The following is a 54,548-nucleotide window of genomic DNA, read 5'->3' on the forward strand; positions in this document are numbered from 1 at the left end:
ATGTCCCTATCGAGGGCCGCGAGCTCGGCGGAGATTGCGTCATCGCGCTGTGCCTCGGTCTCGGTCAGGCCACGGTTCTCGCCCGCAGCCAGATCGAACATGGTCTGCGCCTCCTTCACGAGGTCGGCGCGCTTCTGGCGAAGTACCTTGATGTTCATGGGTAGAGCCCCTGTATCGAGGGTGAGGCCGGGCATAGGCGCTGGTTCTCGCGTTCAGCCGAGAACACTGCCCACAGGCCCGGCCGGACCGTGGGGCGCACAACTCAAAAGGGGTCTGGCGTCAGCCTGCGTGGCGCAGGCGATGCGCGTGGCGTCGCCTGCGGAATGCATCACGCTCGGCGGCCGCCTGCTGGGCGGCGAGGTCTTCGTCTTGGATCGGCTCTTCTGCCGGCGTAGGTGGCTCGGCCGCCTGCTGGGGCGGTTCAGGGTTCACCGGGGCGTCATCGGTGCCCTCAGCGTCCGCCCGAATTACCTCGGTACCGGCATCGGCTCTCGTCCCGGCGGCCGTGGTCTTCATCTTCGCGACCCGGCGGAGGGTATCCTCCATCGTCGCGATCCGATCGACCATGCCGGCCTTCAGGGCATTGCCGGCGAGCTCGACGCGGCCCTTGCCGTAGCTGTCTTCAACCACCGAGCGCTTCACGCCGCGGCCGCGAGCCACGCTGCTGGTGAACTGGCCGTAGACCGTCTTCACGTCGGCCATGGCTTTGTCCGTGAAGTCCGCCGAGGGCGGCGCGAACTGATTGCCGTCCACCTTCTCGGGCGGCCACGCGAAGAAGGTCACCTTAAGGCCCTGCTTCTCGGCCGCCGCCGACACGTCATGGTGCGAGCCGTAGACGCCGATCGAGCCGACCTGACCGCTCGGCGTCACAACGATCTCGTCGGCCTGCGACGCGATCCAGTACGCCGCTGAGGCCGCCGTGCTGTTCACCTGGGCGATGACGGGCTTTCGGCCACGGGCCGCATAGATCTTGTCGGCGAGCTCCTGCACGCCAGGGACGCCGCCGCCGGGCGAATCCACATGGAAGATGATCGCCTTCACGGCCGGATCGTTCATCGCGGCGTCGAAGGACTGGCCGACCTGCGCCGTCGAGGTGCCGCCCGGACCGCTGATGTCGTTCACTTGGCTCGCGTGGTGCGCGATCACGCCCATGACGTTGATGACCGCGATCAGGCTGCCCGGCTCGGCCTCGGCAGCAACGCGGCCATTACCGCCGCTGCGTGCCGAGTAGATCCGACCGGATTCGCTGACCTCGAACATCGCAGCCATGCCATTCGGCACCTCCACGCCGGCGATGACGTTGTCGCGCTCGATCGCCGAGTGGCGGCCTGCGCGCTCGCGGACCTGCTCGGGCGTGAGGATGATGCCCTCGGCCTTGTTCTCGATCATCTCGACCATGGCGTCGAACCAAGGCCGGTCCATTGCCCAGATGCCAGACATGAGAGCGGCCCGCAGCCGCGGGAAGCGGGTCGTCATTCGGCAAGCTCCTCTTCCTGCGCGCCTTCGTCGGCCTCTATCGGAGGGCCGCCGTTGTGACCGATCAGCGCCGCGCTGCCGCGGTCGCCTCCGCCGTTACCCGGCAGCTTGTCGGATTGAGCGCCGGTGTTGGGCTGAAGCGGCTCGTCGAGCCCTTCCAGCGCATTGTAGCCAAGGGCGTCGCGCGCCTCGTTTCGGGTCAGGATCCCGTTGAGCACCAGGCGGCTGAAGAACTCGGCCTGTGCCTTCGAATCCCCGCGGATCAGCTCTTCAACGTCGAACCGGACCTGATAGATCTGCGGGGCCAGGATCAGGTCGCGCCGGATGGCCTGGGTCCAGTTGCTGAGCCACGGGCGCAGGTTATTGCGCACGAAGGCCAGCATGATCGCTTCGACGCCCGTTCCCCACGACGTCGTCTTCGTCATGAGGTGGAGCAGGACGGGAGGCACATCGAGCCAGCGGCAGACCTCTTCGATCTGATGCTCGCGGGTCGCGAGGAACTGCGCGTCCTCCGCCGTCAGGCTGATGGCTTCGAACTTCGCGCCGTCCTCAAGGATCGGCGTGCCGCCGGCATTCGCGAGCCCGTTGTAGGTGCGCCGCCAATCCTCCTTGAAGCGGGTGAACGCCTCGTCGCTCCACTCCTTTGGAACGGTGATGACGCCGGAAGGCCGGGCGCCGTTCGAGAACAGGCGGGCGCCGTGCTCCTCCGTTGCCAGCGCCAAGCCGATCGTCTGGCGGGCATAGGCGATCGGGCCGATGCCGATGATGCCAGGCGCGATCGTGGTCCGGAGGTGCAGAACCTCGTCTTGCAGAAGGCGCCGGAGCCCTTTGCGATCGGAGATCGTGTAGCGGAGGCTGCCGTCGTCCAAGCGCTCTACCGACACTCGGTCGGGATGAATCGGCTCCAGACGATCCGCGAACCCCCGCGGACCCGAGATGATCTCCGCATACGCGTTGCCGCGCATGATGAGGTGCATCTGCATCATTGCTTTGAAGTCGAAGGCCGTCTGCCAGCGGTTCGGCTGGTACTCCAGCAGGTCGTTCAGCGGGTGGTCGGGGGCCTCGTAGCTCTTCTTCGTGGTCGGATCGGTGCGGTAGACGCGCAGCGGCAGCGACGCGACGGTCTTCGAGAGCAGGTTCACGCCGGCATAAAAGGCCGAGAATTGCATCGCGATGTCCGGTGACACGCGACGTCCTGCGAATGTGCCCGAGCCTCCAGCGTCGCCGTACCAACGATCGTCGTCAGTCGACCATTGCGTCACGCTGGGCGCCTGCTCCCGCGGACTGGCCGCGCCGAGCATGGCAGAAAATAACCCGCGCATCAGCTGTTACCGCGCAGCGTCGCCGCGAACCGTACCGACGACAGCGAGCCCGACTAGGATCCCGCCACCCACCATGAAGCCGGCCGGCGGGTAGTGCAGCCACGCGCCGTATCCCGCAAAGCAGGCGCCGACCATTCCGACGAGCTCGCGGAAGATCTGCACGCTGATGGTGATCGGCGGAGCGGCCGGCCGTTCGTCGATGGTGGCCATGTCGCCTCCTCAGGCGACCCGGAGGCCGCGTGTTTCGTAGGGCGAGCGGGTGTTCACCGGCTCGGGGTTCAGCGACATCGGCACAACGGCGTCGAACAGGCTCATCACCGGGTCGATCTTGGCGTCGCCTGCGTTCTGTTTCGTTGCGCGGATTGCGGTCGCCGTCGGCTCGATCTTCAGGTTGCCTACGGCCCAGGCCATCAGGCTTGATCCTGAGTGCCGGAGCGTCCCGTTCGCCAGCTTCCGCTCTGCGGTCTTGATGGCGTTCATCATGCCGTAGCCTTGGGGGACGCCGACGAGGAGCTTGTCCTCCTGCGTCACCCCGATTTCGGCCATCGCTTCAATGAACTCGCCGAGCCCAGCCGGATCGACGCCGACGCAGGCAAGTAGCCCCGCGTCTTTCACCTGCTGGACTATCTCGACGATGGCAGCGATGTCGCCGAGCTCGTCATCAACGATCGTCAGCTCGCCGGCTTGTTTGAACCCTTGGAGCTGTGTGGCGATCGACTTGCGCCGGGACAGAACGCCCACGTGACACCACGCATGGCTCCACGAGAGCCAATCACGCGTACCCTTTTCACGGCCTAGCGCAGTCAGGCCGAACAAGTCATCGAGTCCGCCGCCGTCAATCCCGATGCAGACGACCTCGCACCGATCTAGGATCGTCCGCAGGCCGGCCTGTCGGTCCTCCGGCGGGCTGCGCAGGGTCGCGTCGACGCGCTGGCTCCAGTATTCTGACCCTGCCCAGCGGTTCGCCCGCAGGTTCATCCCGATCTCGACGTTGAGATGCTTTGCCAGGAAGGTGCGCCGGGTGTCCTCACCCTTGGCCTCTTCCTTCCGAAGCTCGTCCTCCAGCCACTCCCGGCTCACTGACCGGTCGATATTCGGGTTCGTGATGTAGAAGTTGTCGGGGTCCAAGTACGCCTTGGCCTCGATCATGGCCTTCGGGAACTCGTAGAGCAGCCCGAAACTCCGGGTATCAACCACCTTCCCGTCGCGCACGTCGCGGAAGTAGTCGAGCTTTGCCTTGAACACTCCGGCCGGTGGCTCGTCGCTCTGCGTCGACAGACCGATGACGAAGCCTTCCGGCCTGGAGACCAGCCCGCCCGTCGCCTCGCGTAGCATCGCGTCTGCCTTCGCGCGCTTGCCGAAGATCCAATACTCGTCGACCAGGATCCGACCGGCTTTCTTGCCCGAGACCGTGTCCGTGTCGGCCGCTACCACCTTCAGAGCCGCCCGGGTGCTGAGATGGGTGATGGTCTTGAGGTGGTCCTGCACGTGCAGGAAGCCGCCTTCACCCTGTGAGGCATCAAGCTCGGGATCAGCCCGCACCATGGCGGCCGCGGGCTTGTAGGCGTTCTGCGCGACCTCGATCGTTGGCGCGAGGATCAGCACCTCTTCTTCGTGGCGCCAGTTGATGATGAGCGCCGTGAGCATGATGCCGGCGCCGAGGGTCGATTTGGTGTTCTTCTTCGATATCAGGAGGAAGAACTCACGGATGAGCTGCTGACCGGTTTCGGCATCATAGGCGCCGAAGATGGCCGCCACGAAATCGAGCACCCACGGCTCGCTCACCTCGCCGAAGGTTGGCTTCCCCGGCAGATCGACGACCCGGAGGGATTTGAACACCCGCAGGGCATCATCGGCCGCCTCAGGAAACAGCGGCTTGAACGGGATCAGCGACCGTCCGGCGACGATCCGCTTCTCCCAATCCGGACATGCCGTGGTCCACTCGGGCTTCACGGATTGCTGGCCACCAGCCTCGGGCCGCTACGCTGAGCGAACTTGCCGCCGCTTGAGGCGGTTTGATCGGCCGCGGCCTGGCGCTGCTTCTTCTTGCCGTCGGGCGCCGAGGCCTCCGCGAAGGTCTTGGCGGCCAGGGCGAGGTTCTTCAGTGTCCCGGCCCGGCTCGACAGGCTGACTGCCTTCAGCATCGCATCCCGGCGCCGCGCGGCGTTCTTCCCGGAATTCGCTTCCTCGATCGCCTCTTCGATCTCACCGATGTTGGCGGTGTCGGCCTCAAGCTCGTCGAGCATGCGGACCGCCAGTTTCTGGCCTCGACCGATGATGGCCTCCGGGCTCGCGTCGAAGTCGGCCGGAAGGGTCCGAATCCGCTCAACGATGGGCTCGACGGCATCGGAAATGGACTGCGCGGCCTGCGGAGTTGCCTGCGGAGCGCCCTCACCACGCGGCGGCCACTTCTTCTCCTTGGCGCGCAGGCGAATGGCTTTATCCGAAATGCCATACCAGCGCGCTATCTCCCTGATGGACTGATCAGTTTTGCAATACTCGCGCTCGACCGCTGCCCAGTCGATAGGTTTTTTTGCCTTCGCCATCACCTGCTGATCCGCGCTACTCCGCACCCTTCGAAATCACCCACTGGGAAAAAATCTGCGAATGGGACCCTGTGCGGTAGCCGACCCCCTCGGCTGGGGACTTTCGACCGCCCCCCCTGCCTGCTGAAAGGCTGCCGTCAGGCCACTGGCGGCTCGCCAATCGACACCATGATGGGTGGGTGAACCGTGCCGAGGATGCGGACGTGGATGGGGGCGCCGGCCACGATGGCGGCGACCTCGTCGGGCGTCGGGATCCATGCCGTCGTCACGGCAGGCGTCTCAGGGCCACCTACGCTGCAGTTGATTGTCTCGTCTCGGATCGGCAGGCCGAGGTAGCCTTGGCTCCTGCCGAGGACGCGCGTCGTCCCTTCGGGGCGCCCGATCTGCACGTCAGCTCGCCGGCAGCTGCTTCGAGAGCTCGTGCAGGTAGGCGGTGCACGTCTCCCCATAGGTTGGCTCGCGACCATCGCCTTGATCGGTGAGGTAGCGGTTCACCTCTTCAAACTCCCGGGCGAACTGGTCGGGCTCCTCGATGAAGCGGCGCATCCACTCGTTGAAGGCCCTTGCCATCTGTGCGTTCGTCATCGCGACATCCTCTCGGCACGAGCTTGAGCCGTCTTCACTTGGTGGTGCTTCGGGCACAGCGCCTGTCCATTCGCCGGGTCGAGGGGAGCGCCTCCGTCACGGCGCTCTACAATGTGGTCGGCGTAGAGGCGGATGCCGCCTCGTCCACCCTGCTTCCCGCATCCTGGCCACTGGCAGCGCCAATGGGCGCGCTTGAAGACTTCGAGGCGCCAAGCCTTATGCTCGGCGGTGAGAAGCTCGGGATCAGCTACCTTCGGTGCCGGTCGAGCTGTCCGCGTATCCAGGGTCGAGAGACGAGTGGCTAATGTGGAGAGGCGCCCCATTCCGCTGCCTTCAACCGCTCGCCGACTGATGTGCTGCCACTGCTCACGAAGACTTGAAGCGTTGCCCTTCGGCTGCCCCATTCCAGTAAGCGAACGTTCAAAATCCGAGGCTCAATCTCTTCGTCATCCCTGCTGACGCAGGGATTCGACTTCAAGGAGATCTGTAATGACGCGCTTGAAATGGCTCGGTTTGGCTGCAGCGCTCGTCGGAAGCCTAGGTTTTGCCTCAGCGGCTTCTGCCGCTCCGATCCCGCTCTCCCCGGTTGGCGGCGATGCCCTGATCGAACATGTCGCGGGCGGCTGCGGTCCGGGCTTCCACCCTAATCCGTGGGGCGTGTGTCGCCCGAACTTCTATGGCCCGCGACCCTTCTATGGTCGTCCGATCTATCGGCCCTACGCCTACTATCGTCCGCGGCCGTACCACCGCCACTGGTAAAGGCTACCGGTGCGCCACCTTCGGCGGAGGCGCACCGGACTGTCGCAGCCTGCTAGATCCGACCTAGTAGAACCAGGATGATGACGATCAGAAGGATCAGACCGACGCCGCCGCCGGGCGCGTAGCCCCAGCCTGCATTGTAGGGCAGGCCGAGCGGCAAAGCGCCGAGCAGCGCCAAGATCAGGAGAACTATAAGGATGGTGCCGAAGTTCATGTGACCCACTCTGTTACCTTGCGGGCCTGTAAAACCACTTGAATGGCTAGGGTTGCAGTGATCCTGATCCATGCCAGTGGCTGTGCAGCCAGCGGGGCGTTCACCTCTAGAGCCCATGCCTCGTGTTCGACCGTCAGCAGCTCAGGATCAGCCCGCTTCGGCGCAGGTTGAGCGGTTCTGTGTCGAGGACCTTGATCCGAGGAGTGAGGGTTCTGAGACTTCCCATCAATCGCCGTGCAGCCAACGATTGGCTCGAATGCTCATTGATGAAGCCGCCCCATTTTGTATTCAATTCTCAAGGATTTATCCTCAGCTCATCCCATCAGCTAAGCTTATTTAGCTCAAGCCATTGTGCCAGAAGCGCCACACGTTCACAGACCCTGCTGACGCGGGAGGCCGCCATGGAAATGATCGTCGCGAGCGCCACGCTTCTGGCGTCAGCATTCGTCCTAGTGACACTCGTGTTCTGGCAGTGCTCTCTGCCGAATAACAAGCTGTCGCGCCGAGGGTGTCCCGTCCAATGGGACCGTGATTGGGTAGACGCTGCTCACCTCAAGATCGCGGTGCCCGCAGTCATTGAGAACGAGAAAGCCGCCAGCGAAGCTCTGAGCACAATTCCAACGGAGAGCCCTGCCCACACCGAGGTCGAGCACGAACGTCCGCCTGCCTTCGCTGCGTGAAGATATGGTTGCGGCGCCTGGAGTTGAACCGGCGACCTTCAGGGTATGAACCTGACGAGCTGCCGGACTGCTCTACGCTTACACGATCTTGTGGATTTCGGACAACCTTCGGACTCGGCGGTTGAGCGGATCCCTATCGGGTCGGCTCAACACCTAGAAGCCACCAGCTCATCCTTCGACCCGCCGAAACGGGGAGTACAAGGGGCGTCGTCCTTTCCGCATAAATTCAGAGGCTGCATGGCAAGTCAAGGCAAGAAAGCGAGCAGCGATGCCCACACAGCGAATTCCCCCCGCTTAGATCAGGCATTCAAACAAAACACGATGGGTACCTGACAGCATCGCCTGTAGGGCATTGTAACGTTGAGGCAGCATCGATATGGCCAAACCGCTTGTTTATAGAAATACTGCAACGAACTTACCTAATTGGGACCCATCTAATAAGCTGCATGAGACCTGCGCGCGCGGCTATGCTTATGAGTCTGATACTCATTTTGTGCATTTTTATGGTTACGGCCCTCCATATTGGACCATAACTTGCGGACTGACCGTTACTGAGATTATAAACGGCTCTCTGATCGATTGGTGTCAGCGAATATTTGGAGCAGAAGACATCGAAGTCGGGAGCTATGAAGTTGGCACTATATCTAACAAATTATGGCGCCCAGGCCTCTTAACTGATCATGAAGTATCAAGCTTTATATCCGACTCTGATTATAATCGCAGACTTTCTGAGCAGGCCATTCTATCATTGATGCAGAGGCTCGACGACATATGTTTTTACGTCGAACCAACCGCCCATAATATGAATGCATATGGCCATAAGATAAGAGATTTACTAATACTTTCTTGCACCGAGGTAGAGAATATTTGTTCGAGCCTTCTGCGTTTATGTGGTTTGTCGAAGGCGGGCAGTCGAACAACAACCAGGGAATACTTTTTACTTAAAGATCTTTCAACGATGTCTAATTGGCAGATTAAATTGCATCGTCATCAAGACGCTCCGCTATTCTCTCCATTTCATGGGTGGCAAGGGTCTAAACCCACGCAAAGCCTGCCGTGGTATGAAGCTTACAATAAAGTTAAGCATGATCGAACTGGCAACTTTCATTTAGCGACGCTCAAATGTGCCATTGAATCTGTTTGCGCGTGTCTAGTTCTGTACATGTCACAATATGGGCCGCACAAGTTATGGGACACTGGCAGTCAATTTTCTGCAACCATAAATGATAGTTATAGTGTAAGACTCGAAGGGCTTGATCCCAAGACCGTCTACGTTCCCGAGATAAACATACCGCCCAATCAGAGACCAGATCTTGTCTGCTATAATAGCGTAGCAAACATAAAACCGCGAGCTATCTCGACATGATAGGTCGCACATTGCAGCCTATCATAGCCGCTCAATCTGCTTGAATTCTAGCTCCACCGGCGTTGCGCCACCGAAGATCAAAACTGCCACCTTTAGGCGAGAGCGCCCATCGTCGACCTCTTCGACCGTAGCGTTGAAGCTGGCGAACGGCCCGTCCACCACCCGAACGACCTCGCCGATTTCGATGGGGTCCGACAGGTCGAGGATGGGCGCGGCGCCTATAACGCAATTCGCGAAGTCCTGCATCTCCTTCGATCGGACCAGCGCAACTACAGGCCCTACTTGGCCCGATGCGTCCTTTCCCTCGACCCGCTCGTAGCGATCAACATTCCAGGGGAACTCGCGCGCCGGCACTTCAACCTTGTCGCCGACTTGCACCTTGTCGAAGCGCTTCTCGACGGCATCGGCATGCTGGGCATCAGTGAGGCGGCCGTATCGCTGGCCGGGGACGCGTTCGGCCAGCCAAGGGAACGTTTTCTGCAGCCGCGCGAGATGGTCGGCATCCTCGACGCCCACGAACACCGTGCGCGCCACGAGCGGCACCCTGAGCTTCTGCTGTCGCCCTGAGGCGAGCACGCGAGTCACCTCATCCTGTGCGCGAAAATGCGGGATGCCCTCTTGGCGGAGCTTCTGGCAAAGCTCGTTGGTCCGCCCGACGGATGCGCCGGCCATCACCCAACGCTTGTCGTCGACGAGGTCGTGCTCAGCCCGGCGCTCGGCGATACGAGCCGCCTCGCGCTCCAGCTGCTCACGGATATGACGCTCGCGCGGGCTTTCGACACGGGCGCGCTTCTCCGCTGACTTCGCGTTGCGCGCCGCATCCTGATTCCGCCGGATCTCGCCACGGCGCATGAAGGCTTTGTGGTCCGCTTCGCGGTCGCGCTTGATCCGTAGCCGTTGCTTCCTGGTCAGACGGCTCATCGATTAAGTCCGATTGAGGTTGCGGCAACCGCGACCGCATCCTGCTGCGGACGAGCGATGCGCTGGCTGGCGTCGATGAAGGTGAGCACGCGACCATCGGGGCTGACGATGAAGGCCGGCCCCGTCGGTGCGTTGGTGCCGGTGAAGCCGCTCAGGGCGCGCTCGACCTCCTCGCGGCAGAGACGGCGCCAGGTGTCGACGTCGATGCCATAGGCGCGCTCCATCCAGCGGAGGAGTGCGTGATCGGTGATGGCGAGGGCGATCGTCATCGCCAGATCCCCGTGCGGTCGTTGCCCCTGGGCTTGGTAGGCGCCGATCGGGTCCGCTCCTGCCTGGGCTCGAACACCCGGGCTCGATGCGCCTCGCACCAGGAGCCGTGAGGATCGCTGCGGGTGGCGACCGTCGGCTCACCGCAGAACAGGTGGGGGCTGCGATCCGTAAGCGCGTAGCGGCAGCGGAAGGAGCCGAGCTCGAGGAGTGGCACGCCAGCGATCGGGATGGGCCGGCGCTGAGGTTCGGGAAACAGCGTCACGACCCGTGGCTGCACCACTATCGGCCGCGGCGGCGCTCGGCGCTCGACCTCCGGCCTCGCCTCGACCACAGCGCCCTTCAGTCGGCCGCTGCCGCTCTTGCGATGGCCTTTGCCGGTGGGGCCCATCCTGGAGATCTTGCCGTGGACGCCGCTGCGGGTGACGGGCTTTCCGGCTATCGCCGAGAGGTCTTCGGCGATAGCTCCAGCGCTGTATCCGTCCTTGGTCCAGAGCTTCACGAGGCGAGCTGTGATCTCTGGGGACCAGATGCCCTCAGGGTTGTAGGGCTCTCCGACAGCAGCATGGTCGTGGATGGGCTTGCGCTTGGCCATTAGGCTGCGTCCTCGGTGTCTAGGGATTGAGCCTTGGCGGTCGAGGCAGCGGCCATGGGCCGATATTCTCGGCCCTCGAACCGCTCATTGGCTCGGCGCATCGCGGCGCGTTCTGCCGAGATCTCCTCGTCGGTTCGCTCTGTGATGACGTTCGCACCCTTGATCCCGGACCGGACCTCCGCCCAGCGTGCCAAGGCCTGTGCGCGCTCGGCCTCGGTGGTTTCGATGTCGACGACCTCGGCATCGAGGATTTGACCGATGCGGAAGAGCTCTTCCTCGATCGGCAGCATCGCGTGCCGACACTCTCCGCGAATGAGCGGGGCAGTCGGGGCGTTGCGTGGATCCCAAGACACGCGATTGGTGCCTTTCAGGAAGCGCGTCGCGGCCTCTTGGACAGCCCAAGTTGGGATGTCGTCCAGCGCGCGGCACGTCAGGCTGACGATAGCCGAGGCCGCCTCTTTGTCCGTGCCGTAGGTGGGGAATGCACCCATGAGCGCGATGACGATCGCTCGGACGCGGCCCCGATCCTCGTCCGGCTTGAAGGACTCGGTGAGGTAGAGCCGGCGCTCGATCAATGCGGCGCGTTCGGCGCCATGCGGCGCTAGGGCTGCACTGACGAGCTTGTGGCGGAAGTTGTCCGGGTTCTCCTCCAAGCGGTTCGAATGCTTCGAAACCAAGTCGAGGAACGCCCTAGTGGCGGGCTCCGGCGATGAGGCGAGGCCGGTCTGATTGCGGGTCTGAACTTCGCCCATCGTGATTCCCCAGTTCGTCGCGGAGAAGGTCGTAGAAGCCATTGCCGGAGCCGCTCTTGCGGGGGCCGGCCCTTGGCTGCTGGCGTTCCTGGCGTCGGACCATCTCGCGCAACCGGTTGCGCAGGGTCGCTGGCCAATCGAGCTTGGTGCCCTTCACGCCGGGCAGAGCGCGCCAGTAGTCGGCGAATTCGGCGAGGGCATCGTCGGCCAACCGGCCCCGAAACCCGAAATCCTCGGCGATCTGCCGGGCCTCGTCGGTCGTCTCGAACCCGTCAGGGATCCGAACGCCACGACGTCTGTCGGTGCCCTTGGGGACAGAGGACCCTTTAGGGTCCGAAGGGGTAATCTCTGAGGGTGTATTTTCTTTGGGGGTGTGGGGGGCCTTCTTTTGCTCGACTTCACCGATGTCCCGGCCTGTCCCGGCTTGTCCCTCGATGTCCCCCTCTGTCCCCGGTTGTCCCTCACTGTCCCCTAATGTCCCGGGGACATCGAACGGCTGAAGTGCGGTTTGAGCGCGCTGCCGACGCTTCTTTGCGGCGGCCTTCGCCTTGCGTTCCGTCTTCTCGCGCTCAGCATCAGCGAGGCCAGCCTTCATCAGGGCGGCCATCTGCTCCCGGTCCAGGCCGGCAGCGAGCATCGCGTCGATCATTTCGGGGGTGATGCCCATGTCCGCACCTACTCCGCAGCCGCGGGTGCGGAGGCGTCGAACTTGCCGGCCTCATCGCCGAAGGCTTCCCAGCCCGGCCGCGTTTGCCTTGAGAAGACATCGGCGCGACGCGTGGCGTCGATCGCCCACGCCTCCGCGATCTCGTAAGCCTCGTCTGGCTTGCGAGAGTGGTCACGAGCCTCCGCCATGATGACAGTTCGGACGTTGCGGGCCGTCCGCGGGCGACCGAAGCGGGCGATCAGAAAGGGCTCGCTGGCGCTGCGCAGGACGTAGCCGGTGCCAAAGGCGATCTTGCCGCCAGACGTCGTCTTTACCCACACGCCAGACGTCACGAACGTGAAGCCCCAGGCAGCCACCGATTCGATCGCCTGCGGCAGCATCGGGTGCGTCGCCCAGCACCACAGCAGCGCGTCCTTCCGGGCAAGATGCGCCACGGGAAGAGCTTTGATGTCGGCGAGCGACATGCAGGCGTAGTGAGCCTGCGCGCTCTTCCCTTCGCCCTTCTCCGAGCGAAGGCTGAACTCCCACGCCGGATCGATCATGATCAGGTCGTAGGAGAGGGCCGCCAGATCTCCGAAGGGCCAGCTCAACCGCGTGCCCTCTCCGCTTTGCCGCTCCGCAGCCGCCACAGCGTGCGGTGAACGTCAGCCTCGTCGATCGGCTTGCCGCGCTCGTTTCGGTGACCGTCGCCGGCCAGCGCCTCGGCGATGTCGACCGTGTCGAATCCATCGGCCCAGAGGTCCGCGATCTCTTGGTCGAGGTCGGTGTGGTCGGGCTCGATTGGGGTACGAGCGGCGGCCATCATCGCTTGAGCCCTGCGATGATGGTCTCGACCTGACCGATGGAAATTCCGAGAGCGGCGGAGATCAGCTTGGGCGAGTGGCCTTCGCGATGGCGCAGCTCGATCTCGGCCGCGTCTTGGTCCTCGACCGGGATGGCGGTCAGGACCATGCGGATGTCGGTGGTTTCCGTGCCGGGGTGTGGGCGAACCTCGCGGACGAATTGTTCGGTGGCGGCCGCGATGATGCCGGCCTGGGCCGCCGCGTCGAGGCAGGGCGCCGTGCGGTTCTCAGGCTTTCCAGTGAACGTCGGCATGTAGATGTCGACGTCGCAGATGCCTGCGATGCGACCGGGTGCCGGGACAGTGCTGCTGATTGCGAGGACTGCGCCCTGGAGCCAGGATTTGTATGCCGGCGTGCTGACGCGGGTGTCGCCGACCCGGAAGAACGACTTGGTCGTCTTGGGCGGAAGCGGGATGCGGATCTCGATTTGGCGCACGATCGGGCGGCGCCGGTAGACCGGTCGCTGCTCCGGGCGCTTGTTCTGCGCCTCGGTGCGCTTTGCTCGGCGCTGAGCTGAGGGCGATTGGTCAGTCATGGCTCAGGCCGCCATGCCAAGAGCCTGAAGATAAAGCTCCAGAATCGCGTCCTGTTCCTGGCGCTCGGAATGGTCCTGCTTCCTGATCCGCAGGATCGAGCGCACGGCCTTGACGTCGAAGCCTCGGCCCTTGAGCTCCGAGAACACCTCTTTGATGTCCCCGGCGATGGCCGCCTTCTCTTCCTCAAGGCGCTCTATGCGCTCGATGAACTGCTTAAGCTCATCGGCGGCCACGCTCTCGGCAGACGAGTTGGCGATAGACAAAGAGCTATCGGTCGGTCCCGAGGGTCCGTTCATGGTTATCTCCAGTGTTGGGCGGTAGTGAAGCGCTGCGGGCTAGGCCGGCGAGGCGCGGCTGCTAAATCCGGTCATCAGGCTGCTCCAGTAAGGCTACGAAGCGCGCGCGCCGTTCGCTGCGCCTGCCGAGACGCCGCGCGGATCTCCGCATCCAGAGCAGGATCTGTGGCCGGGCGAGCCGAAGCGGCCAGGCGCTCAAGGCGATCCGCCAATATCGAAGCCGCGCGAATTTCTTCACGAAGGACTCGGTTGCGGCGCTCATGGGCGGCGCGGAGGGCGTCCATCTCGGCGGCGTCGATCCGCCGAGCTTCGCGCCGCCAGATATCCTCGGCACGGCCATAGCTCATCGGCTCCTGTAGAAAGGCGGATACGGCGCGCGAGGCGCGGGTGATGGCAGCCTTCACCGTGTCTCCAACCGGCCTTGGCTCGGCGAGATCGCGGATCATGACGGAGGCTTGATCGATCGTCGTCATGCGACTGACCTCGGAAGCTTTTTCCGAGCCCTCGGTGAAGTTTTCCTGCATCTCGGAAGTCCTCCATGAGATCTTGCGGGCACTGGAGGATTGCTTCGATGATACAGAGGAGAGCAAAAAGGCTGGGTACGCAGAACGAGAGCGCGACCGCGGCTTTGGTGAGCGGGGCGGACGCGCGACAGATGGACAGAACACGAGCTCGGAAGCGCTTGCAGGCGCTGATCCGGGCGGGAGTGGTCTGGTACGGCGAAGGAAAAGGCCGAGACCCGAAGGCCTCGGCAGTCCAGGGAGGAACGCACGAGGCGTTCGCCCTTGCGGGCCTGGGAAGCGCCGAGGTGGCGCGAAGGTATGCCGGCGCTCATGGAGCGCACCGCAGAATGGCGAGCACCGCAGCGGGCGCGGTCAGGATGAAGGCCCAGAGGGCAAGTTCGATTCGAGAGAGGGTCTGGCCTGACGCGATCATTGGCGGATCCCCCGCGTCAGAGTGATCAGCTCACCAGGACCTGCTCTGTCGTGAGCGATGCCGACGACGAGCGCGATGATGGCAGCCCACAGGATGAGGCCGATCGTGACACCGAAGATGATGCCACGAGCGGCGGAGAGGGGATCGGGAGCGCGCATCAGGCGGCACCCCGCGCTGTCGGTGGAACGAGCGTCAGGCGCGCAACCAGCACAGAGACGAAGGCGTCGCGTTGTTCTGCTGGTGTGTGCCAGTATGCGACCATCACAGCATCGCAGCGTGAGCTTGGAGAACCGAGCTGCATTGCTTCGCGGATGCGCCTTTCAGCAGCGGCCATTTGGGCCGAAGATTGAGGCCGATTAGGCATGGCAATACTCATGACCGACTGCCCGCATTGCGGACTTTCGAAAGCCTCTATGAAGCTGACTGCAATAAAGAATTGGCCTCCAGAAGTAGATGTTCCTATTGGCTATGCTAATACCAAGATTAAAAAGTTCAACCTTTCTGCGTCGGCAAATTGTCCCGCTTGCAATCGACCGGTCGGTGCAGTTGTTCAACACAAGGAAGGAGCGGCCGCTCACGTACAGTCCCCGCAAGAGGCGGACAGACTGCTTAAAAGCGAGAGTGAGCTTAGCGTTCTTGGCTATGTGGTGACCGAACTTTACCCACCGCCGCCCGAGCCTCGAATTCCCGACCATCTGCCGGAAGACTGCGAACGAGCCTTCGCGCAGGCGGAGCGCGCATTCGCCAGAAAGGATACCGACGCCGCGGGCATGATGTACCGAAAGTCGCTCGAAGCTGCGTTCAAGATTGTCTACCCGACCGCAAAGGGCTCGCTGCAGGCTCGCATCAATGCGTTGGTCAAATCTCACGAGCTTCCGACTGCAATCGGCGAGTGGGCACACGAGGTCCGCGCAATCGGCAACGACGCCGCACACGAGGTCGATACCCTCAGTGAGCAGGACATGATCGCAGCCCGCGGCTTTGTTGACGCGGTGCTGCGCTACGCGATCAGCTTGCCGAAGGAGATCGAGCTTCGGCGCGCGGAAACGGTTGTGGCTGGAGCGGCGTCGGCCGAGCTGGCCGAAACGGCAAACGCCTGAGAAGTGACCAGCTGGGGCTGTCTGCATTATGCCGAAGCCCTCGCGGGTTCGGTGGGAGCGGTCGTTGCCGCGAAAATCTCAGGACAAAGCAGGCGCCGACTGATGCCGCAGGCACCTTCGATCCTAATGGCCAGACGCGGAGAACAGCGCCCTGCCTTCTTGGCCTTCCAAATTGCTGCCTGTGAGACTGAGCACGCCGAAGCCAGCTTAGCTTCGGAGCCCTTGTCTCGAATAGCAGCCTCAATGAGGTGACGGACGCTCATGTCAGCGGTTATGAACGCTTTGGTTGTTGGTTGTCAACAACCAGAATGTTCGAGCCTACTAACAACCTCGGTTGTAGGGTCGTCGCCGATGACTTGGCACGACCTCATTCGCGAGGCGCGCGACGCCTGCGTTCCTAAGCTCAGCCAGAAGGCGCTTGGCCTCAAGGTCGGTGTGTCCCAGGCCCTGATCGCCAAGATTGAAAACAATCAGGTGCAGGGCTCAGAGCACTTGGCGGCGATCATCAAGGAGCTGGGTCTCGATCCTGCAGATTTCCCCGAGGAAGCTTTCAAATCGCCCCGCGGCGGCAGCGCAAAGGTGGCTCCGCCTGCCGTTCCTGTTCCAGAATTCGCGCGAGATCCTGCCTACTGGGCGGCCGCCGCAGGATTGATCGGCGATGTTCCGCTCTACGCTGCCGCTGAGGGCGGCGAGGGCTCGCTGATTATCGAGAGAGACCCGATCGGCTCCGTGAAGCGGCCTCCCCTCCTCCAGGGAGTGAAAAACGGCTACGCCATCTACCACACCGGCGGATCAATGATTCCCGAGTTTGAGCCAGGCGATACGCTGTTCATCAATCCGAGGCTGCCTGTCCTGCGCGACACGTCTTGCGTCTTCTACGGCGCGGATGATGAAGAGCCAAAGGCGTCCGTTAAACGCTATCTGAGCCACACAGACGAAGAATGGACGGTTCGACAATTCTCACCGGATCGAACCTTCACGATGGCGCGCGAGGAATGGCCCCTGCGCCACCGCATCGTGTCGAAGAACTTCCGCTGAGCCTCAAAATGGCAGGCCGTCTTCATTGCCCGGAATGCGCCCATAGCTAGCCAGCACGACCGGCTCATCAAATTCGCCGGTTGTCGGATCGCCTGTCCTTGAGAAGGCGATAACGCCGGATTTGCGCTCGGATAACCGTTCGGCCTGTCGACGCGCCGACGCCTCAGACCGAGCTTGGATCGGCGTATCCATACGGTGCCCCTGACGCCCTCCTGAAAAGCCCTGAACCACGAAGAAAGTCTTGCGCTGCGAGCGCTCGGCCATTGTCGCGTCTCCTGTTCGTAGACGCCCAATGTTCCCTTTTTGTTCTTATCAGAGTCAATCGGGGAGACAGCAACCTGCCTGTGGACAACCGGAATAACAACCGATGCCGCGATGGTAGTTGACAACCAACAACCTCGGTTATAGCGTTCGGTTATCGGCCTTCGATAGCGGAGCCCTCCGGTGCCTTTCCTCCTGCCCCACCTCCACGCCGCCGAGGCCTACGGCATCGCCGCGGGCTACGGCTCCATCGCCATCTTCGCGCTGATGGCCGCCGGCTTCGGCAAAGCGCCTCTCGTTCGGGAGGCTTGATCGATGTTCGGCCGCAACCTCACCATCACCGAGCTTGTCTCTAGCCAGCTTTACGGCCAGACCCGCAAGACCTCTGGCGCCCGCATCCATCGCCAGAACCGCACCGCCAAGCGCGAGGCGGCCACCGGTGCGCAGCCGTGGTTCCTGACCGAGGCTGAGCGAGACGACCTCGTTGCGCAGCTCCAGGGCTTGCGCGGCCCGGCGAAGGCCGATGCCGCCTACCTCGTGAACGTCGCGCCCTGCGTGCGGATGCTGGCGGAGGCCGTGCCGTCCTATCGCCGGCCGGGACACCTCGTGGTGCTGCTCTCGCATCGGCACGCGGTGCTGATGGGGAACGTGCTGCGGCGGCTGGACGGACCGGTGCCGGGGCTCGAGCGGGTCGATGAGATCGCGTGCCGGAGGGCTTCCTGATGCCCTTCGAGCTCGTGCAATCACCAGACGGCTATGTCGCTCTCCTCGACGGCGCGCAGGCCGCAGAGGTCGTCTACGACCCACAGTTTCGCGCTTGGACCATCACGGCCGACCGCGATCGCTTCGCGGCTCCGGTCAATCTGCCCGGCGTCTTCCGAGGCCTGTTCACTCATGAGGTGAAGACGCTCGGCGACGTGTTCCGGTTCTTCGGCGTCCCGCTGCCGGGTTCGGCCGAAGTCGAGCGCTCGTTGATCGACATCGCGCATCACCGCGGCACCACCATCCTCGACCGTCTTGAAAGGGATGCCGCCTGATGCGCTCGCATGCCTTCAAAACGGCGATCTCTGTCGCGGTCGGCACGGGCGCATCGGCCCCGCTGCCTTTGCTCCTTACCTACCGCGTCACCCGAGGTGGCGATGTCGAGATCCAGACGGCCCGCGTCCTCGGCGAGGACGTGCCGAACTGCATGCTGCGCCGGATCGAGAACGACGCCAGCCTGATCGGCGAGCTTCGAGCCAAGGCAACCGAGGACGTCGCTGACGACCGACTGCGCCGGCGCGAGCTCGCTTTCGCGAGGGCGGCATGAACGGCGCCGCGCTCGCCCTCAGCGGCTTCGTCTTCGTCGGCCTTTCGGTCGGCGCGATGATCGCGATCCCCCTGCTCATTCGCTGGAACGACCTGCGCGAGCGCCGCCGCGGAGGGTGGCATGGCTGAGCCAGAGATTACCTTTCCGCAGCCTGTTGAGTTCGGCCGACGCCAGGACGATTCCGTTTGGATCAGCTTCGGCACGCCGTTCAAGGAGCACCTGGCATACGATTGGCCCGGGACACTGAAGCAGGCGTCCGACATCGCTCAGGCGCTCAACGCCATCCCGCAGGTGGTCCGAACTCTTCGCGCCGTCCAGGCAGATATTCGTGCCCCCGACACCGACACGATGTTGTCGCGCGCCACCGGCGAGTTGATCGAGGAGGCTTTCGCTGCGCTCGGGGTGCGCCCGTGAGCCGCCTTTACTGCTCAGCCGAGAGCGAGGACGTCGGCACCACGCGGCGCCGGCCCCTGCCGCCCTCCCAGAAGCTCGAGCTGTACGAGAAACAGAAGGGTATCTGCCCGCTCTGCGAGCTCTTCATGGTGCCCGGCAAGAAGCTGATTGACGAGCACCTGCGCTGGCTCGGCCTGGGCGGCACCAACGACTTCGACAACCGGGCGATCGTCCATAAGGCTTGCGCCGACCTCAAGACGCACGGCCCCCGGGGCGACTTGGCCCGCATCGCCGACGCCAAGGCTCAGAAGCGAGCCGCCCTCGGCTTCAAGGCCCCCAAGGGCCGCCCGATGCCCGGTTCCCGCGCCTCCGGCCTGAAGAAGCGCATGGACGGAACGGTGGTGCCCCGATGAGCGCGCCTGCTGTCTCGCCTCCCCGCCGCAGCCTCTACGTCTCGGAGTCCTCCCGATGACCCAGATCCGCAAGGAAGAGGATGGGGGTGGGAAGCTTCGGGTGCTCGACCTGTTTTCGGGCATCGGAGGCTTAGCGCTTGGCCTTGAGCGAACCGGCGGCTTTGTGCCGGCGGCCTTCTGCGAAATCGAGCCCTACTGCCGGCAAGTGCTGGCACGCCATTGGCCGGAGGTGCCGCAATACGATGACGTCCGCACCCTCACGGCAGACCGACTTCGCGCTGATGGAGTCACTGTGGACGCAATCTGCGGAGGCTTCCCCTGCCAAGACATTAGTTGGGCCGGCTTCGGTGGTGGCCTGTCAGGAAGTCGTTCGGGACTTTGGTTCGAATACGCACGGCTCGTGGGCGAGCTTCGACCAGACCTCGTCATCGTGGAAAACGTCGCAGCTCTCCTTGCTCGGGGAATTGATGTCGTTTGCGGGACCTTGGCCGCCTTCGGGTACGATGCGGAGTGGTCGCCTGTATCCGGCTGCTCCGTGGGTCTACCACACCCACGACAGCGAATGTTCCTTGTGGCCTACCCCAACGGCGTCGATGGACGGCAGAGGGTTCGGTATCCCACTCCACGACCGGACTGGGCGCTACAAGAAGTCGACCGTTTCACGCGTACACGCGCTCGTTCGCGAGCACGGCTGGCGAATCCATCCTCGCTTTACCGAGGCGCTGATGGGGTTCCCTTCGGGATGGAGCGCAATCGCGCCATCGGAAACGCCGTCTCCCCCGACGTCGGAGAATTCGTAGGCCACAAGTCGCTCGCCATCCTGGCTGCGCACGCCTCCGCTCGCACCTTCCCCCTCGCAGCGGAGTAAATCCGATGACCACCACATCGAACAACGAGGCGGCCGGAGCGGCTTGGGTGCTCGTTCCGCGCGAGCCGACCGAAGAGATGATGAAGGTTGGCTCCGCTGCACGCTGGCAGTCTCCAATTCGAGACGCTGACAGTGTTTACGAGATTTACCGCGCCATGCTCGCTGCGGCTCCAATACCGCGCTGTCAGGACACCTGCGCCGTTGCTATCGCCGATGCTGACGGCAAGCCGTGCCTGGATTGCGCCGAAGCAGCAGCCGCCCTCGCAAAACCCCCATCCCAATCAGGAGATCTGGAAGAGCTGAAGAGGCTGTCGGAGGCTGCAACCAAGGGGACCTTCTACACCGTCGATCAGCCGTGGGGGCACGGGGACTGGATCGTCGCCGGCAGCCCCGACCCACATGCCGGCAAGCCAATTTGCACTTTCGATGACGTCTTGCTGGGGCTCGACGTTGAGGAAGAGCAGGACACGGACATTGATCCGCAGGACAACGCGGCTTTCGTTGCCGCCGCCGTCAACTACGTCCGCGCCCTCCTCTCCCAACCCAAACCACCGGGACGCCTGGACCGGGAGACTTCGGAAAAGCCAGAAGCTTGGATAGTCACGCGGCGCTACTATGATCGCCCTGAAACTGTGCAGCTTCTAGCATACGAGCCTGATCTTGAGGGCTACCCGAAGCATATGTTCGATGTGGTGCCGCTATATCGGAAAGTAGAGAACGCATCCGCCAAAGACGCCATCCTCGCCAGCGCCGGAACAACGGGAGATGGGGGAGAGGACGAACCACACAACGAAGCCACGCAAGTCACCCTCGGGGAAGGGCTCGTCGACATCACCGTTATCACGCACGAAGGTAAGTCCGGTGTCCTGTTTCGGCCTCGTGCGGAGAAGATCCCGTTCGGCGAGCCCGGTGAGTTGCCGGAGGGCGATTACTGGCCGGTTGCCGGCGACGTCGTGCTGTGGGTCTCGGGAGAAGGTCCGCAGGTTGCTATTGATGCTCTGACCGCCCTCGCCAAACCCGCCCCCGCACCAAATGCGGCGATCGAGGGGGCTGTACCTGCCGGGCATTGTCCGATCTGCGGGCGATCCGACAAGCCACCCTGCCAGCCAGGACCAGAGGCCGACGAGTGCGGTCGGCGTGCCATGTTCGACCAGTTCGGCGAGCAGACTGTTCGCGGTCGGTCTTGTCAGGGCATGGACCCGAACGAGCCATACGATCCGCTGAAGGTCGCCGTATGGGCAGCGATCCTGCCTTTTCGGAACGAGCTACTGGAGACTGGCGGCGTCACCTTCATGGGTCTGCGCAACGCGGTCGTCGAGGCCGTTCGGTCCTTCGCAATCGCGTCTCAGGCGTCCCTCGCCGCCTCATCCTCACCGCAGGGCAACGTGGCGGGGTGGCAGAGCCAAGCCGCATCCGATGTGCTGGCCGAGCGGAGTAGAAAGCTTGAGGCAGAAGGCTGCACATTCGAGTACGACGACACGCAAACGTGTGGTGAAATGGCTCGGGCCGCATCGTGCTACGCCGAGCGTGCCGCCCTGGCTTCTCAGTGTGTCGCCCAGGGTCTCTACGCGCCGAAAGACATCGACGCCGAGGTGCGACTCCCGACGCCGGCAAACTGGCCGTGGGATCGGATCTGGTGGAAGTTCGGGAGCCGTCGTCAGGCACTCGTCAAAGCCGGCGCCCTGATCCTCGCTGAGATCGAACGGCTCGACCGCGCATCGCTCCCCGCCGTTCCGGCTTCCGGCAAGGAGGGCTGAGCGATGGGCGTCACACACGACCTCAAGACGCTACCGGTCTACTTCGATGCGGTGGAGCGCGGCGAGAAGACGTTCGAGATCCGGCGAGACGATCGCGGCTTCCAGAAGGGCGACATTGTTCGGCTGGGTCGCCTACACCCTGACGGTGGTTTTTGCGCCCGAGGCGGAGGCCGGACCAGCTTTTTTGGCGGCGCAGTGTCCCTTGAGCGCCGCATCTCGTGGATCTTGACGGGCGGCCAGTACGGCCTTGAGCCCGGCTACGTGATCCTGGCGCTGAGACCGGTCACGGAGGCTCAGCCATGACCGCATCCCCAGACCCGAAAGACGCGCTGCGGGAGGCGCTGATCGAATTCTGGGTGAGCCAGATGGCGATCTTCAGCCCAGAAGCCGAGGCGAAAATGCGAGCGGATTTCGCTAGGCAAGCCGATCGCCTTATCGCCGGCCCTCTCGCTCCGGCCCTCGCCACCATCGCCGCCCTGCGCGCCGCCATCCAAGAAGTCCGCACAACCGTTGCGGAGGCGGATCAGACGCCTCGCGTCGATTGGAAAGGCCGCCGCGCGCACATCCTCGATCTGACCCGCGCCGCTCTCAACCCAGGAGGCTCCGATGCCAGCAACGGGTAATCTGCGGGGGCTGGCGGACAAGCTGGAGCGGCAACTGCCTCAACGCGCGGACGAGGGGCAGCGCCCCCTGCTCGCTCTGGCGAACGAAGAATGGGCTCTCGTGATCGCCGCCCTCCGCGACAGCACCGACCCGAGCCAGGACCGGGGCGCGAAGATGCGGGAGCAGAAGCCAGTATTGAGAGAACTCGCTCCTGAAGAGAGGGAAGCCAGAGCGCGAGCCTTGGCCGATGCGGAGCGCCGTCGGCGCGAGGATGATCTGCGGAAACGCGGACTCGGGGGTGCGCTATGAGGCGCAACCCGCTCGCCCCTGATGAGATTGCGCGCTGCAAGGCGGCCATGTCCAAGCCAGCACCGATGCAGGCACTTCGGCTCATCGCATCGGGCCGCGTCATCATCGAGGTTACCCCTGAAGGCGATATCCTGATCGACAGGTTCGATGGCAAGCGCGTCAGAGACCCTGATCATCCCGATTGCAAGATGGGCTTGGCCGGCGCTTGGCCACTATTGGCTGCCGGCATGATCGACGAGTTCGGCGTGATCACCGAAGCCGGCCGCCTTGCTCTGTCCGAACGCGAAGGAGGGGAGCGGTGAAGTTGGCCCGGCCTGAGACCACAGAGCGGCAGGCATCGCTCGATACCTACTATTTCGCCCGTGGGCCTTGCTGCGCTGGCTGCGACTGGTGGCGAGCCCATAACTCCCGAGCGGGCGAATGCCATCGCACGCGCATGGTTGCTGGCGTCGACAGATCCGCACCGCTCGGCATCGAGGGCGCCTCGCTCCGTATTGGCGCCGGCCACGTGATGACGCCTCGCGATCACGTCTGCGGCGAGTTCCGAGACGAGTTCGATTGGTCGAGCTTGCCGCTGCCGTACCGAAAACGAGTCGGCGATCCTTCCGCCCTCTCCCAAAAGAACGACGCCAGTGGAGGGGGAGCATGAAGGCGCGGCGATCTGTTGAACCGGGCCTGCTCACCATCACGCAGGCCGCCGATTCCCTCGGCATGAGCGAGAAGACTCTGCGCGTCTACATGCGCCGGGGAGAGGTCAAGCACATCGCTTTCGGCCACGGCTTGCAGCGCCAACGCCGCATGTTTCACCCTGACGATCTCGCCGCCTTCGTTGATCGGCAGCGCCGGAGCACCCCATGTCAGTCTATCGACCAAGGAACGCCAAGACAGGAGAGTTCGCGTCCCCGTTCTACCACTATGACTTCCAACACCGAGGTCATCGGTTTCACGGCACGACGGAATGCCGCGTTAAACGGGATGCCGAAAAAGTCGAGCAGCGGAAGAGGATCGAGGCCCGGGAATATGTGAACGGGCTCGGCCAGAAAATCGACGCGCCGATGACCTTCGACGTCGCGGCCGATCGGTTCTGGGAAGAGGTCGGCAAGTACTACAACGGCAACGCTCGCGAGACGTTCGAGGCGTCGATCTGGTGGCTTGTCGGGCAGATCGGCGCGAACACGCTTCTACCGGACATCACCAGCCAAGTTGTCGCCAAGGCCGTCGCCAGGCGCCGTGGCGAGTTCGCCAAGAACCGCACGATGCTGGTCGACGGCGAGCGCGTGCCGCGGCGGGTCACAAACAGCACCGTCAACCGCACGGTCACCGAGCCCTTGCGCGCGATCCTGTCGCGAGCCCGGAAGATCTGGCTCGTGCCCGTTGCCGAGATCAACTGGGCCAACCACCGGTTGAAGGAGCCGAAGGAGCGCGTCCGCGAAGCCAGCATCGACGAGGAAGATCGCATCCTCGCTGTCCTGCCGGCCGACTATCAGATCGTCGTGAGGTTCGCCCTTGCGTCCGGTTGTCGGCTTGCCGAGGTCGTCGGACTGCTCTGGTCGGACATTGATTGGGGCGAGCGCCAGATCACCGTGCGCGGCAAAGGCGACAAGGTCGACCGGATACCGCTGACGGCCGGGATGCGCGAGCTGCTGTTCCCGCTTCAGGACCAGCACGAGACAAAGGTCTTCACCTACGCCTGCCGGAAGAAGCGCGGCGCCCGCCAAGTCGGGGACCGGCTGCCGGTGACCTACGAGGGCTTGAAGACGACGTGGCGGCGCTCGCTGGCAAAATCAGGCGTGACCGACTTCCGGTTCCATGACAACCGCCACACGGCCGCGACCCGCCTGCTCCGGGCCGGCGCGAACCTGAAGCACGTCCAGCATCTGCTCCGGCACGAGGACATCGCGACGACGACGAAATACGCGCACGTCACGAACGACGATCTGCGGGACGCGATGGACGCTCAGGAGGCTCGGCACGCGGCGGCCCGAAGCAAGAAATCCCCGAAAATCCCCGAAATCGCACCGGGCACAGAGATTGAGGAGGCGGCGAGCGCCGTAAAGTGATATGAATGACAGTGACTTACAGGATGGCTTGAGGTGGGCAATGCGTCGTTGGCCGACCGCTCCCAAACCAGATGCGCTACCAGACTGCGCTACACCCCGACACGCTGACGCGCGGTACGGACCTACGATTTTGCCCCTCGCAGGGCAAGCTGTAGCCAGTGAGACAAGGGCCACAGCCGACAAAAAAGCCCGCCCGGCGTAGACCGGGCGAGCTCATGAAGCGGCCGCGTCGTAGGATCAGCAGTCGTCGCTCTTGTCGCCGGCCGTCTGCTTGACGGTCGTATCGTTCATGGCGCCGACGGTGCCAGGCGAAGCAGGCTGGTTACCGCCGGCTAGGTTCTTCGAACCTTCCTCGGCCTTATTGCCCTTCGTGCCGTCTTTCTCAGCCGTCTGGGTCGCCTGGTTGGCGCCGGCATTGTTCATCGCGCCAACCGTCCCCGGCGAAGCTGGCTGGTTGCCACCCGCGGTGTTCTTGCTGGACTTATCGACGTCGGAACTCTTTGGATTAACGGCCTCGTTGGGGCTTTTGCCCTTATCAGCCGTATGGCACGGTGCAGCCACAGCAGCCGACGCGCTCAACAGCAGCGCAGCAGCGAGGTTCGCGCCAAGCTTAAATCTCTTCACGGATTTCCTCCAGATTTTTTGAACTGGAGGAGGAAGCGGCAATGTAGCGGCGATGTTCCAGCAAAAAACGAGCGTCGCGATATTTACAACGACGATCTTCCATAACCGCACAAGACATTTGTACGCTATCGGACGTTCCTGAACATGGATTTAAGCCAGTGCTCTCGGAAGCATCGGCAAAGCTTGCAGCACCCAGCCAGCGCCAGAAATGATCAGACTCGCTCCCGCGAGACGCGATGAGGCAGGCATGCCTGGCGGCCTCGTGATCCCCCACCCCTTCGACGCCGTTCGCGACCACTGTATTGGCCGTTCACGACGAGTGGGGCGCGGGATCACAGGTTGTTGCGACCCACCGGATCAGGCGGAGGCGCGGAGCGGAGCAGCGTCGACGGGGATCTCGATATCCACGCCGAGCGTCGAGACGCCTTGGCCGCGCTCCAGCTTGATCTGCACCTTGTCGGCGTCGACCTTCACGTGCTTGGCGATCACTGCAAGGATCTCCTCGCGCAACGTAATCACGAGGTCGGGACGGCCAGTCTCGGACCGCTCATGCGCAATGATGAGCTGAAGGCGCTCGCGGGCGGCGGATGCCGAACCGCGGGGCTTGAGGAATGCTAGAACACTCATGCGGCCCTCCGGGTAAACAGCTTGTTGATCAGGGACTTGCGATCGGATGGGATTGACATCGCAACGGTCTCGCCCTTCAGGCGCCGCACCGCGTCGATATAGGCGCGGGATGGGGCGCAGAGCGGGTTGTTCAGGGTCACCGGGCACCCGACGTTCGAGGCGCGGAGCACTTCAAGGCTCTCCGGGATGATCGCGAGCAGCGGGATCGAGAGGATCTCAAGCACGTCATCGACCTTGAGCATGTCACCGCGGTCGGCGCGGGCGGGGTCGAAGCGGGTGAGGATCAGGTGCTTCTCGACCTGTTCGCCCTTCTCAGCGCGCACCGTCTTGGAGTCGAGCAGACCGATGATCCGGTCCGAGTCACGCACCGAGGAGACCTCGGGGTTGGTGACGACAACGGCAACGTCGGCGTGGCGCATGGCCAGCTGGGCGCCGCGCTCGATGCCGGCCGGGCTGTCGCAGACGATCCAGTCGAACTTCTCGCGCAGTTCGCCGATGACGCGCTCGACGCCGGCATCGGTGAGAGCGTCCTTGTCACGGGTCTGCGAGGCTGGCAGCAGGGCGAGGTTCTCGAGCCGCTTGTCACGGATCAGGGCCTGCGGGAGCTTGGCGTCGCCATTGGTGACGTTGATGAGGTCGTAGACCACGCGGCGCTCGGCGCCCATGATCAGGTCGAGGTTGCGCAGGCCGACGTCGAAATCGATGACGCAGACCTTCTCGCCGGCTTGGGCAAGCGCCGCACCGAGAGCGGCAGTGGTGGTGGTCTTGCCGACACCACCCTTTCCGGATGTCACACAGAGAACCTTGGCCATCTGATCGTTTCCCTTGAAGCCAATGCGTTGTTGTCGTGGAGCGCCGCTCAGATGAGCGGCGCAATCTTGATCGCGCCGCCGTCGAGCCAGATCTGCGCCGCCTGGCCGCGCAGATGGTTGCCCATGTCCTCGGCGGTGCGGACGAGGCGGTCGATGCCGAGGAGTTCGGGTTCGAACTTCCGGCAATAGATGCGGGCGCGCGGATTCTTGGCGGCACCGGCGATGACCCGGCCGCGCAACGCGCCGTAGACGTGGACGGAACCGCCCGCGAGAATTTCTGCGCCGGACGAGATGGAGCCCATCACGGTCACGTCGCCCTCGCGATGGATAATCGTCTGGCCGGAGCGCACTGAGCCTTCGATCGTGAGCGAGGTCATCGGAGGTTTTTCCTCCTCGATCACGACCTCGACGGAATCTGGGGCGGGACGGCCATTGATCAGGAAGGGCGGCAGGCCGGCGGAGTCGCAGGCCGCACCTTCGATTCCAAGGATGCGGATACGCCGGCTCAACAGCTCTGCGATCAGGCTTGCGAGCTCAGAGGTCTCGGAGCCGAGGCCAGCCGCGTCGAGGATGACACCCTTGCCGTCAAACAATGTCGGCGACCGCTTCAGGGCCTCGTCGAGCAGGGCGAGCCAGCCGGAGACCGGAGCCTGGGGCGCCAGGGCAAGCGCGCGAAAGACGCGGCCGCGGCAGGCGAAGATGGGAAGTGTAGGAGCAGGGCTCGTCACGGGCGTGAACTTTTCCTTACCGACGAGCCCATTCAGCGCCGGCATGGTTACTGCGCAGTTAATTTTTCCCCACGCCCGGCAAATTTTGCCTGGTTCGATCGCGGACACCACATGCGCCCGTCGAGATAAATTCTCGCGCGCTCAATAACTTATGAAGAATTATAGCCGGGTCATGTCCGTTAAGAATTTGCGAGCGGCACGATCGGGATCGCCTGATCCTGTGATCGGACGAATCAGGGTGGCGTTCCTAGATCGCGATCCGGCCTCTGCTGCGCCGCTCCGGACGAAGGATGCTCAAGCAACCTCGACCCGGCCGTCCAATCCGATGATGCGGGCGAGGCTGCGCACCCGGTTGAGCAGACGCTCGCCGTCGAGTGGACGCAGCTCGGCCGGCAGCTTGAGCACGACCTTGCCGCTGTCGATGACGAGCGGCGTCCGCTCCAACACGCCCTCCATGCCCGCGGTGATGGGGAAAGCGACTCGCAGCAGACCAGCGATCAGCCGGGCGCGGTCGAGCAGGCGTGGGCCGGCGAGGTCCCGCAGGGTCTGGCTCGCCTTTTCCGGGGAAATCCCCTCGTGCCGGAAGTAGCCAGCCAGCGCGAGATAGGCACGACCTGGATGGTCGATGCCAGTGAAGGAGGCATTGGCGATGACGTTGAGACCCTGCTCGCCACGATAATCCGGATGCGCTCGCCAGTTGATGTCGGACATCAGGCACGCAGCGTGACGCAGCCGGCGCTCGTCGGCGGTCTCGGGACCATCGAGGGTCGCGACGAAGCGGTCGGTCCAGCCGCACAACTCCTCGCCGTGGCCCGGCGAGCGGGCGCGCTGGTCATTCAGGACCTCGGCCGCAGCGATCAACGGATCGAGGGCGCGGGTCTCGCGGTCGAGCTGCTCGAAGAGCAGCCCCTCGCGCACGCCGAGCGCGGAGATCGCAACCTCGCGCGGGCGGCCGATCTGGATGATCTCTTCGAGCACCACGGCCCCGTAGGCCAGCAGCGGCCGCCGCGCCTCTGAAACCAAATTCTCGACGTCCTGCAGGGTGCTGGCCTCGCTTTTCTCGACTATGTCGAGGAAGGCGAGCGTATCCTGCGGATCGACCTTGTAGCCGTGCATCACGTGGAGGTCATAGCCACGTACTGCCATGTGCAGCTTGGCAAGCGCACGCCAGGTGCCGCCGACGGCGTAGAAGGTTCGCCCGCGCATGGTTTCGAGCTGCGGCTCAGCCTTCTTGAGGTGCTCGCGGGCGATCTTGCGAGCCTTCTTGGCGGAATCACCAGAGAGATCCTGAAGAGCGAGGCCGCCGAGCGGCATGGTCACGCCCAGCCCCACCGTCGATCCCCGCACGTCAACCAGCTCGAGCGAGCCGCCGCCGAGATCGCCGACCACGCCGTCCGGTCCATGGAAGCCAGAGACGATTCCAAGCGCGGAGAGTTCGGCCTCGCGCCGGCCCGACAGCAGCTCGATGTTCTGGCCTAGAATCTCCTCGGCGGCCTTGATGAAGGCCGGCCCGTTCTCGGCGTCACGCGCGGCCGCCGTTGCGAGCACGAAGATACGCCCGACCTTGATGGTGTCGCAGAGGACCCGGAACCGGCCGAGAGCATGAAGAGCACGGCGGACCGCCTCGTCGCTCAGGCGTTTCGTCGAGAAGACACCACGGCCGAGACCGCACAGGACCTTCTCGTTGTAAAGCGGCGTCGGAGCCCGGGTCAGACCGTCATAGGCGACGAGCCGAACCGAGTTCGAACCGATGTCGATGATGGCAACGGGATATGGCCGATCAGGCATAGGTAGGTCGGCGGCATGTGCCAGCTTCAGGTGAGAACGGATCGGACCCATGCGTCACCTTCTCAGGAACGCTGAGCCCGACGGCTCAGAGAGCGGGGGCTGGATTTCTTAGACGACTTGCCGCGCCCCGAGAGGCTCGGATTCGTCATGAAATACTTATGGGCGTTGAATGGCTCCTCACCCTCGGCGGGTTGAATCCGTTCGCTTGCGCCGGATGCAAGTACACGCCAGCTCTGCCGGTTGTCGAGGAGGTTCGCCAGCATGATCTGATCGAGCACCTGCTGGTGCACGGTCGGATTGGTGATCGGCAGCAGAGCCTCCACGCGTCGGTCGAGATTGCGCTGCATCAGATCGGCCGAAGAGATATACACGGTGGCATTCGGGTGCGGCAGCCCGGCGCCATTGCCGAAGGCGTAGATCCGTCCATGCTCCAAGAAGCGGCCGACGATCGACTTCACGCGAATGGTCTCGGAGAGGCCGGGGATGCCCGGCCGCAGGCAGCAGATGCCGCGCACCACGCAGTCGATCTGCACGCCCTCGGCACTCGCGTCGTAGAGCGCATCGATAATCTGCGGGTCGACGAGCGAGTTGCACTTGATCCAGATCGCAGCCGGCCGACCAGCCTTGGCGTGGGCAATCTCCTCCTCGATGTGTTGGAGCAAGCGCAGCTTCAGCGTCAGTGGCGAAACTGCCATGCGCTCCAGCTCCGCCGGCTCGGCATAACCGGTGATGAAGTTGAACACCCGGCTGACGTCGCGGCCGATGGCCGGGTCCGCCGTAAAGAAGGAAAGGTCGGTATAGATGCGCGCCGTGATCGGGTGATAGTTGCCGGTGCCGACGTGGCAGTAGGTGACGAGCCGATCGCCCTCACGCCGCACCACCATCGACAGCTTGGCGTGGGTCTTCAGCTCGACGAAGCCGAACACGACCTGTGCGCCGGCCTTTTCGAGATTGCGCGCCCAGCGGATATTGGCCTCTTCGTCGAAACGCGCCTTCAACTCGACGAGTGCTGTGACCGATTTGCCGGCTTCAGCGGCTTCGGCGAGGGCCGCGACGATCGGTGAGTTCGAGGAGGTGCGGTAGAGCGTCTGTTTGATCGCGACCACGTTCGGATCGCGAGCGGCCTGGGCTAGGAACTGCACCACCGAGTCGAAGGTCTCGTAAGGGTGGTGGACGATGAAATCCTTCTGGCGGATCGCCGCGAAGACGTCGCCGCCCGACTCGCGAATACGCTCAGGGAAGCGGGCATTATAGGGTTTGAACTTCAGGTCGGGCCGATCGATTCCGACGATCTGCGAAAGCTCGTTCAGTGCGAGCATGCCCTCGACAAGGAACACCCCATCCTGGGCAATCTCGAGTTCGTCCATGACGAAGGTGCGCAGATCCTCTGCCATGCCTTCTTCGATCTCGAGGCGGATGACGACGCCGCGGCGGCGCTGCTTCAGCGCGCTCTCGAAGTGGAGGACAAGATCCTCTGCCTCCTCTTCGATTTCGAGATCGGAATCGCGCACCACGCGGAAGGCGCCCTGGCCCTTGACGGTGTAGCCTGGGAACAGCCGGTTCGTGAACTTCACAATGACCTGTTCAATGGCGATGAAGCGCGCCGTTGGGTCACCAAGCGCATCGGGCAGACGCACGAAGCGATCGATCATCGACGGCAGACGGATGAGCGCGCGCAGCGTCCGGCCATCGCGCGGGCGCACCATCATCAGTGCGATGGTCGAACCGAGATTCGGAATGAACGGGAAAGGATGGGCCGGGTCGACTGCGAGCGGGGTCAGCACCGGCAGCACGTGCTGCAGGAAGTAGTCGTCCAACCAGGCAACGTGGTCCTCCGAGAGCCCGGCCGGCTCCATGAGCTCGATTCCTGCCTCCAACAGCTCACCGCGCAGCGCCCGCCAGCGATCCTGCTGGTCGAGGGCAAGACGCGAGACCTCGGCGCCAATGCGCTGGAGCTGGTCCGAGGGGGAGAGCCCATCCTGCGAGGGCGAGGTGATACCGGCGCGAACCTGATCGTACAGGCCCGCGACGCGGACCATGAAGAACTCGTCGAGGTTGTTGGCTGAAATGGAAAGGAAGCGGAGCTGCTCCAACAACGGATGATTCTTGTTGGAAGCCTCTTCCAGGACGCGTCGGTTGAACTGCAGCCAGGAAAGTTCTCGGTTCACGAAACGCTCGGCCGAGTGACGCAGGTGGCGGCCGGCCTCCCGGATCGGTTCGCGAGCGGCTTGGTCGACCTTACCGGCGGCCTTCTGCCCGCTCGAGCCGGCCTCTGGCTCGGCGGCCTTCTCCGCGGCGAGGATGCGAGCGGCGCGGGCCGTACGAGCTCGGGCTGTCTCGCTCCGGACGCCTCGTTCGGTGGCCAGGGTGGTTTCCTCGACCTCGACCGCTTCGTCGTCCTGCACCGTGACGTCCGACTCCATCTCCGGCAAAGGCTGGCCTCCTTCATTCCGCGCGGGGCTGTCCCCTAGCACGGGCTCGACGATGTCATATGACGTTTTGGTGAAACGGTTCACATGGGTTGGCACGCTGAAGGCGAGCTACTCTGCAACCTTTGCCGGTAGTGGAGTTGGACGCTCCGGTGCACGACGATGAAGCGCTCGGCTCATCCGGTCTCCTCATCCTGCTCGTCAGCATCCTCGCCCGCCTCAGCCATTCCGAGGCGATCCAGCACCGCCAGGGCCAGCGGCTTGGTGATGCGGCGGCCACGACCGAGGGCGTCGCGATCGAGCTCGGCCACCACGTCACGGGCGCGGGCAAGGGAGCGATCGATGCGCAAAGCCACAGCCTCCACCACGGCGAGGTCGACGACGATCTGACGGTCGACGAACAGCTTGACGATCACCGCGCGCAGCAGCGCATCGTCCGGCGGCAGGATCTCAATGGTCGGAGCGAGACGCAGCCGGGAGCGCAGATCCGCGACCTTCAGACCGAAGCTATCGACCGGCCTGGCAGCCGTGATCATCACCGGACTATGGCGCTCGCGGGCAAGGTTGAGGAGGTGAAACAGAGCGGCCTCATCCCGGTCCGCGGCACGATCGACATCCTCAATGACGAGCGCGCCGTTCGAGACAAGATGCGTGACTTGGTCGTCCTTCAGCGTGCTGGCAGAGACCGTCCAGGCGTGAGCGCGGGTGGCCCAGATCGAGGCGAGGTGGCTCTTGCCGCTGCCGCGCGGCCCCTGCAGGAGCAGCACCGTGTCCGGCCAATCGGGCCACGCCTCAACGAGTGCGTAGGCCGCCTCGTTCGCCGGGCCGACGAGGAAGTCCTCACGGCCGTAACGCGGATCAAGGGGCAGATCGAAAGCGAGCTGCTTCGGCGGAGCTTTGTCGCGCATGAGCCGAGCTTATACACTCGGATATCCTCCGAATCCTCTCCTAAGCGAGCGATGACAGTTTGCAGCAGACGAGGCCTGCCGCCGTCATGGGGGGCACATGTCGCGCAGGCTGCGATATAGACTGACCATGATAAGATGACGGCGCAGTCCTAGCTCTGTTCTACCTAACGCTCCGCTTTAGTATCGCGTTGGGAAGGGTCACCACTGAGGCGTGGTGGGTCGCCTCACGAGACGGTCATGATCGACGAGCCGGTCGGCGAGGAGAAGCCGGTTGTGTTCGTGACCGAAGGCGTGGCGGAGTCAAAGCGAGTGTTCGAGGCGTCGTTCGCGAACAAGGATTAGCGTCGAGGCTGCGAGCCGAAGCTGGCGAGCGTTGTCGACAGCGATCTCCGCGGTTGCGCATCCGGTGGGGTGGCACCTCGCCAAAATCGGCTAAAGAAGCGCGAAACATGACGGGGTGCCGATGACGGCCACAGATCAAGACGGGCTGACCTACGCGCAGGCAGGTGTCGATATCGATGCCGGCAACGAACTGGTCGAAACGATCAAGCCGCTGGTGCGCGCGACCCGCCGGCCTGGGGCGGATGCTGAGATCGGCGGCTTCGGCGGCCTGTTCGACCTCAAAGCGGCTGGGTTCAGGGATCCGATCCTGGTCGCGGCGAACGACGGCGTCGGCACCAAGGTGAAGATCGCCATCGAGACCGGCCGGCACGATACGATCGGCATCGATCTCGTGGCGATGTGCGTGAACGACATCGTCGTGCAGGGTGCCGAGCCGCTGTTCTTCCTCGATTACTATGCCACAGGAAAGCTGGTGCCGGGCGTCGGCGCCGCCATCGTGCGCGGCATCGCCGAGGGATGCCGTCAGGCCGGCTGCGCGCTGATCGGCGGCGAGACCGCAGAGATGCCCGGTCTCTACGGCGGCGAGGATTATGATCTCGCCGGCTTCGCGGTGGGCGCGGCCGAGCGCGGCACGCTGCTGCCGCGGCCGGGCATCCAGCCGGGCGATGTCGTGCTCGGGCTCGCCTCCTCCGGTGTCCACTCGAACGGCTTCTCGCTGGTACGCCGCATCGTCGAGCGCTGCGGCCTCGGTTGGGACGCGGCGGCGCCGTTCGAGCCTGAGCGGACGCTCGGCGAGGCGCTGCTGACGCCGACTCGGATTTATGTGAAAGCCCTGCTTTCCGCGATGAAGCATGCCGGCGGCGTGCGGGCGCTCGCTCACATCACCGGCGGCGGCTTCCCCGACAACCTGCCTCGCGTGCTGCCGGACGGTGTCGGCATCGAGATCGACCTCTCGGCCATCACCGCTCCGCCCGTCTTCGGCTGGCTGGCCAAAGAGGGCGGCGTGGCCGAGGCCGAGATGCTGCGCACTTTCAACTGCGGCATCGGCATGGTGGTGGTCGTCGCGGCCGATGCCGTGGAGGCGGTCGAGAGCGCGCTGGTGCAGGCCGGCGAGCCGGCCGTGCGGCTTGGCCGGATCACCGAGCGTGGCGCCGAGCCTGTCACCTTCACCGGCACGCTCGCGCTGTGAGCTTTCCGGAAAAGACGCGGGTCGCGATCCTGATCTCGGGACGTGGGTCGAACATGGTGTCGGTGATCGAGGCCGCGAAGGCGCCCGATTACCCGGCCGAGATCGCGCTGGTCCTCTCGAACCGCCCCGAGGCTGCCGGTCTTAAGCGGGCAGCCGAGGCCGGTATCCCGGCTAAGGCGATCGATCATACGCCATTCGCAAACCGCGAGAGCTTCGACGCGGCGCTGGACGCAGCGTTACGCGAGGCTGGGATCGACCTGGTCTGCCTTGCCGGCTTCATGCGAATCTTTTCCGCCGGCTTCGTCGAGGCCTGGGCTGGACGGATGATCAACATCCACCCGTCGCTTCTGCCGCTTTTTCGCGGCACCCACACCCACAAGCAGGCGCTCGCGGCCGGCGTTCGGCTGCATGGCTGCACGGTGCACTACGTGGTGCCAGAGCTCGATGCCGGGCCGATCATCGCGCAAGCTGCCGTCCCGGTCCTGCCGGGTGATGATCCGGAGAGCCTTGCCGACCGAGTGATCGTGCAGGAGCACCGACTTTATCCGAAGGCGCTGGCATTGGTCGCAGCGGGGCACGCGCCTCTGAAGGACGGGCGTGTGGACTTCGCTGCGGCGTGTGGCGCCGAGGGCTCTCTACATTCTCTTTAGAAAACGACTGTGCCGATAAAAAAGAGCCGCTGAGGCGGCTCTTCTTTGGCTCGATTCCGGACCACCTTCCGCCTCGCCTCGGGCATCCGGCAGGACGTCGTGGGAAACTAGACCGGGCGCGGAAGCTTGCAACTGTCGAGGGCGTTCAGGGCCTTCGCCTTTGCGCTGTCGTTGAAGTAGCCGGTCGTGCGGTAGGACTGGATCTCGGCGCTGTCCAGCGTGCTGAGAGTCCGTTCGGCGTAGCAGCCGCACGGCTGCGCAACGGACGACTCTGCGACCTTCTGGAACTTCGACTGGGTCACGACGCATGCGTGGCTGACGCGGCCCTTGAGGTTGCTTTTAGAGGCGGTCTTCAGCGCCGGGTCGGGCGTGTAGCCCTCAAGCGAGGCGACCTGCGTGCGGCCGCTTTGACAGGCGGCGAGCAGGGAGGCGAGGCCGGCCGCGATGAGCAGCTTGCTAGCGCGCGAGGAAACGAGGCGCATCGATCTTTGTCCAGGAGAGAGATTCGTCAATGAAATCCTTCTCATCCCGGCCGGCCTCGCGCCGCTAGGGCAGCGAGGCCACACCGTCTCGGTAATGCGACTTCACGACTTTACGTCAAGCCGCATTGCACGCGGCCTCAGCCGACGATGTCGGAGTCTTGAAAGAACTGGGCGATCTCGATCTTGGCGTTCTCTGCGCTGTCGGAGCCGTGCACGGTGTTCTCGCCAACCGACTCGGAAAAGGTCTTGCGGATGGTGCCTTCGGCAGCTTGGGCCGGATTCGTAGCGCCCATGACTTCGCGGTAGCGAGCAATGGCGTTCTCACCCTCAAGCACCTGCACAACGACGGGACCGGACGTCATGAACTCGACAAGCTCACCGAAGAAGGGGCGCTCCTTGTGGATCTCGTAGAACTTTTCGGCCTGAGCCTTGCTCATCTGAATGCGACGCTGGCCGACGATGCGCAGCCCTGCCTTCTCGATCACGGCATTCACCGCGCCGGTGATGTTCCGCTTCGTCGCGTCGGGCTTCAGGATGGAGAAGGTGCGCTCGGTGGCCATAATCAGTCTTTTTCATAAGGGGTTGGAGAGGCCGAAAACGGCCGTCGCGGCAGGCTTATAGCGAGGGGAGTCGGTGTCCTCAACCGACGATGGCGGGCGCATCGCCATGGCGGCCGTGCAACAGTGCCGGAAATTCGCCCCATTGCGACGCTTTGATCCGGGCAAGACGCGGCGGCCGCCCGGACGTCGCACGGCAGACACCAAGGAGACCGCTGATGCGCATCGCCCTTCGCTCCGCCCTCATTCTCGCGGCTCTCGGCGCCGCCTCCGCGGCCTCGGCCGCTCCGAAGGACCCCTCCGGCACTTGGCTCACCGAGGACGGACGCGCCAAAGTGAAGATCGATCGCTGCGGTCCGGGCGCCTCGAACATCTGCGGCAAGGTCGTTTGGCTGAAATCGCCGACGGGCCCCGGTGGCGGACCGCGGACCGACATCAAGAACCCTGACCCGAAGAAGCGCTCGCGGCCCGTGATCGGCCTGACGTTGCTGGACAACCTTAAGCCCGAAGAGGCGAAGTACTCGGGTGAGATCTACAACGCCGAGGAAGGCAAGATGTACTCGGTGAGCCTGGAGCGCGAGAGCGCGTCCGAACTCAGCATCTCCGGCTGCCTGCTCAAGGTTCTGTGTGGTTCGCAGACCTGGAGCCGCGTGCCGGACGTGAATCAGCAGGCCGCCATCAGTCAAGCTGCCGCGAAGCCAACCGCCAAGGCAGCACCAGCAACTGAACCCGAGGATTGATGGCTCAATCTCGATCGAACATCTCGATTTGAGTGAGCAGGGGCGCGTCGCGGAGCGGTGCGCCCTATTTTTTTGATGCGATGAACCGGGCTCGGCAGCTTGTCGCCCGAACCTCCAAACCTCTCAATGTCTTTGGAGCGTTTGTCGGCTGTCATCAGCATGTCGAACAGCCCTGCTTCTTGATCCTGTGGCGCGGCCGCCACGCAGCCGCTGAGACCGTTCAAGCCAGTTGCAGCGATTATAGCAATTGCTATATCTCGGTTCCGGTTAGTGTCGGGGGTCGCTTTGGCGAGGCAGTGCGGCAAAGAAGCGGGGCGCGGCCGGTGCAGTAACCGGCCGCCAGTAGCCTGGATGCTCATCGCTGCCGGTCTCGTCGCCCATCAGACGCAGGCTGCCGACATCGCCGCGTTTGTTCCGGCACAAGGTTTCGTGGACTGGACCGGCAGCTATCTCGGGGTTCAGGGCAGCGCCGGCGCCTCTTTCGCGAATTACGAGTTTGGCCCCACGACGATTGGCAGTCGACGCATCGCGACGTTCGAGACCGGCGACGCTACCGGGCGCAACAATCTGGGCCGCGAGGCGACATCGGCGCTCGGGGGGGCTTTCGGTGGCTGGACTTGGCAAAGCGGCGCCTTCGTCTACGGCATCGAGGTTGACCTTGTCGGCGCCAACCTCAAGCGCCCGGCGCCATCCAACGCACTAGGCCTCGGCTACGAGGCGATCGAACCCCTGTTTGGCGTCATCCGCGAGAAGACAGACCTGCTCGGCACCGGTCGCCTTCGGCTCGGTTATGCCTTCGACCGCAACCTCGTCTATGCGAGCTTCGGGCTCGCCGGCGCGAACGGGCGCGTGCTCGCGGCCTATCCGGATCTTGCCGAAGGCGGCGTGAACACCGCGCGCCGTGATGTGTCCTATCTCGGCTTCACGCTCGGTACGGGCGTCCAGCATGCAATTTCACCCGATTTCTCGCTCGGGCTCGACTACCGCTACATCGATTTCGGCCAGACGGGGCGCTTCGATTTTGGTGTGCTGCCGGGCATCAATGGCGGTCCAGTCTCGACCCGCAGCAGCTTCATCTCACACGAGATGATGGTGCGGCTCTACTGGCACCCGGAAGGCCTGAAGCTTCCGGTCGAGAGCGACGAGGATAAGCCGAGCGAGCCGAGCCGATTCTCGCTTCACGGCCAGACCACCTTCATCAACCAAGGCGTTAGCGGTTTCCGCTCGCCCTATCGCGGGGAGCAGAGCCTCGTGCCGCATCAGGCGCAGGCCACCACCACCGCAACCGCCTATGTTGGCGTCAAACTCTTCGAGGGCACCGAGTTCTATTACAATCCCGAGTTCAGCCAGGGCTTCGGCCTATCGCGAACGCTCGGTGTCGCCGGCTTCGTCAACGGCGAGGCCCAGAAAGCGGGCGCGCCGTTCCCGAAGCTTCGCTCGAACCGTTACTTCCTCAAGCAGACCTTCGGTCTCGGCGGCGAAACCGAGGAGGTGCCCGACGGGCCGAACGCTATCGCCGGCACGCGCGACGTCGAGCGCGTCACGGTGGTCGTCGGAAAGTTTGCCCTGGGAGACTACTTCGACAACAACGCCTACGCACATGACCCGCGCGTCGACTTCTTCAACTGGGGTCTGTGGGGTTCGGCCGCCTGGGATTTCCCAGCCAACCTACCCGGCTTCACGCAAGGCTTGATGGTCGAGTACAATCGCACCGAGTTCGCCCTGCGCGCCGCCTATACGCAGGTGCCCAAGCACCCCTCCAGCGACGTGTTCGACTCCCGCGTGCTCGACCGGCAGGGCATTACGGCGGAGATCGAGGAACGGCACACGCTACCGTGGCTCGAACAGCCCGGAAAGCTGAGGCTTGGCTTCTTCTCCAACGTTGGCAACACCGCGAATTATCGCGAGGCGGTGACGCTAACCCAACTTGGTGCCTTCACCGACGTCAACGACGCAGCGGCCGCGACCCGCACGGCACGGCACGTCGCAAGACCGGCTTCTACGTGAACTTGGAACAGGCCGTGACAAGCGATCTCGGCGTGTTCGCCCGCGCCAGCGCGGGCGACGGCCGCAACGAGAACCTCTCCTTCACCGATGTCGACCGCTCGTTTTCAGGCGGCCTCTCGCTGAAGGGAACGGCATGGGGTCGGCCCTCCGACACGCTCGGGCTCGGCGCATCGGTCAACCAGCTCTCACCATCGCATCGGGCCTTCTTCGCGGCGGGTGGGTTCGGCCTGCTGATCGGGGACGGGCAACTGAACTATGCACCCGAGCGAGCCATCGAAGCCTATTACGCGATTAGCCTCACCAAATCGCTCACGGTGTCCTTCGACTATCAACACGTTGAGAACCCAGCCTATAATCGCGACCGTGGCCCAGCCGACTTCTTCGGGACGCGCCTGCACGCCGAGTTCTGACGCGACGACCTGCAGCAAAGAATAGAACCGCATCCGATCTTATCGGATACGGCTCTGGATAATCTCTCTGCCACCGTCGCGGACGACGGATACGCATCCAACGCGTCAGGCGACCTTGCGGCGACCGCGGCCCTTGGGCTCCTCGGCGACCTCTTCTTCCTGAAGGCGACCGCCCGGACGGCCAAGGCCGATCGACTTGGCGAGCGCGGAGCGCTGTGCGGCGTAGTTCGGGGCCACCATCGGATAGTCGCTCGGCAGGCCGTAGCACTGGCGGTAGGAATGCGGATCGAGGCCATGCGTGCCGAGATGGCGCTTCATGGTCTTGTAGGCCTTGCCGTCGATGAAGCTGATAATCGCGTCGGGCGTGATCGACTTGCGGACCTGAGCCGAAGACGGCTTCTCGACACTCTCGGCGACGGGCGCGGCCTCGACATTGCCGGACAGGCCGACCAAGGCCGCATGCACGCTGCCGATCAGGGCCGGAAGATCGGCGGCTGGTAGGGAATTCTTCGATACGTAAGCGGAAACGATGTCACCTGCGAGCGTGACGAAATCTGTGTTCACCGTCTGTTGTTCTTCCGACATATCCATGGTCCGCTTGATTGCCCCTCGTCGGCAAAATCATACAAATGATGTCGAGAATCAAGTGAATATCCTCAAAGACCATAACAAGTCCAGCAACTCTACGAAGTGCAACGTAGAACACAGGCTCTGCGAGGAGGAAACGACCTGAGGTCTGAGCGATTTTTCTGAGTGGATAGAGCGATATGCAGGATCTGCCTAAAGAAGGTTAGTGCGGTCGATCAATTCAATGTGATCGATTCTCTTCACTGAGCAAAAGTCATTTCGACAGACTTCCGCGCGATCTTTGGCCGCCTTGCAACTTGACGATGAAAATGAATCGGGCTGTGCAGCGACTGCAAGCCCTCACCGCAGAGTTTTCGCTACCGGCTCGGTGCTGCCCATCCAACAACGGGATGGCATGAACCGGCCGAAGCGCAGTGAAAGCGATGGCAAGATCAGAAGATTGAGGATCGTCGAACTCGCCAGTCCTCCGAGAATCACAATCGCCATCGGTCCTTCGATCTCGCGTCCTGGCTCGCCCGCCCCGAGTGCCAGCGGGAGCAGTCCGAGTCCCGTCACGAGGGAGGTCATCAGGATCGGCACGAGGCGGTCGGCGGCACCGTCCACGCAGGTCGCCCGATCCCAGCGGCGGCCCTCGACGCCGACGAGGTGCTCGTAATGTGCGATCATCATGATGCTGTTGCGCAAGCTGATCCCGAACAATGTTACGAATCCGACGATGGAACCGAGTGACACCACTCCTCCCGTCAGTCCGACCATGATGACGCCACCGACAAAGGCGAAGGGCATGTTCGCCAACACGATGGCGAGGTTGCGCCAGGACCCGGTCACAACAGCTAGCAGCAGTATGATACCGAGCGCCGCGAGTCCGGAATACAGGATGAGATCCTGGCGAGCCCGCGCCTGCGCTTCCGCGGCACCCTCGAACCCGACATAGACACCAGGCGGCAGCTTCACGGAGCGGGCGATCTTCCGCTTGGCAGCGACAACGAAGGAGGCGACGTCGCGGCCCTCGACATTGGCGGTCACCGTGCGCACGCGCTGGGCGCCGGCATGCTGCACGGCGTAACGGCCCGAAGTCTCGTAGACGTCGGCGACCTGGGCAAGACGGATATAGCTGCCGCTCGGCGTCTTCAGCGGCAGGTCGCCGATTGCTGCAAGCTTGTTGCGCACGGTGCGGTCGAGGATGACGATGACGTTGAAGACGGCATTACCCTCGTAAGCTTGGCCGACTGTGTCGCCCTGATAGGCCGTGCGGACGATCTCAAGCACCTCGATGGCATCGAGCCCCCAGTGGCGCAGGTCGTTCGCGCGCAGGCCGACATTGATCTGCGGCAGGCCGGCGGGCGAGCGCTGCTGGACGTCAGCCGCGCCGTGGACCTCGGCAAGTTCGCGGGCGACGTCGCGGGAGGCGGCCTCGATCTTGTCGAGATCACTACCGTAGACCTGCACCACGACCGGTGCCGTGAAGCCTGAGACCGTCTCCTCGATCCGCTCGGTCAGGAAGGTTTTGAGGGAGAAGCCGGCGCCGGGCGTCGCCGCCATCAGCGCGCGAATACCGGCCTGGGCGCGGTCCTGCGCCGCCCCATCAAGACCGGGTTCCAGATCGATATGGATCTCGCTGTCCTGCGGACCACCGATGTCGTAGCCGGCCTCCGCCCGGCCGACCTGCTGGGCGACCGCACGCACGCCGGGCACAGCCTTGAGTCCTGCGGTGATCTGCGCGCCGAGCCGCAACGATTCCTGGAACGACGTGCCAGGCGCCGCGGCCATGTGCAGAATGAGGTGGCCTTCCTTGAGGTTGGGCAAGAAGGCGCCGCCGAAGAACGGTACGGCCGCGGTTCCCGCGAGCGTCGTCAGCAGCGCGCCCGTAAACATGATCCGCGGGTGTCGGTCGATGCGCGAGAGCAGCCGCGTATAGACCGCGCGAACGCCGCGCATCACCGGCGGATCGCGAGTCGGCAGGCTCTTGCGGCCAGCGAGCAGCAGGCGCGAGAGGGCCGGCGTCACCGTCAGCGCGGTGGCGAGCGAGGCCAGCACCGCGAGAATGTAGGCGATGGCAAGCGGGCCGAAGAGCCGGCCGGGCACGCCCGTCAGCGCCAGCACGGGCAGGAAGACCAGGAGCACCGCGAAGGTAGCGTAGGCCACCGAGACGCGCACCTCGAGAATGGCGTCGAGGATCACCCGCGCCTCATTGGCAGGCGCTTCGGAGCGCCGGTTCTCGCGCAGCCGCCGCACCACGTTCTCGACGCCGATCACCGCGTCATCGACGACCTCTCCGATGGCGATGGCGAGGCCGCCGAGCGTCATGGTGTTCAGGCTTTCGCCGAGCACCTGCAGCACCAACACCGCGCTGATCAACGAGAGCGGGATCGCCACAGCACTGATCAGCGCCGTACGCCAGTCGAGCAGGAAAATGAACAACACGATCACGACGAGCGCGCCGCCGAGCGCCAGCGCCAGAACGACGTTCTCGGTGGCCACCGCGACGAAGTTGGCTGGGCGGAACAGATCGGAGCGAAGGGTGATGCCGTCGCGCTCCAGGGCTGGACGCAGCTCGGCGAGCGCGGTCTCAACCTTCTCGGTGACATCGAGCGTGTTCGCTCCAACCTGTGCGCCCACCATCAGGAGCACGCCGGGCTTGCCGTCGACGGAAGCGGCGCTGATCGCCGGCTCCGGCGCGGTCACCACGTCGGCGACGTCGCCGAGCACCACGCTCGCCCCGCCTTCATTGATGAGCACCGTGCGCGCAACTTCGTCCGGCGTAAGCGACTGCCCTTCGGTCTGCAGGGTGATCCGCTGGTTCACCGTGTCGACGAAGCCGGCGCCGCGGACACCTGTCGCCTTGCGGGCCGCCACCAGCACGTCGTTCATGCCGATGCGGAAGCGGATCAGATCTCGCGGCCTGACCTGAACTTGGAAGGAGCGCACGTCCCCGCCATAGACCAGCACCTCGCCGACGCCTGGCGCTGCGAGTAGCCGCAATCGCACGCGCCAATCCGCAATGGTGCGCAGGTCGATGAGCGAGCGCGTGTCCGAGGTCAGGCCAATGAGGAGCACTGAGCTCGTCGAGGAGGTCAGCGCCGTCATCGCCGGTGTCAGCACGCCTTGCGGCAACCGGCCGGACAGCGTTGCGAGGCGCTCGGTGACGAGCTGGCGCACCCTGTAGATGTCACTGCCCCGCCCGAAGGTGACGGTGATGACGGAGAGGCCCTGGATCGAGTTTGAGCGCATGGTGGCGAGACCCGGCACGCCGCTCAGCGCAACCTCGACCGCCTGCGTCACCAGCACCTCAACCTGCTCCGGGTTGAGCCCGGGCGCCTCGGTCTGCACCGTCACGGTGGGTGGAGCGAATTCCGGAAAGACGTCGAACTTCGCCTGCCTCAAACCGAGGATACCGTAGACGGCGAGCGCCAGCGCGAGCGCCAGGACGATGCCGGGCCGCCGCACGGCGAAGGCGACGAGAGCGGCTTGCGGGCCGTGATGTTCGCGGGTCACAGAGGGCGTGCTCAATCGTCGTCGGCGTCGCCGGTTGCCTGGCTCTGCGTCTTGACCTCTTCCGAGAGCACGGCCTGCGGACCGATGACGACGATCTCCGTCGGCTGATCGAGATCGGCCACGACGTAGCAATCGTCGGCCATGGCGGCATCGGATTTGAGGGCATGGCGCGCGAAGGCGTCGTCGCCGACAGCCCGGTAGATCCAGGCACCGCCCTGCCAATGGACCACTGCGCTCTCGGGCACCGCGACACCGTTTGCGATCTTGTCGGAGGTGATGAAGGCGAGCGTGCTCATGCCCGGCAGGAGCCCGCTCTCACCCGACACCAGGTAAAAATAGCTCAGGCCCTGGATGCGCTGATCGGTACGGGTCGCCGCCGAAACGTAGCGCAGGGCCACGCGCTCACTCTGAGGCGGCACTTCGGCGAAAGCCGCGCCCGGCTCTCCCTTAAGGGTCTCGCCGGGCGGCAGCGTGACCTGCACCAGGAAGTCCGCGCGCTCGATCAGGCGCGTCACGGACGGGGCGCGCTCGACGATCGCCTTACCAAGTACCGCGCCCCATTCCTGCTGCGCCGTCGCAGCGAGCGTGCGCACCTGTGACTGCGCTGCCGTAAGCGCCGCCTCGTCAGTCCGGAAGGTGCCCTCCGCGGTCTCGACCTGAACCTGCGTGGCGTACTGGCCAAGGTTTTTCGCCCGCGTATAGGCGCTGCGCGAGACCTCAGCCCGGGCCTGCGCTGTCAGCAGTGCCGCCTTGGCGCTGGCGTAGGAGTTGGTGAGATCGGTGATGCGCGCGATGTCGAGGACGGTGCCGTAGGCCTGGATCTCGGTGCGATGCGCGGACGGCGACAGCCGCGCCGTCTTGACGCCCATGCGCTCCCGCTCCGCATCAGAAAGCTTCACGACAACGCGGCCGTCCTCGATGGCAGTTCGCACCGCGAGAAGCGGCGGACGCTGAGGTTCGGGCTTTGCTGGAACGGGCTTCACCTGGGCCAGAAAAGGCGACAGCTTGGGTATGGCAACGCCCTGCAGATAGGGCCAAGCTAGAACGGCGAGCACGACGGCAAGAAGTATGACCGACAGGCCCACCACAGCCGTCACCCGACGATGGCGCGAACTCATGAGCAGGCCACCGAAAATCGATGTCCGGTGAACCGAACCACGTGCGCGCCCCGGGTAAGCCGTTCTGAAACAGTGATCCTGTTACCGTTTTATCCCGGCCCATGCCACCAAATTATCCGGGCCTCGGCATTCTACGGCACCTGGTTTTCCGGTGCTGCAGCATTCGACGTTGAGCCGGCACATGCAGGCCGGACGGCCGACCCAGCTCAACATCGAGTGCTCCAGACCGGCAAGCTCCAATTGGAAATTCTTGGAGCGATCTTCGGCAGCACCGGCAGGATTGCAATACATGCTGTCTGCCCACCGAAATCTGCATCAGAGCGAAAGACTCCGAAGGCCTGCGACATTTTTCAGGTGGCTCAGCCAAGTTTCCTACTGCCAATCACCGCAGAAACTACGTAGGCTGGGATCGCTAGTTCCGAAGTATGTCTTTGAACCGGTGATCAGATGAAGATCGTCGCTGGCATTGTGCTCGCAGTGCTGTGTTCTGGGCTCGCGCAGGCTCAATCAAGAGGCGCGTTGTTATGCTCCGAAGACATGTCATTCAAGCCCAAAGAACATCCTGCAGCCGACGGTTCACTGGTCAATGTGACGGCAACGCGTCGTTATTCGCTCGTCTGGAGTTACGAATATTTGAATTTGATTTCAGCTGGTAAAACCGAATTTTTTGAATGCATAAGGATAAAACCGCGCCTGAACGAGGCCGCTCCACGCAATTCTATTAAATGCCAGAACGGCGTCTATTTCATTACTATTGATCTCACAAAATTTACATTCGTTCGAGCCAATTTAGACCCACAAAATTTGACTAACGTCGAACTTGCTCACGGGTCCTGCAAACTTATAGGTAGTTAACTATATTACCTTACATTGTTGGCGTCGGCGCCTTTTACGCCCAGCCCAGCCTAGTGTCTCATCGACCCACGAGGGTTTGCGATAGCCACCCGGTTCGAGCCTGCGTGCCAATCCTTGGTATCGCTCAGTCTGATCGGAGGGGTGATCTGTTTCGGGGACGAGAGTCGTGCTACGCAGCCTCGGTCATGACCATGGTCCGACAAATCGCGCTGCTGTTCGCGGTGGTGATCGCTACGATCGCCGTCTCGCTGACGCCGTCATCGGCGCAGGCGCATGACGGCCACGCGCATGGCGTCGTCGTGGCAAGCGCACACGCGAGCACTGGAACATCGTCCCGGACGATGCGAGCAATCTCGGCCATCGCCAGCATGGAAGCAGCAGTCGATTGTGCCTGCCCCTCCTGCACAGCAGGCGGCCATCACGGATCGTGCTGCTTCTCCGGCGGCCTTGCTCCGGCAGGTCTCACCGCCTCGCTTCCGCCGATGACGTCGAACCCTGCCCCGGCGCGCGATTACGCTGCTCTTGCCGGCATCGTGCCCGAGGCGCTGCCCGAACCCCCCAGAACCATCGCCTGAGCTCTGCCGCTCGGCCGATGCGGGCTTGCATCGCCGGCGGCACCCCTCCGGTGAAGGTTTTCCATCATGTTCCGTCGTTTTGCGGCAGCGCTCTGTGCGCTCGCCGGTCTCGGGCTGCACCCCGTCCTCGCCCATGAGGGCCATGATCACGGTGATGCGCCGCCCCTGCCATCCCATGTCAGCCCGCGCGCCGAGGCTGCTTCGCGCAGTTTCGAACTCGTAGCGCTACCGCGCGGCAGCGCGCTCGTTCTCTACCTCGACACCTTCGCGACGAACGCGCCGGTGGCGGATGCCGATATCGATGTCGAGACGCCCGAAGGCTTCGTCGAGGCGAGGCCGCAGGGGAATGGTAGCTACCGGCTCGATGCGCCTTGGCTCGCCGCCGGCGGCCATCATGACCTTGCCGTCACGGTGAAGTCCGGCGGCGTCGAGGAGACGCTGACGCTCGATCTCGATCTGCCAGCTCCGGCCAGTCCAGCCACGGCGTCGAGCCCCACGGAGCCTTCCGCCCTGCTCGCCGAGATCCGAGAGCATCTCGGCCACCAGGGCTTGATCGGTGCGCTAGGCGGTGGCTTCCTCCTCGGCCTCGCAACGCTCATGCTGCTGCGAACGCAGCGCATGGTTCCGGCCTTCGCCGTACTGGCGCTGACCCTGACGCTGCTGATCGGCGGCGCGGCCGTAGCGCATGAGGGCCACGAACCGTCCAAGCCGGAAATCCGAGGCGCGGCCCTCGTCGTGCCGAACTCCGCCTTCGAACAAGCGCGGCGCATGCCAGACGGCTCGGTCTTCGTGCCGAAGCCCACTCAGCATCTGCTCACCTTGCGTACCGACATCACCGCGGAGGCGAGCCATCGCCGCAGCGTCGAGCTGTCGGGCCGGGTGATCGCCGACCCCAATGCCAGCGGCGTCGTGCAATCCGCGGTGGGCGGGCGCCTATCCGCTCCCCCGGGTGGCTTTCCGAATCTTGGCGCGCGGGTGCACCGGGGCGATGTGCTCGCCACCGTTACGCCGCCCGTCCAGGCGGTCGACGCCTCCGATATGCGCCAAACTCAGGGCGATCTCGACCAGCAGATCGCCATCGTCGGGCGCCGGGTCGCCCGCTACGAGAAGCTGGCGCCGAGCGGCGCCGTCGCACAGACCGCGCTTGATGATGCCCGGGCCGAGCTGAGCGGCCTGAAGGACCGGCGCAGCGCCCTCGACACCATTCGCCGCCAACCGGAAGATCTCATCGCGCCCGTTGACGGCATCGTCGCCGAGCGCGCGGCCGTAGCCGGCCAGATGGCCAATCCCGGCACCATGGTGTTCCGGATCGTCGATCCTAGCCGGCTGTACGTCGAGGCCCTGAGCTTCGAGACCCTGGAGCCGGACGCGGCAGCGAGCGCTCGCCTGCCGGACGGTCGGGTGCTCTCCCTCGCCTATCGCGGCGCCGGCCTTGCCGACCGCGCCCAGGCCGTGCCGGTGCAGTTCGCCATCACCGCCGGTGGCGAGGGCCTGCGCCTCGGCCAGTTCGTCACGGTGCTGGCGCCGACCGGCGCGAGCACGACCGGCCTCGCCCTGCCACGCGCCAGCGTGATCCGCTCAGAAGGCGGCGCGCTGGTCTACGAGCATGTCTCGGCCGAGCGTTTCGAGCCGCGCTCGGTCAAGGTCGAGCCGCTCGATGCGGACCAGGTGCTGGTGGCGAGCGGGATACCGTCGGGGCGTCGGATCGTGACGCAGGGTGCCGAGCTGCTGGATCAGGTGCGCTGACGATGTTCGCCTTCCTCGTCCGCTCCGCACTCGCCAACCGCGTTCTCGTTCTGGCGCTTTGCGCGGCCCTCGTTCTCGGCGGCGGTCTCGCTTTGACGCGGCTACCGGTGGACGTGCTGCCTGATCTCAACCGGCCGACCGTTACCGTGATGACGGAATCCGACGGATATGCGCCGCGGGAGGTCGAGCAACTCGTCACCTACCCGATCGAGACGCGCATGAACGGGCTGCCCGGCGTCAGCCGGGTGCGTTCCGTTTCAGGCGTCGGGCTCTCCATCGTCACGGTGGAGTTCGACTGGGACACCGATCTTTACCGCGACCGCCAATTCGTGGCGGAAAAGCTCGCCCTGGTCCGCGCCGAGCTGCCGACAGGCGTTGAACCCACCATGGGGCCTGTCGCCTCGATCATGGGCGGCATTCTGCTCGTGGCCGTGACCAGCGAGACGGCGACGCCGATGGCTCTACGCGAGACGGCCGATTTCACGCTGAGGCCGCGGCTGCTTGCGATTCCCGGCGCCGCGCAGGTGATCCCGATCGGCGGCGAGGTCCGCCAGTTCCGGGTCAGCCCGAACCCAGCGGCGATGCGCATGCTCGGCGTGACCAACCAGGGTCTCGCCAACGCGCTCGCCAATTTCGGCACCAATGCCGGCGGCGGCTTCGCCGACAGCAACACCCGCGAGATCCTGATCCGCAATGTCGGCCGGACGCTCAGCCTCGAAGACCTGAAGAACGTCGTAGTGCCGACCGGCGCCGGGGGCGCCACTGCTGCGGCCGACCTGCCGGGTACGGGCAATCCCGCGATCGAGGGTCGGGTCCACCTGCGCCAGGTCGCCGAGGTGAGCTACGCCGCCAAGCCGCGACGGGGCGACGCCGGATACATGGGCAAACCCTCGGTCATTCTCTCGATCGAGAAGCAGCCCGTCATCGACACCGTGCGGCTTACGCAGAGCGTCGAGGCCGCGCTGAAGGAGATCGGCCCATCTCTGCCCGCCGGCATCCACGCCGAAAAGATCCTGTTTCGGCAGGCGGACTTCATCGAGACCTCGCTCGGCAATGTCGAGCGCGTGCTGATCGAGGCCATCGCGGTGGTGTCGTTGGTGCTGTTCGCCTTCCTGATGAACGCGCGCACCACGCTGATCTCGCTCACCGCGATTCCTGTCTCGATCCTAGCAACCGCGGTCGTGTTCAAGTTCCTCGGCCTGTCGATCAACACGATGACGCTTGGGGGGCTGGCCATCGCTATCGGTGAGCTGGTCGACGACGCCGTGGTCGACGTCGAGAACATTTATCGCCGGCTGCGCGAGAACCGAGCGGCTGGTTCGCCCCGCTCGATCTTCCAAGTCATCGTCTCCGCTTCGACCGAGGTACGCTCGGGCATCGTCTACGCCACTGCAATCATCGTCCTTGTCCTCGTGCCGCTCTTCGCCCTGTCCGGCATCGAGGGCCGGCTCTTCGCGCCGCTGGGGCAGGCCTACATCGTCGCAATCCTGTCGAGCCTTCTGGTTTCAGTGACCCTGACGCCGGTTTTGGCCTCTTACTTGCTGCCAAGCATGAAGAGCCTTGCTGCCCACGAGCCGGCGCTGATCCGCTGGCTCAAAAAGCGCTATGCCGGGCTGCTTCGCGGAGCCCTAGCGCATCAGGGGCTGCTCATCGCGGCCGTTCTGGTTGCCGTTGCCGCGGCTGGCTTCAGCGCGACCCGATTGCCGCGGGCATTCCTGCCGCCCTTCAACGAAGGCTCGTTCACGATCAATCTCACCTTCCGGCCGGGCATCTCGCTTGCCGAGAGCAGCCGCGTGGGCGCTATCGCCGAGATGCTGCTGCTCGATGTGCCCGAGGTCGAGGCCGTCGGGCGCCGCACCGGCCGGGCCGAACTCGACGAGCATGCCGAGGGCGTCCATTCCTCGGACCTCGAGGTGCGTCTGAAGACCGGAGGCCGCGAGCGCGAGGCCGTGCTGATGGACCTGCGCGACCGACTCTCGGTGTTGCCGGTCTCGGTGAATGTCGGTCAGCCGATCTCGCACCGGCTTGATCACATGCTGTCCGGCGTGCGCGCCGAGATCGCGCTGAAACTGTCTGGCGAGGATCTCGACACGCTGCGCGGTAGCGCCGAGAGCCTACGCGAGCGGCTCGCCCGCGAGGTACCGGGCCTGCGCGACCTGCAGGTCGAGCGGCAGGTGCTAATCCCGCAGCTCGATATCCGCGTCGATCATACCCGCGCCGCGCTCTACGGCGTCTCGCCCTCGGGCGTCGTGGATGCGATCGCCCGGCTCGCCAACGGACGCACCGTGTCCACTGTCACCGACGGGCCTCGTCGCTTCGACGTGACCTTGCGGCTTGCCGAGTCCAGGCGGACACCGCAGGCCCTCGGCGACCTGCTCATCGAAACGCCGTCCGGCTGGGTGCCGTCCCGCGAGATCGCCGATATCCGCGAGACCGACGGGCCGAACCAGATTCTTCGCGAAAATGGACGGCGGCGGATCGTGGTGCAGGCCAATTCCGATGGCCGCACCGACATGGCCGCTCTCATCGCAGGCATCCGCAACGTGCTTGAGGCGACGAAGCTCCCGCGAGGCATCAGCGCTAGCCTGGAGGGTACCTATCAGGCTCAGGGTGAGGCTGCGCACACCATCGGCCTGCTCTCGCTGGTCTCCTTGAGCCTGGTCTTCGCCCTCCTGCACGGCCGCTACCGCTCGGCGGCGCTCGCCCTGATCATCATGGGCAACGTGCCGCTGGCGATCCTGGGCAGCGTCGCGGCTCTCTGGATCGCCGGGCTGCCGCTCTCTGTCGCCTCAATGATCGGCTTCGTGACGCTGACCGGCATCGTTGCCCGCAACGGCATCCTCAAGGTCAGCCATATGCTGAACCTTGCGGTCGACGAAGGCCTGACGCTCGGACCCAACCTTGTCGTGCGCGCCAGCCTGGAGCGCATGACCCCCGTGCTGATGACAGCGCTCTCCGCCGCGATCGCCCTGGTGCCGCTCCTCTTCGATGGTACCGCGCCGGGCAAGGAGATCCTGCACCCCGTCGCCGTCACCATCTTCGGCGGCCTGATCAGTGCGACACTGCTCGATGCGGTGATCACCCCAATTCTGGTCCTGCGCTTCGGACGCCGCGCCTTTGTGCGCCTGCAGGACAGAACACTCGAAAGCGGCGCACTGCGCGAAGCCTTCTGAGACTGGACGGCTCTACCCCGGCAAACCAATGAGACGCGTGCGCTCCTCGGCGCCGCGATCATTCTCGCCGCTTTCGATGTCCTCGCCGAAGACGATCATCAGCATGGCTATGCGGGCCATGGAGCACGAGGCTTCAAAACATCCGCAACTAAGGCATTTCATGCGGCAGCCGCGCGTGCATCACGACATGGCGAAGATCATGCTGGCGCGCTCAGGGATCGAGAATTCCAAAAATCAGCCACAGACGCTATCTGGACGCAAAACCGCGCAGATGATGGCGAGCTGAATCAGCAAATGCGTTTCGGTTCGCTGAAGACTGCGTTGCAGCGGCGATTTATTGCAGCGCAGAGACTTTTTGCGCCTATCAATCTCTATTATTCTACTAACACATTGAAAAATTACGCGATGCGCCGCAACAAAAAGAGCGCCGCATTATGTATCGGCCGAGATATTTAGATTTTGACTCGTCGCATTTCGATTTGCCTGCATCCTTATCATCCTCTCACGAGTTCAAAGCAGAGGACAACCTGTCGCATCCCTGAAGACGTCGGTCGTTTTTGGGGAAAGCCGAGTAACGGAGGAACGTAGAGATGAGGGTCAAGACGTTTGGCGTGAGTCTCGCCTTGGGTATGGTGATTTCTGCTGGTGCTGCATTCGCGGAGGCGGGTCCTTACAGTCAGAAGCAGGCTGAGGACGGCAAGACCAAGTTCAACAATCACTGCGCCCAGTGCCACCGGCCGAACCTCGCAGGCGGCACGGGCCCCGCTCTCACCGGCGACGAGTTCAAGAAGAAGTGGGCAGGCAAGCCTGTGGCCGAGCTCCAGACTTACATCCACGAGAAGATGCCTCAGAATGCACCCGGATCACTAGGCGACGATCAACTCGATCCGATCACGGCTTTCATTCTCTCGAAGAACGGCGTCCAGCCCGGGGACAAAGATCTCACCAAGGATTCGTCGAGCGCGCAGTTTCCGAAGTAGCTCAGATACGACTTCCGCTTGATCGCTTTGGCCTCGACATAAGCCCTCCCCCGGACCGATGGAGTGGCACCTAAATCCGAGCAGGGGACCTAGCGAGACCACGCCGCGAAGTGTCGTGTGGCAGCGCCGTTCTTGTCGAGCTGCCGAAGCGGCCCTTCTCCTGCTAGGTCCCGGATGACGTTGCGCTTTGCCGCAAGCGTCCGGGAAGGGGCGCCACCAGCTCGACGAAATGACAGCAGGGGTTGAGGACGACCGCGAAACCGCGGTCGTCCAAGCGCAGCAGTCGAGGCAGGTCAGGGCATGGACCCGCCGGCTACGATGTGGGTGTGCCGATCCGGCGGGCGCTCTCGAAGCGGTTGAGGAAGCGCGGTTCCTTTTCCGGCGCGATCCGGATGGCGAGACGCATTGCGCCTCCTTCCTCCGACCGGCGGTCGAGAACCTCGGCATTCTCGTAAAGCCAGTTCAACGCGGCGCCCTCCTCCGGCCCGAGTTCCACCGCGAAGGTCGAGCGGGCCTTGGCGACACGTGCCTCGATGCTGGCGGCGAGCGCGTCGAGCCCCTCCCCCGTCAGGGCCGAGACGAGGACCGGCTTGGCGCCGCCATTCTGCTTGCCGAGATTGGCAAGCCGTGTGCGTTCGCCCTCATGAAGCAAGTCCGCCTTGTTCCAGACCTCGATGATCCGGTCGGCATTCGCCTCGATGCCGAGTTCGCGCAGCACCTCGTCGACATCCTCACGCTGGGCTTCGGTATCGCCATGCGAGACGTCGCGCACGTGCAGCAGGATGTCGGCCTCGATCACGTCTTCCAGCGTGGCGCGGAAGGCCGCGATCAGAGAGGTCGGCAGGTCGGAGATGAAGCCTACCGTATCCGACAGGATCACCGTCTCGCCATGGGGCAATCGAGTAGCGCGAGCGGTAGGGTCGAGAGTGGCGAAGAGCATGTCCTGCGCCTTCACCTCGGCCTTGGTGAGTGCGTTGAACAGCGTCGACTTTCCGGCATTCGTGTAACCGACAAGAGCGACGATGGGGTATGGCACCCGCGCCCGGCTCTTGCGGTGCAGACCGCGCGTGCGCGTCACCGAATCGAGATCGCGCTCAATCTTGGTCATGCGCTCCTGAATCTGACGGCGGTCTGCCTCGATCTGGGTCTCGCCGGGGCCGCCGAGGAAGCCGAAGCCACCACGCTGGCGCTCCAGGTGGGTCCAGGAGCGGACGAGCCGGCTCTTCTGGTAGGCGAGATGCGCGTGCTCCACCTGCAACGTGCCCTCGCGGGTCGAGGCGCGCCGGCCGAAGATTTCCAGGATCAGGCCGGTGCGGTCGATGACCTTGGCGCCCCAAGCCTTCTCCAAGTTGCGCTGCTGCACCGGCGACAGGGCGCAATCGGCCACCACCAGACCGATGTCTTCCGCCGCGATCAGCCCGGCGATCTCCTCCACGCGGCCCTTGCCGAGATAGGTCGAGGGCCGGATGCGCTGGATCTGCACGCTGATCGCCTGCGTGACGTCGAGCTCGATTGCTGCCGCCAGTCCTACTGCCTCGTCGAGGCGCGCCTCGATTGAACGTGGGGTTTCGTCGTTACGCGCTGAGCGTTCGGCGGCGCGAGTAAGATAGGGGCCGACGACGAGTGTGCGTGTCGCCGCCGCGATGTCGCTCTCGGGCGCAGCCTGACGCCGCAGCCGTTCTTCGCCGGGAGTCAGCGGTTCAGTCATGAAGTCCTCTTGGCATCACGATGACATATCGTGATGCCGCGGCCATTTCGAAGGGGTGCGGCTTCGCAACCTCGCCGAGTGCGACAACGGCGCTTCAAGCTTTCTCAGGAGCCGTCTCGTCCGGCTCGAACAACTGGACCGGATGCCCGGGCATGATAGTCGAGATCGCATGCTTGTAGACGAGCTGCGAATGCCCATCCCGGCGCAGAAGCACACAGAAGTTGTCGAACCAGGTCACGACGCCCTGAAGCTTGACGCCATTGACCAGAAAGATCGTCAGCGGAATCTTGTTCTTGCGGACGTGATTGAGAAACGTGTCCTGAAGATTTTGTGCGCGTTCGCCCGCCATTTTTCTTGTCCTTGTTGAGCTTATGCCCGCGACGCAGCGCGGGTTTTTTTGATTGGCAACGCGAGTCGAGGCGCTCGAGCCCGAGATCCGAGCCTCACATCCCGGATCTGCCCATTACACGGCGAAGCCTTTTCCGACGCAAGGGGTTTGCGTCGTTCGAGCCCGTTTCCCAGACCGGTCCACAGGGTCGTGGGTTCATCAGCAGTAGCTCGCTACGGGCCGATTCCGAGGGACTTCAGCTTCCGGTGAAGCGCGGATCGCTCCATCCCGATGAATTCGGCCGTGCGGGAGATGTTTCCGGAGAACCGCGCGATCTGGGCGATGAGATACTCGCGCTCGAAGATCTCGCGCGCCTCGCGCAGGGCGAGGCTCATCAGCTTCTCGCCGCCGGCTCCGGTCGGCGTGGTCGGAACGAGCGCCCCGACTTCAGTCGGCAGCATCTCCGAGGTGACCTCCTGCTCCGGGTCGGTCTGGGTCAGGATCATCAGGCGTTCGACGTTGTTGCGCAACTGACGAACGTTGCCCGGCCAATCATGCGACTGCAGCACCGCCATCGCGTCCTCGGCGATGCGTCGGCGCGGCAGGCCGGTGGCAGCCGAGATCTGATCCATGAAGAAGCTGATCAGCTCGGGGACGTCCTCGCGACGTTCTGCGAGAGACGGCACCCGGATCGGCACGACTGAGAGGCGGTGAAACAGATCCTCCCGGAATCGGCCGCCGGCGATCTCCTCGGCTAGATCGCGTGAGGAGGACGAGATGATGCGCACGTCGACATGAACGCGCGTCGTCCCGCCGAC

Annotated in this window: 63 protein-coding genes, 1 tRNA gene and 2 pseudogenes (1 of these 66 running past the window's edge); 28 read left to right on the plus strand and 38 right to left on the minus strand. The window is 64.0% G+C overall.

Features of this window, described 5'->3' with window-relative positions; all coding sequences use genetic code 11:
- From MGN01_RS17320 to MGN01_RS17360, 9 genes are all read right to left on the minus strand, one after another.
- A partial coding sequence (locus tag MGN01_RS17320) for a hypothetical protein (RefSeq protein WP_210246082.1) occupies window positions 1-194 on the minus strand: 194 nt, incomplete at its 3' end.
- An 85-nt stretch (window positions 195-279) separates the two neighbouring features.
- Window positions 280-1,476: a S49 family peptidase gene (locus MGN01_RS17325; protein ID WP_147048084.1), complete on the minus strand. Its 1,197-nt coding sequence runs from the start codon at window positions 1,474-1,476 to the stop codon at window positions 280-282.
- Window positions 1,473-2,663: a phage portal protein gene (locus MGN01_RS17330; protein WP_170246037.1), complete on the minus strand. Its 1,191-nt coding sequence runs from the start codon at window positions 2,661-2,663 to the stop codon at window positions 1,473-1,475. The genes MGN01_RS17325 and MGN01_RS17330 overlap by 4 nt, the downstream gene beginning before the upstream one ends.
- Window positions 2,664-2,804: 141 nt before the next feature.
- Window positions 2,805-3,008 (minus strand): hypothetical protein, encoded by a 204-nt coding sequence (locus MGN01_RS17335; protein ID WP_147048086.1) that lies wholly within the window; start codon window positions 3,006-3,008, stop codon window positions 2,805-2,807.
- 9 nt (window positions 3,009-3,017) lie between these two features.
- A complete protein-coding gene (locus MGN01_RS17340; RefSeq protein WP_147048087.1) occupies window positions 3,018-4,751 on the minus strand; it encodes a terminase large subunit in 1,734 nt (577 codons plus the stop codon).
- Window positions 4,748-5,344, minus strand: a complete 597-nt coding sequence (locus MGN01_RS17345; RefSeq protein WP_147048159.1) for a hypothetical protein — start codon at window positions 5,342-5,344, stop codon at window positions 4,748-4,750. The genes MGN01_RS17340 and MGN01_RS17345 overlap by 4 nt, the downstream gene beginning before the upstream one ends.
- A gap of 137 nt (window positions 5,345-5,481) precedes the next feature.
- A complete protein-coding gene (locus tag MGN01_RS24435; RefSeq protein ID WP_280178553.1) occupies window positions 5,482-5,613 on the minus strand; it encodes a hypothetical protein in 132 nt (43 codons plus the stop codon).
- Window positions 5,614-5,734: 121 nt separating this feature from the next.
- Complete coding sequence (locus tag MGN01_RS17355; protein ID WP_147048089.1) at window positions 5,735-5,929, minus strand: hypothetical protein; 195 nt, start codon at window positions 5,927-5,929, stop codon at window positions 5,735-5,737.
- Entirely contained in the window at window positions 5,926-6,333 is a 408-nt protein-coding gene (locus MGN01_RS17360) for an HNH endonuclease signature motif containing protein (protein ID WP_307725959.1), read from the minus strand. The genes MGN01_RS17355 and MGN01_RS17360 overlap by 4 nt, the downstream gene beginning before the upstream one ends.
- Window positions 6,334-6,418: 85 nt before the next feature.
- On the opposite strand from MGN01_RS17360, the gene MGN01_RS17365 reads away from it, so the two are divergent.
- Complete coding sequence (locus MGN01_RS17365; RefSeq protein WP_147048091.1) at window positions 6,419-6,688, plus strand: GCG_CRPN prefix-to-repeats domain-containing protein; 270 nt, start codon at window positions 6,419-6,421, stop codon at window positions 6,686-6,688.
- 52 nt (window positions 6,689-6,740) lie between these two features.
- Here the strand turns inward: MGN01_RS17365 and MGN01_RS17370 are convergent, their stop codons facing one another.
- The gene (locus MGN01_RS17370; protein WP_147048092.1) at window positions 6,741-6,902 is read right to left on the minus strand and encodes a DUF3309 family protein; all 162 of its coding nucleotides are present in this window, start codon (window positions 6,900-6,902) and stop codon (window positions 6,741-6,743) included.
- Window positions 6,903-7,303: 401 nt separating this feature from the next.
- On the opposite strand from MGN01_RS17370, the gene MGN01_RS17375 reads away from it, so the two are divergent.
- On the plus strand, window positions 7,304-7,582 hold the full coding sequence (locus MGN01_RS17375; RefSeq protein ID WP_147048093.1) for a hypothetical protein: 279 nt from the start codon (window positions 7,304-7,306) through the stop codon (window positions 7,580-7,582).
- Window positions 7,583-7,591: 9 nt separating this feature from the next.
- On the opposite strand, the gene MGN01_RS17380 is transcribed toward MGN01_RS17375, so the two are convergent.
- The 12 genes and pseudogenes from MGN01_RS17380 to MGN01_RS23660 form a co-directional block, all read right to left on the minus strand.
- Window positions 7,592-7,660: transfer RNA gene (locus MGN01_RS17380), tRNA-Met, on the minus strand.
- A 1,309-nt stretch (window positions 7,661-8,969) separates the two neighbouring features.
- Window positions 8,970-9,131: pseudogene (locus tag MGN01_RS17385) on the minus strand (KOW motif-containing protein); the annotation flags it as partial.
- Between the two features lie 734 nt (window positions 9,132-9,865).
- Entirely contained in the window at window positions 9,866-10,138 is a 273-nt protein-coding gene (locus tag MGN01_RS17390; RefSeq protein WP_147048094.1) for a hypothetical protein, read from the minus strand.
- A complete protein-coding gene (locus MGN01_RS17395; RefSeq protein ID WP_147048095.1) occupies window positions 10,135-10,731 on the minus strand; it encodes a GcrA family cell cycle regulator in 597 nt (198 codons plus the stop codon). Before MGN01_RS17395 ends, MGN01_RS17390 begins: the two co-directional genes overlap by 4 nt.
- A complete protein-coding gene (locus MGN01_RS17400) occupies window positions 10,731-11,483 on the minus strand; it encodes a hypothetical protein (protein WP_147048096.1) in 753 nt (250 codons plus the stop codon). The genes MGN01_RS17395 and MGN01_RS17400 overlap by 1 nt, the downstream gene beginning before the upstream one ends.
- The gene (locus MGN01_RS17405) at window positions 11,422-12,150 is read right to left on the minus strand and encodes a hypothetical protein (RefSeq protein WP_147048097.1); all 729 of its coding nucleotides are present in this window, start codon (window positions 12,148-12,150) and stop codon (window positions 11,422-11,424) included. Before MGN01_RS17405 ends, MGN01_RS17400 begins: the two co-directional genes overlap by 62 nt.
- 8 nt (window positions 12,151-12,158) lie before the next feature.
- Window positions 12,159-12,740 (minus strand): MT-A70 family methyltransferase, encoded by a 582-nt coding sequence (locus MGN01_RS17410; RefSeq protein WP_147048098.1) that lies wholly within the window; start codon window positions 12,738-12,740, stop codon window positions 12,159-12,161.
- The gene (locus MGN01_RS17415; RefSeq protein ID WP_147048099.1) at window positions 12,737-12,955 is read right to left on the minus strand and encodes a hypothetical protein; all 219 of its coding nucleotides are present in this window, start codon (window positions 12,953-12,955) and stop codon (window positions 12,737-12,739) included. The genes MGN01_RS17410 and MGN01_RS17415 overlap by 4 nt, the downstream gene beginning before the upstream one ends.
- On the minus strand, window positions 12,952-13,527 hold the full coding sequence (locus MGN01_RS17420; RefSeq protein WP_147048100.1) for a sigma-70 RNA polymerase sigma factor region 4 domain-containing protein: 576 nt from the start codon (window positions 13,525-13,527) through the stop codon (window positions 12,952-12,954). The genes MGN01_RS17415 and MGN01_RS17420 overlap by 4 nt, the downstream gene beginning before the upstream one ends.
- A gap of 3 nt (window positions 13,528-13,530) precedes the next feature.
- The gene (locus tag MGN01_RS17425) at window positions 13,531-13,824 is read right to left on the minus strand and encodes a DUF2312 domain-containing protein (RefSeq protein WP_147048101.1); all 294 of its coding nucleotides are present in this window, start codon (window positions 13,822-13,824) and stop codon (window positions 13,531-13,533) included.
- 74 nt (window positions 13,825-13,898) lie between these two features.
- Window positions 13,899-14,270 carry a hypothetical protein gene (locus MGN01_RS23655; RefSeq protein ID WP_170246039.1) on the minus strand — a complete coding sequence of 124 codons (372 nt, stop codon included), beginning with the start codon at window positions 14,268-14,270 and terminating at the stop codon, window positions 13,899-13,901.
- A gap of 486 nt (window positions 14,271-14,756) precedes the next feature.
- A complete protein-coding gene (locus MGN01_RS23660; protein WP_170246040.1) occupies window positions 14,757-14,918 on the minus strand; it encodes a hypothetical protein in 162 nt (53 codons plus the stop codon).
- 255 nt (window positions 14,919-15,173) lie between these two features.
- Between MGN01_RS23660 and MGN01_RS17435 the strand changes: the two genes are divergently transcribed.
- Both MGN01_RS17435 and MGN01_RS17445 read left to right on the plus strand, forming a co-directional pair.
- Complete coding sequence (locus MGN01_RS17435) at window positions 15,174-15,860, plus strand: DUF4145 domain-containing protein (protein WP_170246041.1); 687 nt, start codon at window positions 15,174-15,176, stop codon at window positions 15,858-15,860.
- A gap of 351 nt (window positions 15,861-16,211) precedes the next feature.
- Window positions 16,212-16,898, plus strand: a complete 687-nt coding sequence (locus MGN01_RS17445; protein WP_170246043.1) for an XRE family transcriptional regulator — start codon at window positions 16,212-16,214, stop codon at window positions 16,896-16,898.
- Between the two features lie 3 nt (window positions 16,899-16,901).
- On the opposite strand, the gene MGN01_RS17450 is transcribed toward MGN01_RS17445, so the two are convergent.
- A complete protein-coding gene (locus MGN01_RS17450) occupies window positions 16,902-17,162 on the minus strand; it encodes a hypothetical protein (protein WP_147048105.1) in 261 nt (86 codons plus the stop codon).
- Between the two features lie 180 nt (window positions 17,163-17,342).
- On the opposite strand from MGN01_RS17450, the gene MGN01_RS24440 reads away from it, so the two are divergent.
- From MGN01_RS24440 to MGN01_RS17515, 14 genes are all read left to right on the plus strand, one after another.
- Window positions 17,343-17,471 (plus strand): hypothetical protein, encoded by a 129-nt coding sequence (locus MGN01_RS24440; RefSeq protein ID WP_280178554.1) that lies wholly within the window; start codon window positions 17,343-17,345, stop codon window positions 17,469-17,471.
- 3 nt (window positions 17,472-17,474) lie between these two features.
- Window positions 17,475-17,882 (plus strand): hypothetical protein, encoded by a 408-nt coding sequence (locus tag MGN01_RS17455; RefSeq protein WP_147048106.1) that lies wholly within the window; start codon window positions 17,475-17,477, stop codon window positions 17,880-17,882.
- A complete protein-coding gene (locus MGN01_RS17460; protein ID WP_147048107.1) occupies window positions 17,882-18,196 on the plus strand; it encodes a hypothetical protein in 315 nt (104 codons plus the stop codon). Before MGN01_RS17455 ends, MGN01_RS17460 begins: the two co-directional genes overlap by 1 nt.
- Window positions 18,196-18,468, plus strand: a complete 273-nt coding sequence (locus tag MGN01_RS17465) for a hypothetical protein (RefSeq protein WP_147048108.1) — start codon at window positions 18,196-18,198, stop codon at window positions 18,466-18,468. The genes MGN01_RS17460 and MGN01_RS17465 overlap by 1 nt, the downstream gene beginning before the upstream one ends.
- Entirely contained in the window at window positions 18,465-18,596 is a 132-nt protein-coding gene (locus MGN01_RS24445; protein ID WP_280178555.1) for a hypothetical protein, read from the plus strand. Before MGN01_RS17465 ends, MGN01_RS24445 begins: the two co-directional genes overlap by 4 nt.
- The gene (locus tag MGN01_RS17470; protein WP_147048109.1) at window positions 18,589-18,882 is read left to right on the plus strand and encodes a hypothetical protein; all 294 of its coding nucleotides are present in this window, start codon (window positions 18,589-18,591) and stop codon (window positions 18,880-18,882) included. The genes MGN01_RS24445 and MGN01_RS17470 overlap by 8 nt, the downstream gene beginning before the upstream one ends.
- Window positions 18,879-19,274, plus strand: a complete 396-nt coding sequence (locus MGN01_RS17475) for an HNH endonuclease (protein ID WP_238257890.1) — start codon at window positions 18,879-18,881, stop codon at window positions 19,272-19,274. The genes MGN01_RS17470 and MGN01_RS17475 overlap by 4 nt, the downstream gene beginning before the upstream one ends.
- Window positions 19,275-19,329: 55 nt before the next feature.
- Window positions 19,330-20,142, plus strand: a complete 813-nt coding sequence (locus MGN01_RS17480) for a DNA cytosine methyltransferase (RefSeq protein ID WP_147048110.1) — start codon at window positions 19,330-19,332, stop codon at window positions 20,140-20,142.
- A 5-nt stretch (window positions 20,143-20,147) separates the two neighbouring features.
- On the plus strand, window positions 20,148-21,899 hold the full coding sequence (locus MGN01_RS17485; protein ID WP_147048111.1) for a hypothetical protein: 1,752 nt from the start codon (window positions 20,148-20,150) through the stop codon (window positions 21,897-21,899).
- Window positions 21,900-21,902: 3 nt separating this feature from the next.
- On the plus strand, window positions 21,903-22,202 hold the full coding sequence (locus MGN01_RS17490) for a DUF3850 domain-containing protein (RefSeq protein ID WP_147048112.1): 300 nt from the start codon (window positions 21,903-21,905) through the stop codon (window positions 22,200-22,202).
- On the plus strand, window positions 22,199-22,522 hold the full coding sequence (locus MGN01_RS17495; protein WP_147048113.1) for a hypothetical protein: 324 nt from the start codon (window positions 22,199-22,201) through the stop codon (window positions 22,520-22,522). The genes MGN01_RS17490 and MGN01_RS17495 overlap by 4 nt, the downstream gene beginning before the upstream one ends.
- Before the next feature lie 336 nt (window positions 22,523-22,858).
- Complete coding sequence (locus tag MGN01_RS17500; protein WP_147048114.1) at window positions 22,859-23,113, plus strand: hypothetical protein; 255 nt, start codon at window positions 22,859-22,861, stop codon at window positions 23,111-23,113.
- 343 nt (window positions 23,114-23,456) lie between these two features.
- A complete protein-coding gene (locus tag MGN01_RS17510) occupies window positions 23,457-23,837 on the plus strand; it encodes a helix-turn-helix domain-containing protein (RefSeq protein WP_147048115.1) in 381 nt (126 codons plus the stop codon).
- Between the two features lie 29 nt (window positions 23,838-23,866).
- Window positions 23,867-24,871, plus strand: coding sequence for a tyrosine-type recombinase/integrase (locus MGN01_RS17515; protein WP_170246045.1), 1,005 nt, complete (start codon window positions 23,867-23,869; stop codon window positions 24,869-24,871).
- A 237-nt stretch (window positions 24,872-25,108) separates the two neighbouring features.
- Here MGN01_RS17515 and MGN01_RS17520 read toward each other — a convergent pair whose 3' ends face one another.
- From MGN01_RS17520 to MGN01_RS17550, 7 genes are all read right to left on the minus strand, one after another.
- On the minus strand, window positions 25,109-25,606 hold the full coding sequence (locus MGN01_RS17520) for an exopolysaccharide production protein YjbE (protein WP_373319173.1): 498 nt from the start codon (window positions 25,604-25,606) through the stop codon (window positions 25,109-25,111).
- 246 nt (window positions 25,607-25,852) lie between these two features.
- Window positions 25,853-26,122 carry a cell division topological specificity factor MinE gene (gene minE, locus MGN01_RS17525; RefSeq protein ID WP_147048117.1) on the minus strand — a complete coding sequence of 90 codons (270 nt, stop codon included), beginning with the start codon at window positions 26,120-26,122 and terminating at the stop codon, window positions 25,853-25,855.
- Window positions 26,119-26,934 (minus strand): septum site-determining protein MinD, encoded by an 816-nt coding sequence (gene minD / locus MGN01_RS17530; protein WP_147048118.1) that lies wholly within the window; start codon window positions 26,932-26,934, stop codon window positions 26,119-26,121. The genes minE and minD overlap by 4 nt, the downstream gene beginning before the upstream one ends.
- Before the next feature lie 47 nt (window positions 26,935-26,981).
- Entirely contained in the window at window positions 26,982-27,707 is a 726-nt protein-coding gene (minC, locus tag MGN01_RS17535; protein ID WP_147048119.1) for a septum site-determining protein MinC, read from the minus strand.
- A gap of 249 nt (window positions 27,708-27,956) precedes the next feature.
- On the minus strand, window positions 27,957-29,501 hold the full coding sequence (gene ppx, locus MGN01_RS17540) for an exopolyphosphatase (RefSeq protein WP_147048120.1): 1,545 nt from the start codon (window positions 29,499-29,501) through the stop codon (window positions 27,957-27,959).
- Window positions 29,502-29,512: 11 nt separating this feature from the next.
- The gene (locus MGN01_RS17545) at window positions 29,513-31,882 is read right to left on the minus strand and encodes an RNA degradosome polyphosphate kinase (RefSeq protein ID WP_147048121.1); all 2,370 of its coding nucleotides are present in this window, start codon (window positions 31,880-31,882) and stop codon (window positions 29,513-29,515) included.
- Between the two features lie 173 nt (window positions 31,883-32,055).
- Window positions 32,056-32,787 (minus strand): P-loop NTPase family protein, encoded by a 732-nt coding sequence (locus MGN01_RS17550; protein WP_147048122.1) that lies wholly within the window; start codon window positions 32,785-32,787, stop codon window positions 32,056-32,058.
- Between the two features lie 463 nt (window positions 32,788-33,250).
- Between MGN01_RS17550 and purM the strand changes: the two genes are divergently transcribed.
- Window positions 33,251-34,318 (plus strand): phosphoribosylformylglycinamidine cyclo-ligase, encoded by a 1,068-nt coding sequence (purM, locus tag MGN01_RS17555; protein WP_147048123.1) that lies wholly within the window; start codon window positions 33,251-33,253, stop codon window positions 34,316-34,318.
- A complete protein-coding gene (purN, locus tag MGN01_RS17560; RefSeq protein WP_147048124.1) occupies window positions 34,315-34,968 on the plus strand; it encodes a phosphoribosylglycinamide formyltransferase in 654 nt (217 codons plus the stop codon). Before purM ends, purN begins: the two co-directional genes overlap by 4 nt.
- Window positions 34,969-35,075: 107 nt before the next feature.
- Here purN and MGN01_RS17565 read toward each other — a convergent pair whose 3' ends face one another.
- Both MGN01_RS17565 and ndk read right to left on the minus strand, forming a co-directional pair.
- Window positions 35,076-35,450 (minus strand): hypothetical protein, encoded by a 375-nt coding sequence (locus tag MGN01_RS17565; protein ID WP_147048125.1) that lies wholly within the window; start codon window positions 35,448-35,450, stop codon window positions 35,076-35,078.
- A gap of 137 nt (window positions 35,451-35,587) precedes the next feature.
- Window positions 35,588-36,010 (minus strand): nucleoside-diphosphate kinase, encoded by a 423-nt coding sequence (gene ndk, locus MGN01_RS17570; RefSeq protein ID WP_147048126.1) that lies wholly within the window; start codon window positions 36,008-36,010, stop codon window positions 35,588-35,590.
- 215 nt (window positions 36,011-36,225) lie between these two features.
- Here ndk and MGN01_RS17575 point away from each other — a divergent pair, with 215 nt between their 5' ends.
- Window positions 36,226-36,747, plus strand: a complete 522-nt coding sequence (locus MGN01_RS17575) for a DUF2147 domain-containing protein (protein ID WP_147048127.1) — start codon at window positions 36,226-36,228, stop codon at window positions 36,745-36,747.
- Between the two features lie 351 nt (window positions 36,748-37,098).
- A pseudogene (locus MGN01_RS17580) lies at window positions 37,099-39,164 on the plus strand (carbohydrate porin).
- A gap of 105 nt (window positions 39,165-39,269) precedes the next feature.
- Here MGN01_RS17580 and MGN01_RS17585 read toward each other — a convergent pair.
- The 3 genes from MGN01_RS17585 to MGN01_RS17595 form a co-directional block, all read right to left on the minus strand.
- Window positions 39,270-39,749 carry a Ros/MucR family transcriptional regulator gene (locus tag MGN01_RS17585; RefSeq protein WP_147048128.1) on the minus strand — a complete coding sequence of 160 codons (480 nt, stop codon included), beginning with the start codon at window positions 39,747-39,749 and terminating at the stop codon, window positions 39,270-39,272.
- 342 nt (window positions 39,750-40,091) lie between these two features.
- On the minus strand, window positions 40,092-43,262 hold the full coding sequence (locus MGN01_RS17590) for an efflux RND transporter permease subunit (protein ID WP_238257884.1): 3,171 nt from the start codon (window positions 43,260-43,262) through the stop codon (window positions 40,092-40,094).
- Window positions 43,259-44,365, minus strand: a complete 1,107-nt coding sequence (locus MGN01_RS17595) for an efflux RND transporter periplasmic adaptor subunit (protein ID WP_147048130.1) — start codon at window positions 44,363-44,365, stop codon at window positions 43,259-43,261. Before MGN01_RS17595 ends, MGN01_RS17590 begins: the two co-directional genes overlap by 4 nt.
- Window positions 44,366-44,812: 447 nt before the next feature.
- Between MGN01_RS17595 and MGN01_RS17600 the strand changes: the two genes are divergently transcribed.
- From MGN01_RS17600 to MGN01_RS17625, 6 genes are all read left to right on the plus strand, one after another.
- Window positions 44,813-45,220 (plus strand): hypothetical protein, encoded by a 408-nt coding sequence (locus MGN01_RS17600; RefSeq protein WP_147048131.1) that lies wholly within the window; start codon window positions 44,813-44,815, stop codon window positions 45,218-45,220.
- Window positions 45,221-45,405: 185 nt separating this feature from the next.
- Window positions 45,406-45,795, plus strand: a complete 390-nt coding sequence (locus MGN01_RS17605; RefSeq protein WP_147048132.1) for a hypothetical protein — start codon at window positions 45,406-45,408, stop codon at window positions 45,793-45,795.
- A 66-nt stretch (window positions 45,796-45,861) separates the two neighbouring features.
- On the plus strand, window positions 45,862-47,541 hold the full coding sequence (locus tag MGN01_RS17610; protein WP_147048133.1) for an efflux RND transporter periplasmic adaptor subunit: 1,680 nt from the start codon (window positions 45,862-45,864) through the stop codon (window positions 47,539-47,541).
- Between the two features lie 2 nt (window positions 47,542-47,543).
- A complete protein-coding gene (locus MGN01_RS17615; protein WP_147048134.1) occupies window positions 47,544-50,714 on the plus strand; it encodes an efflux RND transporter permease subunit in 3,171 nt (1,056 codons plus the stop codon).
- Between the two features lie 103 nt (window positions 50,715-50,817).
- Window positions 50,818-51,000, plus strand: coding sequence for a hypothetical protein (locus MGN01_RS17620; RefSeq protein WP_147048135.1), 183 nt, complete (start codon window positions 50,818-50,820; stop codon window positions 50,998-51,000).
- 304 nt (window positions 51,001-51,304) lie between these two features.
- On the plus strand, window positions 51,305-51,694 hold the full coding sequence (locus MGN01_RS17625; protein WP_147048136.1) for a c-type cytochrome: 390 nt from the start codon (window positions 51,305-51,307) through the stop codon (window positions 51,692-51,694).
- A 313-nt stretch (window positions 51,695-52,007) separates the two neighbouring features.
- On the opposite strand, the gene hflX is transcribed toward MGN01_RS17625, so the two are convergent.
- The 3 genes from hflX to ntrX form a co-directional block, all read right to left on the minus strand.
- Complete coding sequence (gene hflX, locus MGN01_RS17630; RefSeq protein ID WP_147048137.1) at window positions 52,008-53,402, minus strand: GTPase HflX; 1,395 nt, start codon at window positions 53,400-53,402, stop codon at window positions 52,008-52,010.
- Between the two features lie 94 nt (window positions 53,403-53,496).
- Window positions 53,497-53,751: an RNA chaperone Hfq gene (gene hfq, locus MGN01_RS17635; RefSeq protein WP_003600267.1), complete on the minus strand. Its 255-nt coding sequence runs from the start codon at window positions 53,749-53,751 to the stop codon at window positions 53,497-53,499.
- A 212-nt stretch (window positions 53,752-53,963) separates the two neighbouring features.
- A protein-coding gene (ntrX, locus tag MGN01_RS17640; RefSeq protein ID WP_147048138.1) for a nitrogen assimilation response regulator NtrX crosses the window boundary here: on the minus strand, window positions 53,964-54,548 show its 3' end. Its footprint extends 786 nt past the window's final position; the window shows 585 of its 1,371 coding nt (coding positions 787-1,371); the start codon falls outside the window, past its right edge — the gene reads right to left on this strand; the stop codon is at window positions 53,964-53,966.

The sequence above is a fragment of the Methylobacterium gnaphalii genome, from assembly GCF_007992215.1.
Classification (GTDB): Bacteria; Pseudomonadota; Alphaproteobacteria; order Rhizobiales; family Beijerinckiaceae; genus Methylobacterium; species Methylobacterium gnaphalii.

Coding starts and splice junctions, on each gene's coding strand:
- MGN01_RS17585 (WP_147048128.1), bottom strand. CDS start 39,749: ATGTCGGAAGAACAACAGACGGTGAACACAGATTTCGTCACGCTCGCA.
- MGN01_RS24445 (WP_280178555.1), top strand. CDS start 18,465: ATGAACGGCGCCGCGCTCGCCCTCAGCGGCTTCGTCTTCGTCGGCCTT.
- MGN01_RS17565 (WP_147048125.1), bottom strand. CDS start 35,450: ATGCGCCTCGTTTCCTCGCGCGCTAGCAAGCTGCTCATCGCGGCCGGC.
- minD (WP_147048118.1), bottom strand. CDS start 26,934: ATGGCCAAGGTTCTCTGTGTGACATCCGGAAAGGGTGGTGTCGGCAAG.
- MGN01_RS17435 (WP_170246041.1), top strand. CDS start 15,174: ATGAAGCTGACTGCAATAAAGAATTGGCCTCCAGAAGTAGATGTTCCT.
- MGN01_RS17460 (WP_147048107.1), top strand. CDS start 17,882: ATGCCCTTCGAGCTCGTGCAATCACCAGACGGCTATGTCGCTCTCCTC.
- MGN01_RS17400 (WP_147048096.1), bottom strand. CDS start 11,483: ATGGGCGAAGTTCAGACCCGCAATCAGACCGGCCTCGCCTCATCGCCG.
- MGN01_RS17455 (WP_147048106.1), top strand. CDS start 17,475: ATGTTCGGCCGCAACCTCACCATCACCGAGCTTGTCTCTAGCCAGCTT.
- MGN01_RS17370 (WP_147048092.1), bottom strand. CDS start 6,902: ATGAACTTCGGCACCATCCTTATAGTTCTCCTGATCTTGGCGCTGCTC.
- MGN01_RS17360 (WP_307725959.1), bottom strand. CDS start 6,333: ATGGGGCAGCCGAAGGGCAACGCTTCAAGTCTTCGTGAGCAGTGGCAG.
- MGN01_RS17485 (WP_147048111.1), top strand. CDS start 20,148: ATGACCACCACATCGAACAACGAGGCGGCCGGAGCGGCTTGGGTGCTC.
- MGN01_RS17325 (WP_147048084.1), bottom strand. CDS start 1,476: ATGACGACCCGCTTCCCGCGGCTGCGGGCCGCTCTCATGTCTGGCATC.
- ndk (WP_147048126.1), bottom strand. CDS start 36,010: ATGGCCACCGAGCGCACCTTCTCCATCCTGAAGCCCGACGCGACGAAG.
- MGN01_RS17605 (WP_147048132.1), top strand. CDS start 45,406: ATGACCATGGTCCGACAAATCGCGCTGCTGTTCGCGGTGGTGATCGCT.
- MGN01_RS17550 (WP_147048122.1), bottom strand. CDS start 32,787: ATGCGCGACAAAGCTCCGCCGAAGCAGCTCGCTTTCGATCTGCCCCTT.
- MGN01_RS23660 (WP_170246040.1), bottom strand. CDS start 14,918: ATGCGCGCTCCCGATCCCCTCTCCGCCGCTCGTGGCATCATCTTCGGT.
- MGN01_RS17445 (WP_170246043.1), top strand. CDS start 16,212: ATGACTTGGCACGACCTCATTCGCGAGGCGCGCGACGCCTGCGTTCCT.
- MGN01_RS23655 (WP_170246039.1), bottom strand. CDS start 14,270: ATGATCCGCGATCTCGCCGAGCCAAGGCCGGTTGGAGACACGGTGAAG.
- MGN01_RS17390 (WP_147048094.1), bottom strand. CDS start 10,138: ATGACGATCGCCCTCGCCATCACCGATCACGCACTCCTCCGCTGGATG.
- MGN01_RS17625 (WP_147048136.1), top strand. CDS start 51,305: ATGAGGGTCAAGACGTTTGGCGTGAGTCTCGCCTTGGGTATGGTGATT.
- MGN01_RS17335 (WP_147048086.1), bottom strand. CDS start 3,008: ATGGCCACCATCGACGAACGGCCGGCCGCTCCGCCGATCACCATCAGC.
- MGN01_RS17595 (WP_147048130.1), bottom strand. CDS start 44,365: ATGAGTTCGCGCCATCGTCGGGTGACGGCTGTGGTGGGCCTGTCGGTC.
- MGN01_RS17500 (WP_147048114.1), top strand. CDS start 22,859: ATGTCCAAGCCAGCACCGATGCAGGCACTTCGGCTCATCGCATCGGGC.
- MGN01_RS17615 (WP_147048134.1), top strand. CDS start 47,544: ATGTTCGCCTTCCTCGTCCGCTCCGCACTCGCCAACCGCGTTCTCGTT.
- MGN01_RS17490 (WP_147048112.1), top strand. CDS start 21,903: ATGGGCGTCACACACGACCTCAAGACGCTACCGGTCTACTTCGATGCG.
- MGN01_RS17610 (WP_147048133.1), top strand. CDS start 45,862: ATGTTCCGTCGTTTTGCGGCAGCGCTCTGTGCGCTCGCCGGTCTCGGG.
- minC (WP_147048119.1), bottom strand. CDS start 27,707: ATGCCGGCGCTGAATGGGCTCGTCGGTAAGGAAAAGTTCACGCCCGTG.
- MGN01_RS17420 (WP_147048100.1), bottom strand. CDS start 13,527: ATGACTGACCAATCGCCCTCAGCTCAGCGCCGAGCAAAGCGCACCGAG.
- MGN01_RS17465 (WP_147048108.1), top strand. CDS start 18,196: ATGCGCTCGCATGCCTTCAAAACGGCGATCTCTGTCGCGGTCGGCACG.
- hflX (WP_147048137.1), bottom strand. CDS start 53,402: ATGACTGAACCGCTGACTCCCGGCGAAGAACGGCTGCGGCGTCAGGCT.
- MGN01_RS17575 (WP_147048127.1), top strand. CDS start 36,226: ATGCGCATCGCCCTTCGCTCCGCCCTCATTCTCGCGGCTCTCGGCGCC.
- MGN01_RS17480 (WP_147048110.1), top strand. CDS start 19,330: ATGACCCAGATCCGCAAGGAAGAGGATGGGGGTGGGAAGCTTCGGGTG.
- MGN01_RS17510 (WP_147048115.1), top strand. CDS start 23,457: ATGAAGGCGCGGCGATCTGTTGAACCGGGCCTGCTCACCATCACGCAG.
- hfq (WP_003600267.1), bottom strand. CDS start 53,751: ATGGCGGGCGAACGCGCACAAAATCTTCAGGACACGTTTCTCAATCAC.
- minE (WP_147048117.1), bottom strand. CDS start 26,122: ATGAGTGTTCTAGCATTCCTCAAGCCCCGCGGTTCGGCATCCGCCGCC.
- MGN01_RS17450 (WP_147048105.1), bottom strand. CDS start 17,162: ATGGCCGAGCGCTCGCAGCGCAAGACTTTCTTCGTGGTTCAGGGCTTT.
- MGN01_RS17515 (WP_170246045.1), top strand. CDS start 23,867: ATGACCTTCGACGTCGCGGCCGATCGGTTCTGGGAAGAGGTCGGCAAG.
- MGN01_RS17495 (WP_147048113.1), top strand. CDS start 22,199: ATGACCGCATCCCCAGACCCGAAAGACGCGCTGCGGGAGGCGCTGATC.
- MGN01_RS17425 (WP_147048101.1), bottom strand. CDS start 13,824: ATGAACGGACCCTCGGGACCGACCGATAGCTCTTTGTCTATCGCCAAC.
- MGN01_RS17600 (WP_147048131.1), top strand. CDS start 44,813: ATGAAGATCGTCGCTGGCATTGTGCTCGCAGTGCTGTGTTCTGGGCTC.
- MGN01_RS17365 (WP_147048091.1), top strand. CDS start 6,419: ATGACGCGCTTGAAATGGCTCGGTTTGGCTGCAGCGCTCGTCGGAAGC.
- ppx (WP_147048120.1), bottom strand. CDS start 29,501: ATGGGTCCGATCCGTTCTCACCTGAAGCTGGCACATGCCGCCGACCTA.
- MGN01_RS17345 (WP_147048159.1), bottom strand. CDS start 5,344: ATGGCGAAGGCAAAAAAACCTATCGACTGGGCAGCGGTCGAGCGCGAG.
- MGN01_RS17470 (WP_147048109.1), top strand. CDS start 18,589: ATGGCTGAGCCAGAGATTACCTTTCCGCAGCCTGTTGAGTTCGGCCGA.
- purM (WP_147048123.1), top strand. CDS start 33,251: ATGACGGCCACAGATCAAGACGGGCTGACCTACGCGCAGGCAGGTGTC.
- MGN01_RS17375 (WP_147048093.1), top strand. CDS start 7,304: ATGGAAATGATCGTCGCGAGCGCCACGCTTCTGGCGTCAGCATTCGTC.
- MGN01_RS17620 (WP_147048135.1), top strand. CDS start 50,818: ATGGCTATGCGGGCCATGGAGCACGAGGCTTCAAAACATCCGCAACTA.
- MGN01_RS17415 (WP_147048099.1), bottom strand. CDS start 12,955: ATGATGGCCGCCGCTCGTACCCCAATCGAGCCCGACCACACCGACCTC.
- MGN01_RS17405 (WP_147048097.1), bottom strand. CDS start 12,150: ATGGGCATCACCCCCGAAATGATCGACGCGATGCTCGCTGCCGGCCTG.
- MGN01_RS17395 (WP_147048095.1), bottom strand. CDS start 10,731: ATGGCCAAGCGCAAGCCCATCCACGACCATGCTGCTGTCGGAGAGCCC.
- MGN01_RS17355 (WP_147048089.1), bottom strand. CDS start 5,929: ATGACGAACGCACAGATGGCAAGGGCCTTCAACGAGTGGATGCGCCGC.